Origin of the sequence: Mesorhizobium sp. M0802, from assembly GCF_040320115.1 — a bacterium.
In the GTDB taxonomy this organism is placed as follows: domain Bacteria; phylum Pseudomonadota; class Alphaproteobacteria; order Rhizobiales; family Rhizobiaceae; genus Mesorhizobium.
Genome location: NZ_JAMYOY010000018.1, coordinates 112,061 through 160,038, shown reverse-complemented (window position 1 = coordinate 160,038; position 47,978 = coordinate 112,061). Strand labels below are relative to the sequence as shown.

The following is a 47,978-nucleotide window of genomic DNA, read 5'->3' as shown; positions in this document are numbered from 1 at the left end:
CCGGGGCGCCCTACCCCCCCGTTGGGGGGTTGGGGGCCCGCGCGGCGGGGGGGGGGGGGTTGGGCACGGGCCGGCGCGACCCCCACCCCGTCTCGCATGCTTCGCAAAAGTGCGAAGCTTGCGTGCCGACCCTCCCCACAAGGGGGAGGGTAAGGCGCCTCACAGCGCCTGCGTCGTATAATCCCCTTCGGCCTCGTAAAGCCCGTCCTCGATCTTGGTCTTGTGGACGACCTTCATCTTGCCGCCTTCGACCTTGGAGATGTTCTGGATGCCAAAACACTGGTGGATCTTGCCGTTGAAGGTCTTGGGGCCTTGCGGATGCTCCGGGCCTTCGGCGAATTCGGTCAGAGCCTCGGTCGCCTCGACCAGCTTGGCGCGGTCTTCCGGACCCTTGTAGCCGGCATCTTCCATGGCCTTCTTGACGACATAGAGCGTTTCCCAGCAGCCGAACATGTGGGCGGCGGTGGAGACGTCCTTGGGGTCGCCGACGGCCGCGCCATTGTCGTCGATGCCGACAGCGGCGCGGTAGGCTTTCTGCGCGGCCGAGTCATTGGCCTGCGCATAGCGCGGCGAACCTTCCCAGAAATGGCTGCCGTCCAAAAATTCGAGGCCGGGGCTGTTGATGTCGGTGGCTTCGAGCGAATCGATGAAGCCGAACAGCTGCGGCCGGTTGGAGCCGTAGAACTCGCCGAGTTCCTTGACGAAGGTGAGCACGGCCGGGCCGACCATGACATGGTAGATGACTTCGGTCTCGGCCGGGATCTGCGGGAAGTATTTCGTGAAAGACGACTCTGTCGGCGGGATGGCGATCTGGGCGATGACCTCGGCGCCTTGCGCCTTCAGCGCCGGCGGCAGGTAGTCGCGATGGTCGTAGCCGAAGGCGAAGTCGGGGAAGATCTGCGTCACCTTCTTGCCGGCATTGGCCGCGATCCACGGCGCCATCGACTGGATCTGGCTCTTCACATCGGTGATGCCAGGCTGGAAGACGTAGCGGTTGAGCTTGGTCGAAGCGACGTGGTGGCCTTCGCTGACGACGAAATACGGGATCTTGTTTTCGCCGGCGGCCGGCGCCGAGCCGATCACCACATGCGAGAACAGCGTGCCGAAGACGATGTCGGTCTTGTGCTGGGTGGCGAACTTGCCGACCACCTCGGCGCCACGGCCGGGATCGGTGCCGTCATCCTCGATCACCAGTTCGACAGGTCGGCCATTGATGCCGCCGGCGTCGTTGATCGCCTTGACCGCGGCGGCACTGGTCTTTTCATACCAGCGGCCATAGGCGGCGCCGATGCCGGTGCGGTGCGACTGGAAGCCGATCTTGATTGGCGCTGAACTCTGCGCCTGGCTGTAGCGGACGAAGCCGGGCGCGAGCGTCAGCCCGGCGCCGGCGGCGAGACCTTTCAGCGCGGTGCGGCGGCTAAGGGTGGATGATTTGGAGAGATCGAAAAACCCATTCTTGTCAGTCACGGCAGTTCCCCTGTTTTTGAGTTTTGACTGTCTGTAACGAGGCAAGGCCCTCCCTTGCAGGAGGGGCAGAAATTGCATGTGTACAAACTAAATCACCAAAGCACAGAGCTTGCAAGCGGGCTTTCCGCAAAGGCATGTGGATCAGCTTGTCTCATCCGGCCGTCGGCGTGGCAAGCAACCACAGGCCGAAGATCGTGTAGGCAATCATCAGCATGGTGAGCGGCAACTGGCTGAGGGCGGCGCGCGATGGCACCTGGTGCAGTCGCCAGGCCAGTCCATGGGCAACGAGCACCGCCAGCATGTGCCCGGCGATGATGATGCCGGCCTGCAGGTTCCACAGCCACCAGGCGGAGTGGGCCCCGGCGACGATGCCGGCCTCGATCTGCATGTCGGCGGCGCCGAACAGGTTCCATCCCAGCGCGAACGGGTCGGACAAAGCGGCGATCGCATACTGGCCGTCGACCAGCAGCGCCGTCAGATAGTGCGCGACATGATAGGCGAGCGCGATCGGTACGATCGACCAGACCAGCAGCCCGGCGGCCTCGCCGTGGGAATGTCGGCTGCCGGCAAGGCGCTGGCCGAGTATGACGGCCAGCAGGAATGCCGCCGCGAGCAAGACGAAGGTCAGCACGAGGCCAAAGCTGCTTATGCCGATGAGCGCGGTGCGGCCGGGATATTCCAGCGGGTTGATGCCGAACAGGCCGAGCCAGAAGAAGGTTTTCGACAGGCCGTCGAAGGACACCGATGACAGGCTGAGCAGCAGGAAGGCGATACCGCTTGCCGGCAGGGGCGCTGCGCCGAGCAGTTTTGCGCCGGGCCAGCAGAGAGCGAGGCGGCCGTGTTCATCGCGCTCGACGATGGCGAAACGAGCCACCATGGCGAAAAAGATCGTCAGGAATTCGCCGCGCCGGCTCCAATCGCGGTAGCCGAAGGCGAGCATGGCGATGAAGGTAAGCAACCAGTAGAGGCCGGCGACATAGGCAAGCCGCGCCGGGTCGTCGGGCGCCGGGTCGATCAGCTCGAACCAGGCGAAGGCGAAGAACAGGATAACGGCCGGCCAGCAGCCGAGCCATGAAGGCAAACGCGATTCCTGTCCCTCACGGCCACGAAACTTGAACAGGCGGCTTTCGATCCGCCGCGGGCCATACCATGGATTCAGCCACGACCAGAGATCGCCGAACAGGCCTTGCGCGATGGCAAGGCCGACCCAGAGCAGCGTCCAGATGGTTAGCGACAGCGGATTGGAGAGCGGGTCGCGGCTGCCGAACAGGCCGGCGGCGATGAGCGTTGCGAAGCCGGCAAAGGAGATGAGGCTGATGACTGTGCGGGCGGTGTCGCTGAAGGTGAAAAGTTGTAAGCGGCGGCGCCAGAAGCGGTCGAGGGTTGCGGGTGGCAGCAGGGCGAGGACGAGGAAGCTGACGGCGACGGCGAGCGCGCCGCCGGCGATGTAGTAGCCGGTGGGCAGGAGGAGGACGTGGCCGCGGTCGGAGGCGTGGGCGAAGGCAGGGTTGGGGAGGAGTGTGAGGGTGGTGGTGATAAGGGTTGGCCGGTGACAGCCGCGCTCTACGACGCCCCCCTCTGTCCTGCCGGACATCTCCCCCTCGAGGGGGGAGATTGGCAGTTGCCCTGCCGGCGCTTCCTTTGCAACGTCGGAGATTAGCGAAGGCGGAGATGACGGGGTAATCTCCCCCCTTGCGGGGGAGATGTCCGGCAGGACAGAGGGGGGTGGGCGGGAACTCACGCTATCGCGATTTCCATTTCGTCCAGCAAGGCACCCGCCGACCCTCAAACCTTGACCAGCTGCTCCACGCGGTCCTTCGCGCCAAAAATCCGGAGATAGCGCTCGATCTCCTTCTTGTCGCCCGTCGCTTTCGCCGGATTGTCCGACAGCTTCACCGCCGGCCGGCCATTGGCCTCCGTTACCTTGCAGACCAGCGATATCGCATCCAGGCTGTTGGTTTCGGTCGGCGCGCAGCCTTCGAAATCGTTGGTGAGGTTGGTGCCCCAGCCGAAGGACATGCGCACCTTGCCCTTGAAGTGCCTGTAGGTCTCCTCGATGGTTTCGACCTCGAGACCGTCGGAGAAGATCAGCAGCTTCTGCCTGGGGTCCTTGCCCTTCTCGCGCCACCAGTCGATGATTTTTTCGCCGCCTTCGATCGGCGGCGCGCTGTCGGGGCGGAAGCCGGTCCAGTCGGCGACCCAGTCCGGGGCGTCGCGCAGGAAGGATGCGGTGCCGAAAGCGTCGGGCAGCACGATCAGCAGGTTGCCGCCATAATAACGCTGCCAGTCCTGCAGCACCTTGTAGGGCGATTCCTTCAATTCCTTTTCCGACTTGGCAAGGGCGGCAAAAACCATCGGCAGTTCATGCGCGTTGGTGCCGAGCGCTTCGAGGTCGTTGTCCATGGCCAGCAGCACGTTGGAGGTGCCGGTGAAGGCTTCGCCAATACCTTCTTTGAGCGCCTCGACGCACCAGCGCTGCCACAGGAAGGAATGGCGGCGGCGGGTGCCGAAATCGGAGATGCGGATGCCGGGCAGCGCCTTCAAGCGTTCGGTCTTGGCCCACATCTTCCCCTTGGCGCGTGCATAGAGCACGTCAAGCGCGAAGGGACCGAAGGCGCGCATGGCGGCGCGGGAACGAAGCTCATTGATGATCGCCAGCGCCGGGATTTCCCACAGCGTAGTGTACATCCAGGGACCGCTGAAGGAGAGCTCGTACTGACCGTCGCGCTTGGACAGCTCGTAGTCGGGCAGCCGAAAACCTTCCAGCCAGGCGAGGAATTCCGGCTCGAAGATCTGCTTGCGGCCATAGAAATTGTTACCGCCAAGCCAGATCATCTCCTTTTTGGAGAAGCGCAGCGTGCGGGCATGGTCGAGCTGGTCGCGCAATTCACCTTCGTCGATGTCGTCGGCAAGCCGCACCGAGGTGGTGCGGTTGATCAGCGAAAAGGTGGCGTCGACCTTGGGGTACATGCCCCAGATCATCTGCAGCATCAGAAGCTTGTAGAAATCGGTGTCGAGCAGGCTGCGGACGATCGGGTCCAGCTTCCAGGTGTGGTTGTAGACGCGCCGCGCTATATCGGTTCTTGCCATGTCCTGCCGTCGCCTTCGCTGCTCACGTCTTTCTTACGCAATTCCGGACGGGAAACCGCCGCACAGTTTTCCTGGAATTGCCGGGCAAGAGCTTATTAGCATTGAATTTTTGAAAGCGCCTCCCGCTTTCCGGGCTGGCCCGACAAAAAGCAGCCGCTCAGGTCCAGCCTCAACTCTTGGCGCCCACCACCCGCAGCGCCGGACGCTTCCTGCGGCTGCCGATGCGGCCGGCCACCGGCGCGTCGGCCCGGCTGTCGGCCTGTTCCTTTTCGGCAAACAGCCAGTCGACGAACAATTGCACGATCGGCGCCGAACGCATCTCGTTGCGGCAGACGACGTAGAAATCATCGACCGCCGGCACCGACAGGCTGAACGGCGCCACCAGCAGGCCCCTGGCGAGCAGCATGCTGGCGGTGACGGAATCGCCGAGCGCCACGCCATGTCCGTGCACCGCGGCTTCGATCGCCGTACGGGCGTCGCCGAGATGGTGGCGGCGGCCACGTTCGAGGTCGAGCCCATCGGCGGCGGCCAGCCAGGTGTGCCATTCGCGGCCATCATCGCCATGCAGGATGACATGGCCAGCAAGATCCCGGCAGATGCGGAGCGGCCGGTTGTTGATCAGCGTCGGGCTGACCACCGGGAACAGTTCGAGGCCCGACCATTTGCGCATCCAGCAATCGGTCCAGCTGCCGTCGCCATAGAGCACGCAGACATCGACCTGTGGGGCGCGGATGTCCTTGGGGTCGTTGGACGGGATCAGCGTCAACCTGATATCAGGATATTGCGCCATGAAGCTGCCGAGCCGCGGCGTCATCCACAGAAGCAGCAGCGCCGGCACGCAGGAGACCGACAGCGTACCGGCGCTGGCTGGCCTGGTCATGCGCTGGGTGGCGGCGGCGATGCCGTCGAAGGCGGTCGAGACCGCCGGCAGCAATTCGGCGCCGTGCGGGGTGAGCTTTACCCGCTGTCCGGTGCGTTCGAACAGTTTTACGCCGAGTGATTGCTCGAGCGCCTTGATCTGGTGGCTGATCGCGCCATGGGTGACGTTGAGCTCACTCGCCGCCTTGGTCAGCGAGGCATGCCGCGCCGTCGCCTCGAAGGCGCGCAGGGGATTCAAGGGGGGCAGACGCTTGGCCATGAGCAACCGGATACTCTGTGAGATTTTCTCACAATCAGCACCGTAACAATATCAATTGATTTTTCAATGCCGCTGCCGGACACTTTGGCAGGTCAACAGCATCAATGACGTGAAATCTACAGGCAGCCAGCGGGACAGCGGCCCGGCCGGATGATGGTCAGTTCGCAGGTGTCGCCACGGCCGCATGCATCAGCCCGCAGGAGGAGACCGACATGGGTTATGACAGAGGCAAGCTGGAAGCCTTGCGCCGCAAGTATGGCGAGAGCCATGGCGGCGAGATGTTCGACCCGAAGTTCCGCAAGGTCGCCGACAAGATCTTCTCCAAGAGCGGCACAAGGCTGGCGCCCTATGCCGGCATCCCCACCTTCCTCGCCGCGCCCTACCGTGAAATCGCTGCCGACAATCCGGGTTTCGGCGATTTGCAGGTGGCGATCATCGGCGTGCCGATGGATCTCGGCGTCACCAACCGGCCCGGCTCGCGCTTTGGACCCAGGGCGCTGCGCGCCATCGAGCGCATCGGCCCTTACAATCATGTGCTGGAATGCGCGCCGACGCATGAGCTGCGCGTCGCCGACATCGGCGACACGCCGTTCCGCAGCCGCTACCGGCTGGAGGTCAGCCACGAAGACATCGAGCGCCGCACCAACCAGATCGTCGATGCCGGCGTGCTGCCGCTTTCGGTCGGCGGCGACCACTCGATCAGCCATCCGATCCTGAAGGCGGTCGGCAAGAAGGCGCCGGTCGGCATGATCCATATCGACGCCCATTGCGACACAAGCGGGCTGTTCGACATGACCAAGTTCCATCATGGCGGACCGTTCCGCAACGCGGTGCTGGACGGCGTGCTCGACCCCACCCGCACCATCCAGATCGGCATCCGCGGCTCGGCCGAGTATCTGTGGGAGTTCACCTACGAATCCGGCATGACGGTCGTGCATGCCGAAGAGGTGACGGGTCTCGGCATCCCCGCCATCATCGAGAAGGCGCGCAAAATCGTCGGCGACGGCCCGACCTACATTTCCTTCGACGTCGACAGTGTCGATCCGGCCTTCGCGCCGGGTACCGGCACGCCGGAAATAGGCGGCCTGACGACGCGCGAGGTGCTCGAACTGCTGCGCGGCTTGAAAGGTCTCAACATTGTCGGCGGCGATGTCGTCGAGGTGGCGCCGCAATATGACGCGACCACCAACACCGCCCATGTCGGCGCCCAGGTCCTGTTCGAGATCCTGAGCCTGATGGTGTTCAGCCCGGCGATCACCGGCAAGGGGGCCTGACGGATTTCACATGCAAAGGCGGCCGCCGCGCTGGAGCCGGCGGCCGTTTCCAAAACAAACAAGCTTCCAGAAGGGGAATACCAATGACAATCCATATGAAATCAACCATCGCCGCTGCGCTGATGCTCGCCGGCCTCGGCTTCGCCTCCCAGGCCAATGCCGACGCCGTCGACGACATCACCAAGGCCGGCGCCATCAATGTCGGCATCTTCTCCGACTTTCCGCCCTTCTCCTCGGCCAGCGCCGATATGAGCATCAAGGGTTACGACGTCGACGTCGCGCAGGCGATCGCCGATTCACTCAAGGTGAAGCTCAATCTGGTCAGCGTCACCGGCCAGAACCGCATCCCGTATCTCACCGACAAGCGCGTCGATATCCTGATGAGCGTCGGCTATTCCAAGGAGCGCGAGGAGGTGATCGATTTCGCCGCCGCCTATGCGCCCTACTACATCGCCGTCATCGGTCCGGCAGCGCTTTCGGTCAAAGGCAAGGAAGATCTCGCCGACAAGTCGATCGCCGTCAATCGAGGCACGCTGGAGGATACGTCGCTGACCGAAGCGGCGCCGGCATCGGCCGACATCAAGCGCTTCGACAACTACAACTCCGTCATCCAGGCCTTCATCTCCGGCCAGACCCAGCTGATGGTGGTCGGCAATGATGTCGGCGCCCAGGTGCTGGCCAAGCAGGACGCGCTGAAGCCGGAGCAGAAGTTCCAGCTCTTGACCTCGCCTTCGCATATCGGCCTCAACAAGAAAGAGGACCGGCTGAAGACGGCGGTCAACGACGCGGTTGCCAAGATGCTGGCCAACGGCAAGCTCGACGAGAGCTCGAAGGCCTGGCTGAAGACGCCGCTCAATCCCGACAACCTCAAGGATTGAGTTCTCGTGGCCTTTGCCTGGCTCCCAGGCGCTGTGGGCGACATCGCGCGCGGCGCGGCCACGACGATCCTGTTGATCGTCGTGACCACGCTCGTGGGCACGCTGCTCAGCATCCTGGGCGCTGCCGGCCGGCGCAACGGCCCGGTATTCGTGAAGCGCGCCATCGCGGTCTATGTCGAGGTGATGCGCAACACGCCGTTCCTGGTGCAGCTGTTCTTCATCTTCTTCGGCCTGCCCAGCCTCGGCATAAGGCTCGATCCGATCCTGGCCGCCATGCTGGCAATGACGCTCAACATGGCAGCCTACACCATTGAAATCGTCGGCGCCGGTCTCGATGCCGTGCCCGGCGGACAAACGGAAGCAGCGCTTGCACTGGGCTTGAGACCGCGCCAGGTGTTCATCAAGATCGTGCTGCCGCAGGCGCTCAAGGTGATCTACCCGGCGCTGACCAGCCAGATCGTCATCATGATGCTGGAATCGGCCGTGGTGTCGCAGATCGCCGTGCGCGAGCTGACCTATGAGGCCGACATGCTGCAAGCCCGCACCTTCCGGTCCTTCGAAACCTATTTCGTCGTGACCCTGGTCTACCTCGTCCTGTCCATGGCCTTGCGCCGGCTGCTGGTCACAGGCGGGCGCCGCGTATTGGGGGCAGGTGTCACATGATCGAATTCACCTTCTGGGACATCGTTCGCAATCTGCTGCTCGCCGCCCGCTGGACGGTGCTGTTGTCACTGGCGGCCTTTGTCGGCGGCGCGCTGGTCGGGCTGATCGTGCTGTTCTTCAGGATCGCAGAGAATAAATGGAGCCAGCGGGTCGCTTCCGGCTACATCGCCCTGTTCCAGGGAACGCCGCTGTTGATGCAGCTGTTCCTGATGTTCTTCGGCCTGCCGATGCTCGGCCTGCGCATCGAGCCATGGACGGCAGCGGTGCTCGGCCTGACCTTCTTCGCCAGCGCCTATCTGGCCGAGATCTGGCGCAGCGGCGTCGATGCGCTGCCGCTGGGACAGTGGGATGCCGGCGCCAGCCTTGGCCTGCACCGTCTGCAGGAGCTCAGGCTGATCATCCTGCCGCAGGCGTTCTCGATCACAAGGGCGCCGATCGTCGGCTTCCTGGTGCAGTTGATCAAGTCGACGGCGCTGACCTCGATCATCGGCTTCGAGGAGCTGGTCAGAACCTCGAACGCCATCAACAACGCCACCTTCGAACCGTTCAAGGTCTACGGGCTGGTGGCGCTGATCTTCTTCGTCATGTGCTTTCCACTGACGCAATACGCCCGTACGCTCGAACAACGAGCGGCGGCCCACTGACGCCAGGCGGCGACAGTGCGTGAAGGGAACCTGCCGGAATAGAACGGCATCAACTGAGGAGAAACCAGATGAACAGACTGATTGGAAAATCCCTGACACGGCGCGGCGTGCTTGGTGCGGGCCTCGTTACAGCCGGCGTGCTCGCCATGCCGTCGATCCTGCGCGCGCAGGACAAGTCGCTGAAGGTCGGCGTCTATGGCGGCTACTTCAAGAAATCCTTCGACGAGCACGTCTTCCCCGACTTTACCAAGGCGACCGGCATTGCGGTCGAGTCGGTCGCCGAGCCGACCGGCGAAGCCTGGCTGGTGCAGCTCGAACAGGCGTCCAAGGCCGGCCAAGCCCCGGCGGACCTTTCGATGATGTCGCAGACCTCGACGCTGAAGGGCCAGTCGACCGAATTGTGGACGCCGCTCGATACGTCGAAGTTCAAGCACTACAACGATTTGTTGCCGCGCTTCGTCAACAAATATCCGGATGGTCGCGTTGCCGGCATCGGCGCCGTCGCCTGGTGGATCACGCTGGTCTCCAACACCGATGTCTACAAAGATGCGCCGACCTCATGGGAGACGCTGTGGGACAAGGCCAATGAGGACAAGCTTGGCCTTCTGGCACTTGCCTCGAACTCGTTCCTGCTCGAAGTGACAGCCAAGACCTTCATGGGCGGCACCAATGCGCTCGACACCGAGGACGGACTGAACAAGGCGTTCGAAAAGCTCGCCGAGCTCAAGCCGAATGTCCGGCTGTGGTATCGCGACGAGGCGCAGTTCGAGCAGGCGCTGAAGTCGGGCGAGATCCCGATGGGCCAGTATTATCACGACGTCACCGGCCTCGCGGTCGCCGACGGCTTCCATGTCCGCTCGACCTTCCCGAAGGAAGGCGGCATCCAGGATTCCGGCAATTGGGTGCTGTCGCGCGCCTCGACCAAGGTCGACGAGGCGCATGCATTCATCGACTATATGAGCCAGCCGTCGATGCAGGGTCTGATGTCGCGCAAGGTCGGCACCACGCCTACGCTGAAGAAAGAGGTGCTCGACCTCAAGCCGGAAGAGTTCGCAGCCGTGTCGTCGGATATCGATCCGATCATCCCGCGCTACGACCTCTATACGTCGAAGGCCGACTGGATCAACCAGAAGTGGACCGAGCTGATCGTCGGCTGAGCCGTTCGATCCGTCTGAACCACAGCGGCCGCCGGCATAGTCCGGCGGCCCCTTAGCAAACCCTCCAAGGGATGAGCATGTCCGGACTAGACATCAACGCCGTCACCAAAAAATTCGGCAACTTCGCCGCCGTCGACAATGTCCAGCTCAACGTGCCGCATGGCACGTTCGTGTGTCTGCTCGGCCCGTCGGGCTGCGGCAAGACCACGCTGCTGCGCATGATTGCCGGACTGGAGGAGCCGACCAGCGGCGCCATCGTGCTCGACGGCGAGGACATCACGCCTTTGCCGACGCACAAGCGCAATCTCGGCATGGTGTTCCAGTCGCTGGCGCTGTTTCCGCATCTCTCCGTCGGCGACAACATCGCCTATGCGCTGCGCATTCGCGGCGCCTCGAAGGAGGAGCAGAAGAAACGCGTCGACGAGTTGCTGGGCCTCATCCATCTGACCGGCTTTGCCGACCGTCCGGTGGCCAAACTATCGGGCGGTCAGCGCCAGCGCGTGGCAATTGCGCGGGCCTTGGCGCTGTCGCCGAAACTGTTCCTGCTCGACGAGCCGCTGTCGGCGCTCGACGCCAAACTGCGCGAGGCCATGCAGGTAGAACTGCGCCAGTTGCAGCAGCGGTTGGGCATCACCACCATCGTCGTCACCCACGACCAGCGCGAAGCCATGACCATGGCCGACCTGGTCGTCGTCATGGGCCACGGCAGAATCCTGCAGGCGGCGCCGCCAATCGAGATCTACCGCAAGCCGGCCGACGCCTTCGTCGCGGACTTCATCGGCATCACCAATCTGCTGCCGGCCGAGATCGACAGCACCGGGCGCACCACCATTCTGGGCACAGCCATTCCAGGTCTTGCCATGCCGGCGGGTCAGACTAAAGCGTCTGTATCGGTCCGCCCCGAGGATGTGCATCTCGGCAGCCCCGGCGGCTCGGCCATCACCGGCGAGGTGAGTTTCGTGCGCGATCTCGGCGGCACCATCGAGACCTTCGTCGACGTCGGCGGCACCAGCATCATTGCGGTGACGACGCCGCGCGAGCGGCATGACGTGCCGGTCGGCGCCAAGGTCGGCGTCACACTGCCGCCGGCAAGCTGCGTGGTGCTCGGCGCATGAGACGCGAAGCGCCGAAGTCGATAGCCGACTACACGCCGCTGTTCTTTCCGGCGCTGATGCTGATCGTCTTCTTCGTCGTGCCGTTCTCGACGATGATCGCGGTGAGCTTCTTCAAGCGCAACCCGTCCGGTTTCTACACGCCGGATTTCGTGTTCGACAATTACGCCCGCTTCCTGTCGGTGTTCTTCGGCGGCGTGCTCGGCTTTTCGCTGCTGCTGGCGGTGCTGGTCGCCGTCTGCTGCGTGGCCATCGCCTTTCCCTTCACCTACCTTTTGACCCGTCGGCCGCGCCGTGTGCAGACGCTGTGGCTGGTCGGCCTGCTGTCGGTGCTGTCGCTGTCGGAAGTCATCATCGGCTTTGCCTGGTCGACGCTGTTTTCGCGCACCGCCGGCATCACCAATCTGTTCGTGGCGATCGGGCTGATGGACAAGCCGGTGGCGCTGCTGCCGACCTTTGGCGCGGTGCTGACCGGCATGGTCTACCAGGCGCTGCCCTATACGATCCTGGTGCTGTACCCCGCCCTCGTGCGCCTCGACCCGACATTGCTCGAGGCAGCGCGCACGCTCGGCGCCTCGCCGATCCGCGCCTTCTTCAACGTCGTCGCGCCGGCATTGCGCAACACCATTGTGGCGACACTGATCATGGTCTTCGTGTTCGCCCTCGGCTCGTATCTTTTGCCGCAGATTCTGGGACGGCCGCAACACTGGACGCTGTCGGTGCTGATCACCGACCAGGCGATCTACCAGTCCAACATGCCGTTCGCGGCCGCAATGGCGGTGTTCCTGGTGCTGATCTCGCTGGCGCTGGTCGGATTGACACTGCTCGTCGGAAGAAGGGAGAACGCCCTATGACCGCGACCTTGCTGCGCCGTGTCTATTTCACCATCGTCGCTTTGTTCCTGGCGGCGCCGCTGATCGTCGTCGCCGGCGTGTCGGTCAATTCGCGCCAGGAGCTCAGCTTCCCGCCGGTCGGTTTCTCGCTCGCCTGGTACGCCCAGATCTTCACCGATCCGGAATGGCGGCTGGCGCTGATCCATTCGGTGACGCTGGCCGTCTGTTCGGCGGCGATTGCCGTTGCGGTGGCGCTGCCGCTGGCCTGGTTCTTGTGGCGGCGCATCGCGCCCTGGGCAAATATCTTTCAGGTGCTGGGGCTTGCCCCCTTCATCCTGCCGCCGGTCATCACAGCGCTCGGCTTCCTCTCCTTCTGGGCGACGGTCGGGCTGTTCGGCCAGTTCTTCACCGCCATCATCAGCCACGCCATCTTCTTCGTGACGCTGCCGCTGGTGACGCTGTCGCTGGGCTTTGCCTCGATCGACCGCTCGCTGGTAGAGGCCGCCGCCACCATGGGCGCCGACGACCGCACAGTGCTGAAAACCGTGGTGCTGCCGTTGATCCTGCCCTACCTCGTCTCGGGTTACGCCTTCGCCTTCGTCTTGTCGCTCAACGAATACATCGTCGCCTATATGACGATCGGCTTCACCACCGAGACGCTGCCGATCAAGATCTTCAACGCGCTGCGCTACGGCTACACGCCGACCATGGCTTCGGTGTCGGTGTTCTTCGTCGCGGTGGCGGCACTGGTGTTCGGCTCGATCGCGCGATTTGGCGATATACGCAGGCTGCTCGGCGCGATGTCGTCGGACGGGAGCTGAGCGCAATCATTTGTAACAGCACCCCTCGATCGCTGCTCAGAACCACCAATGCCATCAAGGTGTCTGAGTGCACCCTATGCACTCGCGCAGGCGGCAGCTTCGCGCCTCATCTCGGACTCAGGGGTGAACCTAAGTGCTCCTCGAAAGCGGACAACTGACTTGTTCGCCCGACTATTCGCCAGGGTCGAACTCACCTTTGAACAGGACTGTCTCCACCGGCCCGAGGGGATTGACGATCCGGCTCTCCAGGACTTCGACAAGTTTGCGTCCGACACCCGCTATGTCCACGAAATGAACGCCGATCTTCGCAGGCAAGAAACGTGACAGCCGCGTGCTGTCCCGAGTGACAATGTAGATGTCACTCCCTGGCGCGAGACCTCTTCTGCCAAGAGCGTGTAGTGCCCCCAAAAGGCCCAGTTCGTTGGCGCAAGCCAAGCCCGTCGGCGGATCTGACCAGGCCAGCATGCGATCGAACCAGGCTGCGCTCGATTCCATGGTGAACATTCCATGACCGATCAGCGACTGGTCGATCGGAATACCAGCCTCGGCCATTGCCCTTCCATACCCGGAAAGACGCATGGCACTCGCCTGGTCGCCCGGAACGAGAAGTTGCAGCGCAATGCGTCGGCAGCCCTTGTCCATGAGCCGCCGGGTCGCCTCGTAGGCAATCTGTTCATTGTCGATGTCGACATAAGGATATGCTGTATCCAGGTCAGTTCTTCCAAACGCGACGAATGGCATGCCTCTATCCAGCAATAGCTTAACGCGCGGATCACCCGAGACCATGCGCGTGATAATCAGTCCGTCTGTGCTGCCCGCCTGAAGCTGTCGCTGCACACTCTCGATGGGGTCATCATCGGGCGTGGTGGAGTAGATGGATAGACTATAACCCGCTTGCCGCGCCGCCAGCGTCATGCCTTCGATTAACGGAAGCTTCAACAGATCGGACAGATGATCTTGTGTTTCCATCGGGTAGATTGCTGTCATCGTCAGCGTGCGGCCAGTTTTGAGCGCGAAGCCATGATGATTTGGCACATAGCCGACCCGCTGCGCCACTTCCTTGACGCGAGCGATGGTGGCGGGATGAACCTCCGGCCCATCCTTCAGCGCGCGGGATACGGTGGTCACCGAAAGGGAAAGTTCCGCCGCGATCTGTTTCAGGTTGGTCATGTCGCCCGACCTCATTTGCGAAAGCGCCGGCTGATTTGCTGACTTCCACTACGTGACCGAATTCCACCTCACGGTCAATCCAAGCTCTCGCTAAAGCAGCTTGACTCTCCTGCAATTGGATGCAATCGTAACGTTACGATTGGCAATAATTGGCCATTTTTAGCGCGTCTCAACAAATTCTAGGGAGGAGAACCTATGTCTTGGTTACGCATTTCATTGACGGCATTCGCATTCTCGGCCGCCGTGCCGGTCTATGCCCAATCAGTCACCATCACGACCGCGGGCGGCGATTATGGCAACGCCATGAAGGAAGCCATGTGGGCCCCCGCTGCAAAAGAGCTTGGCTATGCTGTCCGCGAGGAGACCCTCAGCGACGGCTTGGCCGCCCTGAAGATGCAGGTTACCTCGGGCGCGGTCACAACCGACGTCATTCACCTGGGCTCACCGGAGGGCGCGCAGGCCGCCGCACAGTCGCTGCTGGAGCCGCTCGACTACACGATCATCGACCCAAAGGCCGTGCCGGACGGCGCAAAGTCCGACTACTGCTATCCATTCGACTCCTATGGCACCGTCTTGTCGTGGAACACCAAGACCTATGGCGAAAACCCGCCGAAGACATGGGCGGAGTTCTGGGACGTTGCCAAATTCCCCGGCCGTCGTGCGCTGCGTGCCAATGCCCAGGACTCGATCGAGATCGCGCTGCTCTCCGATGGCGTAGCACCGGCGGACGTCTATCCCGTTCTCAGCACGCCAGAGGGTCTGGATCGCGCTATCAAGCGGCTCGAAGCACTCAAGCCAAATGTCGCCATTTGGTGGACCTCGGGAGCGCAGTCGGCGCAGTTGCTGAAAGATGGTGAGGCGGATTTGGTCGTTACCTGGAACGGGCGGGCCCAAACCGTAAAAGCAGATGGCGGCGCGGCCGACTACACGTTCAAGGGTTCCGTCATTGGCACCGACTGTCTTGCGGTGCCGAAAGGGGCGCCGAACAAGGACGCAGCTATGAAGCTCATCGCAGCGATGACACAGCCCGCGCGCGTGGCGAAGCTGACCGACTTCATAGCCTATGGCCCGGTCAATCCTGCTGGCTATGAGGGTGGCCTTATCCCCGAGGACCGTCTCAAGACGCTGGCGACCGCGCCTGAAAATGCCGGCACTTCGGTGTTTTCGAATTCAGAATGGTGGGTCAGGAACGGCGAGGCTGCCCAAAAAGCCTTCGATGAGATGATGGCCCGCTGAGTCTTAGCTCTAAGGCTGAAGCACATGATGAAGTCGCTCCCGATCACCATCGACAGCGTGCGCAAGACCTATGGATCTTACGTCGCGCTGGACGATGTCTCGCTCGACATTCGGGCTGGCGAATTCCTCACGCTGCTGGGGCCATCGGGATCGGGCAAGACCACGCTGCTCATGGCGCTGGCCGGTTTTGTCCGGCCGGAGTCCGGTAAACTTTTGTTGGACAATCGGGACATTACCCGCCTGGCCCCCAACAAGCGCGACATCGGCATAGTCTTCCAGAACTACGCCCTGTTTCCCCACATGAACGTTCTCGCAAATGTCGAGTATCCGCTGGTGCTGCGCAAGACGCCGAAAGCCGAGGCCCGCCAGAGGGCACTCGACACTTTGGCCCGCGTGAAGCTCGAAGGTTTGGCGGAGCGCAACATTGCCGCTTTATCCGGCGGTCAGCGCCAGCGGGTGGCGCTGGCACGCGCAATCGTCTTCGAACCACGCGTGATGCTGATGGACGAGCCGCTGTCGGCGCTCGACAAGAATTTGCGCGAAACCATGCAGTATGAGATCCGGCGTCTGCACGATGATCTGGGGATTACTACGATCTATGTGACGCATGACCAGCGCGAAGCACTGATCATGTCAGATCGGATTGCGGTGATGAATTCCGGCCGTATTCAGCAGATCGACACGCCACAGCGGATTTATGATCGTCCATCGACCCGCTTTGTCGCGGAGTTCATGGGTGAGGCCAACATTGTGGCCCCGGGCGCGGTGCGCAGAATAGACGGCGCCGATGCATCAAGCGAAGCTCTGATGATCCGCGCCGAAAGCTTCCATCTTGATTCGAAGCTCGTCGGGCGAGACGGGGTGGCGCTTGAGGGAACGCTGCGCGCCAAGGCGTTTCGCGGCGAGAACTGGCTTTTGACACTGGCGCTTGACGGCGGGCAAGAGATTCTTGTCTGCGTTCCGGCGGCGATGGCCAGCGGCTGCGGCGAGCTTGCGACCGGTCAGCGAGTGACCGCATATGCACCGGCAGCGAAAGTTCACGCGATACCGGGAGCAGGAGCGTGACCGTCATCGCCGATCTTGCGCTCGCGGCAGACGCACGACGCGAGCGGCGGTTCTTCCTGTCGCTTTCAGTGCCCGCGCTTTTGATCGTTGGGCTGGCGGCGATCCTGCCCATCGTCTGGATTATCCGGCAATCCTTCCTCACCACAGCGGGTGAATACACCGTCGGCAACTATGAGAAGGTGCTTTCGAGCGGACTGACATGGTCGGCACTCGTTACCACCGTTGAACTGTCTCTGGGTACGCTGGCGATCTGCATTCTACTCGGTACCCCCTTGGCGCTCGCCCTGGCCAGCGCCAGACCAAGGGTAGCCAATTTGCTGATGGCCTTCGTCATGCTGCCGTTGTGGACCTCCATTCTGGTGCGCACCTATGGCTGGCTCGTTCTGTTGCGACGCGATGGCCTGATCAACGCGGCTTTGACCGGTTCAGGCCTGACAGCTGAGCCATTGCCGCTGGTTTACAATTTCACGGGAACGCTGATCGGCATGGTTCACTACATGCTGCCGCTTTTTCTGCTGCCCGTTTATGCGGCGATGCGCGATATCGATGCAAACCTCGTCCGCGCGTCGGCGAGCATGGGCGCCACTCTCGGGCAAACGATCCGCACGGTCATTCTGCCGCTTTCGGCCGGCGGCATCTTCTCGGGTTCGATCATCGTCTTCATTTACACCATAGGGTTCTTCATCACGCCCGCGGTGCTTGGCGGCGGCAAGGTAAACCCTCTTTCCACCCGGATCGAGCGCACGCTATCGACCTTCCAGGATTGGGGCTCGGCGAGCGTCCTGGGCATCCTGCTCCTCGTACTAATGGCGTTGGTGGGGGTGATGTTCCTGGCTGCGCGGCGGCTGATTGCCGGACGCAGCATCGGCACAGCCCATGCTTGAAGCCTATCCAGATAGCAGGCTGGCCCGCATCCTCCTGTGGAGCTTTTGCGCGCTCGTTATGGCGTTCCTGATGCTGCCGACGCTCGTCGTCGTGCCGCTCTCTTTTTCGGCGTCCAATCTTTTGGAGTTCCCGCCGCGCGCATACTCGTTGCGCTGGTACGAGGCTTTCTTCGGTTCGGCGGCATGGATGGCCGCACTCAGGACGAGCCTGATCCTTGGCACATTGACGGCGATGATCGCAGTGCCCCTGGGGCTGCTGGCCTGCATTTCGATAAATCGGCTCGGCGGAAAGGCCGCCATTGCCATTCAGGGTATTCTGCTAACCCCTTCTATCGTGCCGGGAATCCTGCTCGCTATTGGTCTCTTCTTTGTTCTGGCGGCCCAACGTCTGGTCGGAACGCTGTTCGGTGTCCTGGTCGGACATGTGGTGCTGGCCGTTCCGGTCGCCTGCATTGTGTTGGTGCCCGCCTTGGCCCGCTTTGACTGGAACCAGGTTCAGGCGGCGCGCAGCCTGGGCGCAAACTGGGCAAGAGCCATTGGCGGAATAATTGTCCCCCAACTTCGGATAAGTCTGTTGTCGGCCACGCTGATGGCCTTCCTGACCTCGCTCGATGAATCCGTCATTTCGATCTTCGTCGCGAGTGGTCAAAACAGCACGCTGCCGAAGCTCATGTTCCTGTCGCTGCGCGATCAGATCGACCCGACCATTGCGGCGATTTCGACCTTGTGGACCGTCATCGTCGTGGTCGTTGTCCTCGTCGTGACCCTTCGCCAAAAATCCTGACCGAGATTGGAAACATGCCCAACAATCATCATGCAGCCGACGATCTGGCGGATCATTCAACGGACATACCCCAGGTGGGGTTGGCGATCATCACCGGCTCGGCGAATTGGGGTCTCGCCTTTCCGGAAGATGTCGAAGTCGATGGCGTCCGCACCTTGCAACGAGACATGAGTTTCGAAACCCCTTTCGGTCCCAGCGACAATTGGAAACTGCTCGAATTCGATGCATCTATTACCGTCGAGGGCAAAACGAAACGTGCCCTGTGCATGTATTCGCACGGCAATCCCCGAGACCATATCGACCATTCCTGTCATCGCCGCGCGTTCTGGGTGTTGATGAAAGCGGGTGTAAGGCAAGTGCTGGCCTGCTCGACTGTTGGCGCCGTCAACAAGGCGATCCAGCCCGGCGACATAGTCGTAAACGCCGATATCATCGAACTGTCGCAGACCCCGTTTTCACTTCTGCCTGGCCGCCAGAGCTTCGACTGCTCGGGCAAGCAGATCGTATGTCCAAGATGTGCGGCATTGTTGGCCGAGACCGCCCGGCGCCATTGGCCAGCCGGATGCCGCGTCCATGGCATCGAGCAGCAGTTGGTGGCTGCCCACTGCTACGGGCCGCGACTGACAACTCCCGCCGAAGCTCTGGCGTATCGAAACATGGGAGCGGACGTGCTCAACCACTCGATCGCCCCTGAGGCCACCTTATCGCGCGAGATCGGCGCCTGTTTCGTGCCCCTGGCGTTCGTCACGGCCGGCTTCAACGACTATATGGACCGCGAGCGCCAGAAATTGCTGCAGGAGCACGTGCTGCCGAGCCTCTCTATGACAGCCTCGCGGGTTGCGCTGGAGACCGCGGCGCGACTTCCGGCCAATCCGGAATGCTCTTGCCACGGCTTGAAGTCGCCCCAACCGGCAGAGCGTTCTACCCGGTTCTGAAAAGCAGCGAGAGTCTGGGATCGTTCACTCGCAACGATGCTCGCGTCGAACTGAGAGTCCGCTTTTGAAGATCCCACGCCCGAAGCGTTCGGCCGCTTCCGGTCCAAAAGGCGACACCAGACATCTGCTCTGCAGTGACTGCTTCGGGCAGCTGGCGGACCGCTTGGGCGCCATTAATGGCTGAAGACAAGCGGTGGCGCTATCCGATCCCGCCGCAGCCAGCGCGCCAGGAGCAGCACCGCCACCACGGCCAGACCTGACGCCAGGCCGATCCAGATGCCGACGCCGTGCAGGCCGAAATGGAAGGCGAGCAGCACGCCGAGCGGCAGGCCGATGCCCCAATAGCCGATGGCGGCATAGATCATCGGCACCTTGGTGTCGTGCAGGCCGCGCAGCATCCCGGCGGCCACGGCCTGCGCGCCGTCAAAGATTTGGAACAGCGCGGCAAAGGCCAGGAACGACACGGCCAGCGCGATCACCCTGGCATTGGCCGGAGCGGCCATGTCGATGAAGGCGCTGATCAACAGATGCGGCCACAGCACCATCACCAGCGCCATCAGCGCCATGGACGAGACGCCGATGACGAAGGCGGTCCAGCCGGCGCGCGAAACGCCTGCCGGATTGCCTGCGCCATGGGCCAGCCCGACGCGCACGGTGACGGCCTGGTTGAGGCCGAGCGGCACCATGAAGGAGATCGAGGCGATCTGGATGGCGATAGCGTGCGCGGCGAGCGAATCCGCATCGATCAGGCCCATCAGCAGGGCTGCTGCATTGAAGATCGTCACCTCGAAGGCGAGGATGCCGGCGATCGGCATGCCGAGCCGCAGCAGACCCTTGAAACGCGGCCAGTCGGAGCGCCAGAAGCGACCAAACAGGCGGTAGCGGCGGAACTTCTTCTCCAGCATCACCACGGCTGCCAGGCCGCAAAACATCAGCGTGCTCGACAGCGTGGTCGCCAGCCCCGAACCGGCGATGCCCATCGAGGTGACGCCGAGATTGCCGAACATGAACACCCAGTTGAAGAAGGCGTTGCAGGCGACGGCGACGAAGACGATGATCAGCGCCCAGCCCGGCCGCTCCAGCGCCGAGATGAAGGAACGCAGCACGATATAGCCGTAGAAAGGCAGCACCGCCCATTCCAGCCAGCGCAGATAGATGCCGGCCTGATGCGCCAATGCCGGCTCCTGGCCCATGGCCAGCAGAATGGCCTCGCCATGCCACAGCACGATCCAGATCGGGATCGAGATCAGGATCGCCAGCCACAGGCCCTGGCGCACGGTGCGACGCAGATCGCGCACCGAATAGCGGCGGCGGCCAAGCTCGGTGGCGATCATCGGCGAGGTCGCCAGCATCAGGCCGAGGCCGAAGATCAGCGGCATGAAATAGAGGTTGGCGCCGAGCGCGCCGCTGGCCAGCGTGTCCGCGCCCAGACGCCCCATCATCATGACGTCGGTGGCGGTCATCGCGGTCTGGCCGAGATTGGTCAGCACCATCGGCCAGGCCAGCGCCAGCGTCGCCCTGATTTCCTGACGCCAAAGATTTTCCGGCGCACGAGCGCCGGCTTCGATCGCAGACATTGTCCTGCTCTTTCCGATTGCGGCGCGTCGGCAACGAGGCCGGAAGCCGCACTTCCAAACGGCAAAACCTTCGGTTTCGCAGCGTTTGCGTCGTTCTATTGGACGAAATGCGGCATGAAGGCAAGGGAGGACGGGCAGCCGGCGATTGAGCCAGAGGCGGGAACCCTCCTATCCGGCTGCCCTTGGATCAACCGATGCTTTCGCCGCCGTCGATCACCAGCGCCTGGCCGGTCATGAAGGATGAGCGGTCGGAGACGAGGAACAGGACCGCTTCGGCGATCTCTTCGGCGCTCGCCCAGCGCCCCATCGGGATCCTGGTGCGGACATAGGTCTCGATCGCCTCGCGCCCGCCCATCTGGGCGATGAACGGCTCGTTGAAGGGGGTGTCGACCCAGCCGGGGCAGAGCGCGTTGACGCGCACATTGTGCCGGGCATAGTCGAGCGACATCTGCCTGGTCATCGCCACCACGGCATGTTTGGACGTGGCATAGGCGATCATCTCGCGGTCGTAGAAGACGCCCGAATTCGAAGCCGTGTTGAGGATGACGCCGCCGCCTTGCGCGACCATTGCCGGCATGACCAGCCGCGCGGCCAGAAACTGCGCCCGTACATTGATGCGCCATGACGCATCCATACCATCGACCTCGACCTCGGTCAGCGTGCCGCCGACCTGGATGCCGGCGTGATTGTGCAGAACGTCGATGCGGCCATACTTGCCGAGCGTGCCGGTGATGAGCTGCCCGACCGCGGCGTCGTCAGAGACGTCGGTGACAACGGCCTCGGCCTGCCCGCCCACTGCCCGGATGTCCGCCGCTGTCGTCTCGCCGCTGGTCTTATCCCGGTCGGCGATGACCACCAGCGCGCCTTCCCTGGCCATGATCATGGCGCCGGCGCGGCCGATGCCGGAACCGGCGCCCGTCACCACGGCGATGCGGTCTCTAAGGATCATGAATTTGTCTTTCAGCTGGATGGCTTGTTCAGTTTGACGGCTGGCGCTGGCGCAGCTGCCATTGGGCAAGCACCACCAGAAGAACCGAGGCGACGAGCACGATGGTGGCGATGGCGTTGATTTCCGGCGTCACGCCGCGCCGGATCGAGGCGAAGACATAGATCGGCAGCGTCGTCTGCGCGCCGGCGACGAAGAAGGCGACGATGAAGTCGTCGAAGGAGAAGGTGAAGGCGAGCAGGAAGCCGGCGACCACCGCCGGCATGATCTGCGGCAGCACGATCGAGCGAAACGTCGTCAGCGGCGTGGCGTAGAGATCGCTCGAGGCCTCGACCAGGTTGCGGTCGAGGCTGGCGAGACGCGTGTCGACGATCATCGTCACCAACGCCATCGAAAACAGGCCGTGCGCGGCGATGATCGATCCATAGCCGAGTGACAGGCGCGGCGGCTGGTCGTTTGGCCAGATCGAGGCGAGGAACGGGTTGAGCACGCCAAACAGCTGGACCAGCGCAACGAGCGTCGAGATGCCGATGACGACGCCGGGAACGACGATCGCGGCACCCATCAGCGCGTCGAAGACGGCGCGGGTTCTGAGCCCGACCCGCGCCAGGCCGAGTGCGGCTGCCGTGCCGCACACCGCCGCCAGAAGCGCGCTGGTGGTGGCGATGAACAGGCTGTTCTTCAACGCCTCGACCAGGAACGGGTTCGACAGCGCCGTGCCGTACCACTGCACCGAAAAGCCGGTGAACTCGCTGGCATGGCGGCCGGCGTTGAAGGAGAACAGCACGACCAGCGCGATCGGCAGATAGAGGAAGGCGAAGACGGCGGTGACGAAGGCGCGCATCAGATCAGATCCACCCTGCGGGCGCCCGACACCCGTGTCGAAATGCGGTTTGCCGTGATCAGCACCACCACCGAAACCGCCACCAGCGTGATGGCGATGGCCGATCCGAACGGCCAGTTGCGCGACTGCAGGAACAGGTCGACCAGCGCGTTGCCGATGAAGAACACCTTGCCGCCGCCAAGCAGGGTCGGGATCAGGTATTCGCCAAGCAGCAGGATCATGACCAGCGAGAAACCTGTCATCACGCCCGGCAGCGACAGCTTCAGGGTGACACCCAGAAAGGTCGAGAGCGGCGTCGCGCCGAGATCGGCGGAGGCCTCCAGCAGCCGCCGGTCGAGCCGCTCCAGGCTGACATAGATCGGCAGGATCATGAGGGGCAAATAGCCATAGACGATGCCGAGCAGGACGGCGCCCGGCGTGTTGATCAGCCGGACATCCTCGATGCCGACAAAGGCCAGCAGCGCGGGAATGCCGCGTCCGCCCAGAATGTACATCCAGGCATAGGTGCGCATCAAAAGGCTGGTCCAGAACGGAATGACGACGAGCGCAAGCAGGATCAGCCGCCAGCGTTGCGGCGCCTTCAGGGCGAGATAGTAGGCAACCGGGTAGGCGACGAGCAGGCAGGCAAGCGCGCCCACCGGCGCCAGCATCATCGTGTTCCAGAAGGCGGTCGCCCGCGCCGGGAGGTTGGCGTATTGCGCCAGCGTGAAGGCGGCCTGATAGCCGCCCTCCGGCGCCCGCTCGCCGACGCTGAACACGGCAATGGCGATGAACGGCAACACCAAAAACACCACCAGCCACGCCGTGGCCGGAGCGAGCAGCAGCGCTGTCAGGATGTTATACCGAAATCTGTTGCCGTGCATGGAAACCGCCCCGATGCCGGCGGACATAGGCCCGCCGGTTTCCGTTTGCGTCAGGCCGGCCTCAAGCCGACTTGAAGCGCGCCATCAGCTCGGCGCGGCCGGGATCGGTCAGCGTCGCCGCCGCACCGAATTCCAGCGGTGTCAACAGGTCGGCCGCCGGATAGAGGATCGGATTGTCGAGCACTTCCTTGGGCAGCAGCTTGTTGACGCGTGCGTCGGTCGACGGCGCGCCATTGGCGAGATGCTCCTTCACCGCGACGTCGGGGGTCATCAGATAGTTGAGCAAGGCATAGCCGGCCGGCTTGTTCGGCGCGTCCTTCGGGATGGCGTAGAAATCGGTCCAGATTTCGCCGCCCTCCTTGCCCAGCACATAGGCGATCTCCGGGATATCGCGATGCAGCTGTGCGCCATCATTCGTCCAGCACATGGTCATCCAGGCGTCGCCCGCCCGCATGCCCGGCTGGTAGTCGGACGAGACCGCGAACAGATGCGGCTTGACCTTGAGCAGCAGCTCCTCGGCCTTGGCGAGTTCGTCCTGCTTCAGCGAGTTGAAGGAATAGCCGTAATATTTCAGCGCGTTGCCGATGGTGGTCAACTGGTAGTCGTGCACCATGGTGCGGCCATCGCCCTCAGCCATGGCGACGTCCCAGAATTCCTTCCAGCTGGTCATCGGCTTGGCCAGCTTCTTGGTGTTGACGGCAAAGCCCGTGGTGCCCCAGTTCTTCGGCACCGCGTAGGTCGTGCCGTCGATCGTGCCTTCCGAGGTGAAGCGCGGGTCCTCCTGGGAGCTGTCGAAATTCGGCAGCTTGGCCATGTCGAGCGGATCGATGATGCCGAGTTTCTTGTAGGTCGAGATCGTGTAGTTGGTCGGCACGAACAGGCTCCAGCCCGAGGCGCCGGCCTGCAGCTTGGCAAGCATCTCCTCATTGGAGCCGAAGACGTTGACCTCGACGGCGACGCCGGTGTCCTTCTTGAAATTCTCGAAGGTCTGCGGGTCGTGGTAGTTCGGCCAGGTGGCGATCGACATGCGGTCGCCAAGGTTTTCGGCGGCAAAGGCCGGCGTCGGCATGATGCCGAGCTCGCGCGCCATCACCGCGGTTGCGATGCCAAGGCCGGTGAGGCCGAGGAAGTCGCGGCGGCCGATCGAGCCGCGCTTCAGGCGCATCAGCTGGTCGACGAAGTTCTCAGGGCTAATCGGCAGTCCGTCACGATATGATTTCGACATTTTTTGCTACCCTCTGGTTGGTCCCGTTGTTCTTGGTCTCCGGAAACGCCAGCGGCGTCCCGGAGGCAAAGCCGATGGCGACGGGTTCACCCGGCTTGAAGAGGTTGCCATGGCCGATCACATGGTCGGCCTTGGCCAGCAGCGTTCCGATGCCCTGCACCTCGATGGCGTATTCCGCCGTCGAGCCCAAGAAGATCCGGTTGCGCACGATGCCTTTGAACGGGCTGCCTTCCGTGGCGCCGAGGCTTAGCGATTCAGGGCGCAGGCTGACAGAAACGGTCTCGCCCTGCTGCAAGGCGGTTCGTTTGCGCGCGGCAATGACGGTTCCGTCCGCCAGCGCCACATTGACCAGATCGCCTGTATGCCCGGCAACCTTGCCGCTCAACAGATTGGTCTTGCCGACGAAGTCGGCGACGAACAGGTCGGCCGGCTCGTCATAGATCTCGCTTGGTTGCCCGAGCTGTACGATGCGGCCGCCGTTCATGACGCAGGCGAAGTCGCTCATCGACAGCGCTTCCTCCTGGTCGTGGGTGACCAGCACGAAGGTGATGCCGATCTCGCGCTGCAGGTTCTGCAACTCGATCTGCATGTCGGTGCGCAGTTTCTTGTCGAGGGCCGCCAGCGGCTCGTCGAGCAACAGCACGGCCGGCTTGTTGACCAGTGCGCGCGCCAGCGCGACGCGCTGCTGCTGGCCGCCGGAGAGTTCGTGGATCTTGCGGCGGCCATAGCCGGCGAGCCGCACCATTTCGAGCGCCTCGCCGGCGCGCCGGCCGATTTCCTGCGACGACAGGCGCGGCCGTGCCTGGCGCAGCCCGTAGGACACATTGGCTTCGACATCGAGATGCGGAAACAGCGCGTATTGCTGGAACACCATGTTGACCGGGCGGCGATAGGGCGGCGTGCCGGCCATGTCCTGGCCGCGGATGAACACCTGGCCTTCGCTCGGCTGTTCGAAGCCGCCGATCATGCGCAGGCATGTCGTCTTGCCGCAGCCGGACGGTCCGAGAAGGGCGACAAAGGCGGAGGGCGGCACAGCCAGATCGATGCCGCTGACAGCGGTCACGGCGCCATAGCGCTTGGTGACGCCGCGAAACTCGATGTCGGGCACTGCGGTCAAAGTGCTGGCTCCAGCAACAGGGCTATTTCAGGACGCTACCAGAGCCAATGGCGGCTAGTATATACCTCGCAGGTGGTATATCTGATCTATTTTCTCGTTTGAGGGGGTATAGGTTGAGTGCGTCCCGCAGCGACGAATACAGCCGGCTCGCAGCCCTTGTCGCGGCAACGCGAGAGACCAGCGGCGAAATGTTCGGCCAGGCAATGGTCGATTGGCTGAGCCAGCATGTCAGCTTCGACCACTGCGTTATCTTCGGCTATCGCGGCGCATCGCGACCGCCGCTGCTGTTCGAAACCTTCTCGCCGGCCGAGAGCCATGTCTTCGTCACGCTCTATCAGGAAGGACCTTATCTGCTCGACCCATTTCATCACGCGGCGGTGGAGCGCAAGGAGGGGTTCTGGCGCATGCGCGAGCTGGCGCCCGACCGCTTCTATGCCAGCGAGTATTTTCGCACCTACTATAGCCAGACAAGGCTGGCCGAGGAGGTCGGCTTCTTCGTGCCGCTGCCCGGCAAGGATGCGCTGGTGCTGTCGCTGATGCGATTGCACGCCTCGGGTCCCTTCGGCACCGCCGATGCCAGGCTGCTGCGCGACATGGCGCCGGCGGTCATCAACTTCGCCCGGTTGCGCTGGCCCGCACTTGCGGCCGAGGAGCAGGACGAAGCGGAGCAGGGCGAGACGATCGCCGCCGTCAACGAGTTCGACCGCGCCCACATTTGGGAAAGCCTGTCGCTGACCCCGCGCGAAAAGCATGTCGTCGATCTGGTGCTGCAGGGGCATTCCACCGAGTCGATCGCGAGAGCCATGCGCATCGTGCCGGGAACGGTGAAGGTTCATCGCCGCAACATCCATCGCAAACTCGGCATCAAATCCCAGGCCGGGCTGTTCGCCCGCTTCATCGAGATCATCGAGAGCCGGCGTTGAAATCGCTGAGGCAGACATCGTTCACTTGCGGGCGACAGACTGCTACGGATTACCCGAAACCAGTCGCTTCCTCATACGCCCCGGAGAGCAGACGATGGCATTCAGGCGCAGAAAGAACACGGCCGCGATCCCTCGCACGGTGCCGGCTTTCGAGCACATCGTCACCGAGGCGAGCGACAGTTTCCTGTGGCGGCTCGACGACTATCCCTGGGAGCGCAATGTCTGGAATTTTCATCCGGAATACGAGATCCATCTCCTGAGGAAGTCTTCCGGGGTCGCGCTGGTCGGCGATCACATCGGCGAATTCGGGCCGGGCTACCTGAGCATCGTCGGCGGCGGGCTGCCGCATGACTGGGTGACATCGGTGCAACCCGGCGAGCTGATCGAAGGACGCGACATCGTGCTGCAATTCGATCCGCAGCGGCTGCGCGGCTCGGCGGGACTGCTGCCGGAGCTGCGCGAACTGGAACCGTTCCTGGAGCGATCGCTGCGCGGCATCGTCTTCCATGGCCGCGCCGCGCTCGACGGCGCTGCGCTGATGGAAAGGATGGGCACCGTGCACGGGCTCGCCCGGTTTTGCCTCTTCCTCGAACTGGTCGATCTGCTGGCCAGGACAGACGAATACGAGCTTTTGTCCTCGCCGGATTTCTCACCCGCGCTCGACGCAACCTCGCTGGACATCATCCAGCGCACGCTGACCTATCTCTTCCAGCACTTCGCCGAGGACCTGAAGCTGCCGGAGGCGGCGGAGCTGGCGGGGATGAGCGAAAGCACGTTTTCGCGCTTCTTCCAGAAAAACACCGGCAACAGTTTCAGCGACCACATCGCCAAGCTCCGGCTCTGGCAAGCCTGCAAGCTGCTGGCGGACACCGATATTCCGATCACCGACATCTGCTTCCAGGTCGGCTACATGAACATCTCCAACTTCAACCGCGCCTTCCTGCGCAAGCACCGGATGACGCCGTCATCCTACCGCAAGCTGTCGAAGCAGCGGATGACGATGCGCGCCTGAAAACCGGCCTTCCTCACTCCATCGGTACTCATGTGACAGAGGCCGTGCAGGCGAGCCGGATTTTGCAGCGCACAATGCATAAAAGTACAGGTCTGCTGCAACGGGGCTTCTAGCGCGGCCTTTAGCAACTCCTCATTTTGGCGATGGGTGGCTTGTCGCTCGGGCGATGGCGAGGATCGCGCAACCGAAGACTTCCGCTTCCTGCGACTGTTCCTGGAGGAGAAAATCAATGAAACCAATTCGGCTCGCTGCGAGCATAAGCGCAGCTTTCATGCTTACCACGACCCTCTCGACCATGGCGCTGGCGGCGCCGGTCTGCTCGGCACCGGTCAAGGTGCTGGCGCAACCGCGTGACGGGCTGACGCTGCTGGAGGCGTCCAAGGACGAGTTCCAGAAACTGGCCGGCGCCAGCTTCCAGATCGACTATCTCAACGAGAACGACCGCCGGGCAAAGTCGCGCGCCGATGCGTCCACGGTCGGCAACTACAACGTCTACTATGTCGACGAAGCCAATGTCGCGCTGTTCGCCTCGTCGAAATGGATCGTGCCGCTCACCGACTATTACCCGGCTGACTACGACTACGCCGATTTCGACCCGGGCCGGCAGAAGGTCGCCACCTATGACGGCAAGGTGTGGTTCGCGCCGCTGACCGGCGGCGGCGACCTGATGGTCTACCGCAAGGACATTCTGGAAGCCGCCGGCATCCAGCCGCCGAAGACGCTGGACGAGTTGATCGCCGACGTGCCGAAGCTGACAGATCCCGACAAGGGCATGTACGGCATCGCGCTGCGCGGCGCGCGTGGCTCGGGCGCCAATGTCTGGCGCTGGATGCCGTTCTTCAAGGCCTATGGCGGAAAATGGTTCGACGGTGACAAGCCGGCTTTCAACTCCGAGGCCGCGGTCAAAGCGACCGTGACCTATCTTAAACTGTTCAAGGATTCAGCGCCCGGCACGCAGACCGGCAGCTGGGATGAATCGACCGGCGCCTTCCTGTCGGGCCAGGTTGCCATCTTGGTCGAATCGACGCCGCTGTCGGGCATGGCGGTCGACCCGAAGACCTCGCAAGTGGTCGGCAAGATCGGCTTCCTGCCGCCGCCCTCGCCACTGACCGGCGGCGGCTACGGCCACGGCCTCGCCATCGCCGCCAAGGCCAATGCCGATGACGCCGCGAAGCAATGCGCCGGCCTGTTCATCGCCTGGGCGACGTCGAAGGAGAACGAGAAGCGCCGGCTCGACGCGCACCAATTCGGCGAGCTCAACCGCACCAGCGTGCTGTCCAGCAAGGAGTTCGCCGACATCTATGGCGCCGATCTCGGCCAGGCGCTTGCCGATACCGGCAAGGTGACGGCGGTGAACTTCTGGCAGGATCCGCGCTGGCCGGATCTCGGCGACCGCTGGGGCATCATCCTGGAAGAGCTGGTCACCGGCACGCGCACCGACGTCAAGGGCGGCCTCGACGAACTCGAGGCCTACGCCAACGAGCTGGTGAAGAAGAAGTAATCCTCCCGCCCGCGGCGCGCGGTCCACGGCATTCGACCGGATGCCGGGACCTGTGCGCCGCGGGTCTCTCCAAAAAGGCACAGCCCGAGGATAGGCAATGCGCCGACGCTCTTCCCTGCCCGTGACGTTTCTGGTTCCGACGCTCGCCATTCTTCTGGTGCTGTCGATGGTGCCGACGCTGTACGCCATCGTCATTGCGCTGCAGAACCGCGAGCTGAGCTCGTCGGACTATTCCTGGGTCTGGCTGTCGAACTTCATCGACCTGTTCGCCGACCGGCGTTTCCTCAACGCGGTCTGGGTTTCGGTGAAGTGGGAAATCGTCACCGTGGTGGCGACGATGATGGTGGCGATCGGGCTCGGCGTGCTGATGTTCGAAGTAGCGTCGCCGCGGCTGCGCAACATCTACTGCCTGCTGTTCATCATCCCGGTGCTGTTGCCGCGTGTCTCGGCGGCCTTCGTGTGGAAGTTTGCCTATCATCCGCTCTACGGCATCGCCACCTATCCCTACAGGCTGATCACCGGCGGGCTGATCTTCGACCCGCTGTCGAAGCCGTCGACGGCCCTGTTTGCCGTCGCCTCGGTCGATGTCTGGCAGTGGGGACTGTTCTTCGCGGTCATCGTGCTGAAGCTTCTGGAGACCTTGCCGCCGCAGCCGATCGAAGCGGCGCGGCTCGACCACGCCAAACGCTGGCAGATCCATGCCTATGTGACCTTGCCTATGCTGAAGGCGCCGCTGATCAGCCTGATGTTCGTCAAGATGATCGAATCGCTGCGCTCCTTCGACCTGATTTATGTGATGACGCGCGGCGGGCCGGGCGTGGCGACCGAGACGCTCGACATGTACGCCTTCTCGCAAGGCTTCATCGAATCCGGCAAGGTGTCCTATGCCTCGGCCATGGCGGTGCTGATGATGATCGCGACTGTCATCACCTTCACCATGCTGTGGAAGCGGGTGCAGGCATGAGGCCGTATCGCATGAGACCGGGCCGCCTCATCGGCAAGATCATCCTGGCCTTCGCCGGCTTCATGGCGGTGTTTCCGCTCGCCTGGACGGCGGTCAATTCGCTGAAGAACAATGTCGACATCATCACCCGCGTGCCGCGCCTGGTGTTTACCCCGACCTTCGACAATATCAGCTACATCATCGGCCGCGACAGCGTCATGACTGGTCTCTATAACTCGGTCATTTCCTGCGGCGTCGCCGTGCTGATCGGCGTCATGCTCGGCCTTCCGGCAGCCTATGCGGTGGCGCGCTATCCCAATCGCTTCGCTGGCGACATCCAGTTCTTCGTGTTGTCGCTGCGCTTCCTGCCCCCGGTGGCAGTCGCCATTCCGCTGATGGTGATCTGGCTGCAGATCGGGCTCTACGACACCTTGCCGGCGCTGATCGTCACCTATTCGCTGCTCACCATCTCGGTGATCATGTGGCTCGCCATTCCCGCCTTCCAGGCCGTGCCGAAGGAAATCGAGGAAGCCGCTTTCGTCGACGGCTACGGCGCTTACTCGGTGTTCTGGCGCATTGCGCTGCCGGTAGCGGCGCGCTCGCTGATCGGCGCCGTCGCCTTCAGCTTCGTGCTGGTGTGGAACGAATTCCTGATCGCGCTGATGCTGTCCAGTTCCAACGCCAAGACATTGCCGATCGTCGCTTCCGAACTTTCACAGCAAGGCATGAACGTGCCGTGGGGAATCCTCAACGCCTCGGTCGTGCTGTTGTCGCTACCGCCGCTGCTGTTCCTCGGCGTGCTCAGCGGCTTCCTGAATTCCGTTTTCCGGCAAAAAAAGACTTGATGCGAGGACTTACCTATGCGGGCACTGGTGCTTGAGAAAAAAGGCGAACTGTCGCTGCGCGAGATCGCGCTGCCGCTCGACGTCGGACCGGGCGATGTCAAGATCGCCATCCACACGGTCGGCGTCTGCGGCAGCGACGTGCACTATTACACCCATGGCGCGATCGGCAGCTATGTCGTGCGGGCCCCGATGGTGCTCGGCCACGAAGCCGCGGGAACGATCGTTGAGATCGGCGCCAATGTCGGCACGCTGAAGGTCGGCGACCGCGTCTGCATGGAGCCGGGCGTGCCGAACCTGTCGTCGCGCGCGACGAGGCTCGGCATCTATAATGTCGATCCCGATGTCAGCTTCTGGGCGACACCGCCGGTGCATGGCGTGCTGGCGCCCTATGCCGTGCACCCGGCCGCCTTCACCTACAGACTGCCGGACAATGTCACCTTCGCCGAAGGCGCGATGGTCGAACCCTTTGCTATCGGCATGCAGGCGGCGAGCCGCGCCCGCATCGTGCCTGGCGACGTCGCCGTCGTCGTCGGCTGCGGCCCGATCGGCATCATGATCGCGCTGGCGGCGCTGGCCGGCGGCTGCTCGAAGGTGCTGATCTCCGATTTTTCCGCACCCAAGCTCAAGATTGCCGCGCAATATCCCGGCATCGTGCCGGTCAATATAGGTGAGCAATCGCTGGTCGACGCAGTCTCCGCCGCGACCGACAATTGGGGCGCGGATATCGTGTTCGAGGCGAGCGGCAGCCCGAAGGCATTCGCCGACCTGTTCGATGTCGTGCGGCCGGGCGGCGCGGTGGTGCTGGTCGGACTGCCGGTCGAACCGGTCAGCCTCAACGTTCCGGCGGCGATCTCCAAGGAAGTGCGCATCGAGACGGTGTTCCGTTACGCCAACATCTTCGACCGCGCGCTGCAGCTGATCGCCTCGGGGAAGGTCGACCTCAAGCCGCTGATCACCGGCACTTATGATTTCTCGGACAGCATCGAGGCCTTCGAGCGGGCGGCGCAAGGCAAGCCGCAAGACGTCAAGCTGCAAATCCTTCTTACCGGCGAGAAGGGCTGACCATGTCCGCGATCGTTTGCTCCCATGTCGACAAGGCTTACGGCGCCACCACCGTCATCCGCGACCTCAATCTCTCGATCGAGGAGCACGAATTCGTCGTATTCCTCGGCCCGTCCGGCTGCGGCAAGTCGACCTTGCTCAGGATGCTGGCCGGACTGGAGGATATCAGCGGCGGGGAAGTGTCGATCGGCGGCAAAGTGGTCAACGATCTCGAGCCCGGCGAGCGCGGCATTGCCATGGTTTTCCAGAACTATGCGCTCTACCCGCATATGACGATCTTCGACAACATCGCCTTTGGGCTCAAGCGACAGAAAGTGCCCCCGGCCGAGATCCGGAAGCGGGTCGAGGCGGTGGCAACGACGCTCGGCCTCGAACCTTACCTCGCCCGCAAGCCGACCGAACTTTCCGGCGGCCAGCAGCAGCGCGTGGCGATTGCGCGCGCCATGATCAAGACGCCGAAAGTGTTCCTGTTCGACGAGCCGCTGTCCAATCTAGATGCCAAGCTGCGCAACCACATGCGGGTCGAGATCGCCCGGCTGCATCAGTCGCTGAAGACCACCACCGTCTATGTCACCCACGATCAGTTGGAAGCGATGACGCTGGCCGACCGGATCGTGCTGCTCAGGGATGGCGTTATCGAACAGATCGGCTCGCCTGCGGAGATCTATCGCCAGCCGGGCAATCTGTTCGTCGCCGGCTTCATCGGTACGCCGAACATGAATTTCATCGACGTGGCCGTCGGGCGGAAGGACGAACGCTGGACGCTGACAGGCGGCGGCTCGAGCTTCTCCATAGAAGGCTCGGGCTTCGATCTACGCGGCGTCCAGCGCGCCGTGCTTGGAATCCGACCGCCGGACCTGAAGACCGCCGGCGCTCAGAGCATCAATCTTCTGCAAGGCACCGCCGACCTCATCGAGTTCCATGGCAATGACGCGCTGGTGACGTTCGCCTGCGGCGGCAAGGAGGTCGGCGCATTGGTATCGGCCCGCGAATGCCCGGGGTTGCGCGCGCCTGTGCGCTACACATTCGAGGAGGAGAGCGTGCATCTGTTCGACGCGGCGACCGGCGCATCCTTGCGCCGGCGAGAGGAGGCCTAGATTTGGTACGCAATTCCGGACGGAAAACCGTTTCACATTTTTCCTGGAATTGCTCTAGCTGATGGCGTCGAGCTCCTGCCGCTGGCGGTGCATTTCGAGGAAAATCTTGTAGTCGCGGTCGAAGCGGCCTGACGCGGCCGGGTTCGAGGTGCGCGCCCTGCCGCCTTGCTGCATGGCGACGCAAGCGGCATTCAGGTCCGGGAACAGACCGGCCGCGGTGGCGGCGACCATGCCGGTGCCGAGCAGAACGGCTTCGTCGGCCAGCGGCTCGATCACCGCGCAGCCGGTGGCGTCGGCATAGAGCTCCATCAGCAACGGGTTCTTGGTGTGGCCGCCGGTGACATGCAGCGTGTCTATGAGATAGCCGTTCTCGTTCAGCGCCTCCAGCACATGGCGCACGCCGAGCGCGATGCCGACGGCGGTGCGCCAATACAGCTTGCACAGACTGTCGAAGGAGGAATCCAGCGTCAGCCCGCTGACCACACCGACCGCATGCGGATCGGCAAGCGGCGAGCGGTTGCCATGGAAATCCGGCAGCACATGCAGCCTTGCCGCCAGCTTGTCACCTTCGGTGCTGCGCAGTTCGGCGACGCGCCTGGCGATTTTTGCATGCATGGCCGCGTCCGGCTCGCCGCCGGCGCCGTGCCAGCGGATGATATGGTCGAGCAGCGCACCGGTCGCCGACTGGCCGCCTTCCGACAGCCAGAGTTTTGGCAGTGCGGCGCCATAGTATGGACCCCAGACGCCGGCGAAAGGCTGCGGATCGGGCGACATGGCCATGACGCAGGACGAGGTGCCGGCGATCAATGCCAGATGGCGGCCGATATTCTGCTCGTCGCCAGCAAAGCCGCCGAGCACGCCAAGCGCGCCGGCATAGGCATCGATGACGCCGGCGCCGACCCGACAGTTTTCGCTCAAGCCCAACTCCGCCGCCGCTTCAGGGGTGAGCGTGCCGATGTCTGCGCCGACAGCACTTGCCTTCTCCGGCAGGCTGCCGTGTTCGAACAGATCGCCAAGCCCGACCCTGTCGAAGAAGTCACGGCGCCAGCCGGTTTCCTCATGCGCCAGATAGGTCCATTTGGCGGTCAGCGTGCATTGCGAGCGCGCCAGCGACCCGGTCGCCTTCCAGGTCAGGAAATCGGTGAGGTCGAATAGGTAGCCGGCTTCATGCCAAGTTCCCGGCAGATTGCGCTTCAGCCACATCAGCTTCGGCGTCGCCATTTCCGGCGACATGACGCCACCGATATAGTCGAGTACGGCGTGGCCGCTATCGGTGCATTCATCTGCCTCGGCGATGGCGCGATGGTCGAGCCAGACGATGGTGTCCCAGCGCCGTTCGCCCGTCACCGAGACGCTGAGCTGGCCGGCATTCCTGTCCAGCACCACCAGCGAGCAGGTGGCGTCGAACGACATGCCGACAATATCGTCGGCTGACACACCGGCCTTTTCGCGCGCGGCACGCACCGCGATGCAGACCGCCGACCAGATATCCTGCGAATTGTGCTCGGCGTGATCGGCCTTCGGCTGGTTCATGACGATCGGATGCTCGGCGCGGCCGAGCAAGGTGCCTGACGTATCGAGAATGCCCGCGCGGGCGCTCCCGGTGCCGACATCGACCGCGCAAACGAAGCTTTTCGTCAAGATGCTTTTACTCTCGCTCCCTAGAGCCGGATGACTTCAGGTCTGTTCGACCCGAAATCTGAATCCGTCTCTAAATCAAAGAAGTAGAGCATGATGTCGTCCGAAAACCGCTTCACACTTTTCGGCATCATGCTCTAGCCTGCAATCAGATCGGGCAATTGCAGCATGTCCGCGAATATAAAGTCCGGTTCACTCGACGCAAGCCGCGCTTTCAAGGCCGGGTTGCCGGCGTGCGAACCGCCGGTGAAAGCAAAGACGCGCATGCCGGCCGCACGCGCCGCTGATATGCCAGCCGGGCTGTCCTCGATTACGATGCAATTACCGGGATGCGCGCCCATGGCGGCGGCGGCATGGAGAAAAAGATCCGGCGCCGGCTTGCCGCGCGCGACCATGGCGGCGCTGAACAGATGCGGCTCGAGCAGGCCGAGCAGACCGGTGACGTCGAGCGCGTAGCGTATCCGGTCGAGCGTGCCGGAGGACGCGACGCAGCAGGGCACGCCCAGCCTCGGCAGGATGTCGCCGATGCCGGGAATCGGCTTCAGCTCCTCGCGGAATTTGCGCATCAGTTCGACCCGCATGTCGGTAAGATGCACGTCGGTGATGTCGATGGTGAAATCGCGAAGAAGTATCTCGCGCACGCTCTTCATGCTCTTGCCGAGGAAATGCTCGTAGGCGGTATCTTCGCTGACCGAGCCCCCGGCGGCAGAGATCATGCCGAGCAGAGCCGAAACCGACAGCGCCTCGCTGTCGACCAGCACGCCGTCACAGTCGAAGATGACCAGTTCGGGCGTCATTGCGGCTGGCGTCAGAGCTTGCCGGAGATGTAGCGCGTCAGCGTCGCGCGCGTGCCATTCGCCCACAAGACGTTGAGCGCATGGGCAAAGGCCTCGGCGAACGGCGCCGAGCGGCCGACACCGCCATAGATATCCTCCATCGCAAGCCAGGCACCGGGCCTGTCCTTCGCCGCCTTCGCGCTTGCCTGCAGCCGGTCCCAGCTCGGGTCGTTGGCCTCGATGACCGCGCCGCTGTCGGTGGTGCCGAAACAGTAGCGGCACCACAGCGCCGACTCGAGCGCCAGACCCGCGACGCCTTTGCTGGCCTTCAGCCGGTCGGCAATGGTCGGGATGATGAATTTCGGCTGCCGGTTGGAACCGTCGAGGCAAAGCCGACGGATGGTGTCGCCGATCTTCGGGTTGGAAAAGCGGTGCTCGATGAGTTGGTAATAATCCTCCAGCACGGTGTCCGGCACCGGCGGCACGGTCGGGATGATCTCGTCATGCTCGAGCTTGGCGAGGAAGCCGCGCACCAGCGGCTCCTGCATCGCCTCATGGACGAAATGGATGTCCATCAACCCTGCGGGATAAGCGATCGTGGCATGACCGCCATTGAGGATGCGGATCTTCATCAGCTCATAGGGCGCGACATCCCTCACGAATTGCACACCGACCTTTTCCAGCGGCGGGCGGCCGTCGGTGAAATGATCCTCCAGCACCCATTGCCTGAACGGCTCGCAGAACACCGGCCAGTTGTCCTCAAGGCCGAACTCGGTGGCGAGAATGCCGCGCTCGCGGTCGGAGGTGGCGGGGGTGATGCGGTCGACCATGCCGTTGGGAAAGGCGACATTGTCGCTGACCCAGTTTGCCAGATCCTCATCGATCAGCCGGGCGAGGCCGATGACGCCATCCGAGGTGACATGGCCATTGTGAGGGATGTTGTCGCAGGACATGACGGTGAACGGCACGATGCCGTCGGCCCGGCGGCGTATCAGGCCCGCAAGGATGAGGCCGAACACCGTCTTCGGCGTCGTGCCTGCCTGTGCGTCGGCGACGATGTCGGGGTGGGTCGGGTTGAACTTGCCGGAGGCCGGATCGATGAAATAACCGCCTTCCGTGATGGTCAGCGAGACGATCTTGATCGCCGGATCGGCGAGCTGGTCGATGATGGCATCGGCATCGCCGGGCGTCAGGAAGTCGATCATAACGCCGGTGACGCGGGCGCTCATATGGTCGGAATCCTGCTCGACCACGGTGGTCAGCCAGTCCTGCTCCTGCAGCTTGGAACGGCCGATTTTTTCGCCCTCGAAGACCCCGGCGCCGACCAGCGCCCAGTCATGGCCGATGCCTGAATTGAAGAGATCGTCGAGGTAGACCGCCTGATGCGAGCGATGGAAATTGCCGACGCCGAAATGGACGATACCGGGTTTGAGCCTGGAGCGATCATATCTGGGACCGGCGACCTTGGCGGGGAGTTCCGAGAGGATCGAGGAGGAGAGTTTCACGGTCATTTTTTTACCCTTTTGGCCGGGCTGCGGCCTTCGTGATCCCGGCCCATCAACTCATCCATTGGCCGCCATCGACATTGTAGGTCTGGGCGACGATGTATTCGGCGTCGTCGCTGGCCAGGAAGACCGCCATGCCGGTCAGGTCCTCCGGCTTGCCCATGCGGCCATAGGGCACGCCCTCGCCGACCAGCCGCTTCTTCTCGCCCTTCGGCCGGTTCTCATATTTGGCAAACAGCGCATCGACCTCATCCCACATATCGCTGTCGACGACGCCGGGCGCGATGCCATTGACGTTGATGCGGTGCTTGATCAGGTCGAGCCCGGCGGACTGGGTCAGCGAAATCACCGCGGCCTTGGTGGCGCAATAGACGGCGACCAGCGGCTCGCCGCGGCGTCCTGCCTGGCTGGCGATGTTGATGATCTTGCCGCCCTTGCCCCTTGCGATCATCGAACGCGCCGCTGCCTGCAGCATGAACAAGGTGCCGGCGACGTTGACGGAGAACAATTTGTCGTAGCTCGCTTTGGTGATCTCGACGATCGGCGCCAGGTCGAACAAGGCAGCATTGTTGATCAGTATGTCGAGGCCGCCGGTCTTTTCGACCGCCTTGACCGCCGCCTGGATCGAAGCAAGGTCGCTGACGTCGAGCCTGACCGGATAGGCGTTGGCGCCAATCTCGGCGGCCGTCTTTTCGGCAGCCGCCAGATTGATGTCGGCAATGGCCACCGTGGCACCCTCGCGCGTATAGGCTTCGGCAAAAGCCCTGCCGATGCCGCGCGCGGATCCGGTGATCAGCGCCGATTTGCCCGTCAGTCTCACTGCGTCAGCGCCTTTCCATCGGGGCCGAAGCGATGCATCCGGACCTTGTCGGGCGTCAGGTAGATGGTGTCGCCGTGGCGTACGGCCAGTTCGCCATCGGCGCGTACCGTCAGCGGACCGACGCCGTCGGCCTGGACATGCAGGAAGGTGTCGGAGCCCAGATGCTCGGCGACGCCGACAAGGGCTTTCCAGTCGCCCGCCGTGGTCGATATCCCCATATGCTCGGGACGAATGCCGATGGTCTTGGCATTGTATTTGGCGGCCGGCGCACCTTCGATCAGGTTCATTTTCGGCGAACCGATGAAGCCCGCCACGAACAGGTTCTTCGGCGACTTGTAGAGTTCCATCGGCGAGCCGACCTGTTCGATGTTGCCGGCGTTGAGCACGACGATCTTGTCGGCCATGGTCATGGCTTCGATCTGGTCGTGGGTGACGTAGACCATCGTCGTCTTGAGCTGATGGTGGAGCTCGCTGATTTCGAGCCGCATGGTGCCGCGCAGTGCGGCATCGAGGTTGGACAGCGGCTCGTCGAACAGGAAGGCCGAGGGCTGGCGCACGATGGCGCGGCCGATGGCGACGCGTTGCCGCTGGCCGCCGGAGAGCTGGCCGGGCCGGCGTTCGAGATAGTTGGTGAGGTTGAGGACCCGGGCTGCGTCCTTCACCTTCTTGTCGATCGTCGCCACATCCTCGCCCGCCATCTTCAGCGGGAAGCCGATGTTCTTGGCCACCGTCATATGCGGATAGAGCGCATAGGACTGGAATACCATGGCCAGCTTGCGCTTGGCCGGCGCCTCGCCGGTGACGTCACGGCCATCGATGTTGATGGTGCCCCCGCTGGTGTCCTCGAGCCCGGCAATGAGGCGCAGCAACGTGGACTTGCCGCAACCCGACGGCCCGACGAAGACGACGAACTCGCCATTCTCGATGACGAGGTCGAGGCCTGGAATGATGACCGTCGATCCGAAATGCTTGGAGACGTTCTTGAGCGTGATGTTTCCCATGGTTTCCTCCCCGAGGGGTTATTTGGCCGGATTGCTTCAGGCAACGTCCGTTATTTTACCGCGCCGAATGTCAGGCCGCGCACCAGCTGCTTCTGGCTGAACCAGCCCATGATCAGGATGGGGGCGATGGCCAGCGTCGAGGCCGCCGAAAGCTTGGCCCAGAACAGGCCTTGCGGGCTCGAGAACGAACTGATGAAGGCCGTCAGCGGCGCCGCCTCGGTGGTGGTCAGGCGGATGGTCCAGAACGCTTCGTTCCACGCCAGGATGATGTTGAGCAGCATGGTCGATGCGATGCCCGGCACGGCCATGGGGGTCAGCACATAGACGATCTCGCCCCACAAGGTGGCGCCGTCCATGCGTGCCGCTTCCAGGATCTCGCCGGGGATTTCGCGGAAGTAGGTGTAGAGCATCCAGATCACGATGGGCAGGTTGATCAGCATCAGCATGATCATCAGGCCGATGCGGCTGTCGAGCAGTCCGGCATCGCGGAAGATGAGGTAGATCGGGAACAGCACGGCAACCGCCGGCATCATCTTGGTCGAGAGCATCCACATCAGGATGTCCTTGGTCCACTTGCCCGGCGAGAAGGCCATCGACCAGGCGGCCGGAACCGCGACTATCAGGGCCAGGATGGTCGAGCCGACCGAGAGCAGCACCGAGTTGAAGAAGAACTTGAAGTAGCCGCTCTGCGCCTGGACCTCGGTATAGCTCTCGAACGTCCCCGACGGGATCAGCGCGAAGCCCTGGATGGCCTCCTGCTCCGACTTGAACGAGGTGATGATCGTGTAGAGGATCGGGAAGAAGATCAGCAGCGCGACGATCCAGGCGGCGCCTGTCGCAATGACCTTGTGTTGGGTGGTGACTGCACGTGCCATCGTATCCTCCCTTACTTGTCCAGGTTCTTGCCGACCGCGCGCATGGCGAAGAAGGCGACGATGTTGGCGAGAATGACGGCGATGACACCGCCGGCCGATGCCTGGCCGATTTTGAACTCCAGCAATGCCTTCTGGTAGACGAGGAAGGGCAGGTTGGTGGAGGCATAGCCGGGTCCGCCATTGGTGGTGACCAGGATTTCGGCATAGACCGACAGCAGGAAGATGGTCTGGATCAGGATGACGACGGTGATGGCGCGCGACATGTGCGGCAGCGTCAGATAGATGAAGCGGCTGACGAAGCCGGCGCCGTCCATCTCGGCGGCTTCCTTCTGCTCGCCGTCGAGCGACTGCAGGGCGGTCAAAAGGATCAGCGTTGCGAAGGGCAGCCATTGCCAGGCGACGATGATGATGATGGCCAGCATCGGGTGCTGCCCGAACCAGTCGATTGGCTGAGCGCCGAAGAAGCGCGCAATGTCGGCAAAGACGCCGTATTGCGGGTGCATGATCATGTTCTTCCAGACAAGTGCAGCCACCGGCGGCATGACGAAGAACGGAGAGATGACGAGGATGCGCACGATCCCCTGTCCCCACATCGGCTGATCGATCAACAGCGCCAGCATGATGCCGCCGATCACGGTGATCAGCAGCACGCTGCCGACCAGGACGAGCGTGTTCAGGATCGATTGCAGGAATGCCGGGTTGGAATAGAACAGCGAGTAGTTCGAGAACCAGACGAAGCCGTCGCGGATCGGGTTCAGCGGATTGTATTGCTGGAAGGAGAACCAGAAGGTGATGACCAGCGGCACGATCATCCAGACGAACAGCAACACGACGGACGGCGCCATCATGAAGCGGGCAAGCGAACGGGTCTGCTGAGTAGCCATGACGGTCACCCTTCACTAGTCGGACTGAATTTTCACAGCGGGGAAAAAGCGGCCGCCCGAACTGGGACTCGGGCGGCCATCGCCGGTCAGGAGGCGACCGGCGTTCGGCACCGGGAGGAGCCTTACTTGATATAACCGCCTTCGGTCATGGTCGCCGTGGCGGCGTCCTGCGCCTGCTTGAGCGCGTCGTCTACGCTGGTCTGGCCGGCGAGCGCCGCCGAGAACAGCTGGCCAACGGTTGTGCCGAGGCCCTGGAACTCAGGAATGGCGACGAACTGCACACCGACATAGGGCACCGGCTTGACCGTCGGATGCGCCGGATCGGCGGCATTGATCGAGTCCAGCGTCATCTTGGCGAACGGGGCCGCCTTCTGGTACTCGGGATTGGCGTAGAGCGAGGAACGCGTTCCCGGAGGAACGTTGGCCCAGCCTTCCTTGGAAGCGACCAGTTCGGCATAGTGCTTGCTGGTCGCCCATGAGACGAACTTCTGGGCGGATTCCGCCTTCTGCGTGCCTGCGGGGATCGCCAGCGACCATGCCCAGAGCCAGTTGGCGCGCTTGCCGAGGCCATTGTCCGGCGCCAAAGCATAACCGACCTTGTCGGCCACCTTCGAGGCCTTCGGATCCGAGACGAAGGACGCCGCCACGGTGGCGTCGATCCACATGCCGCACTTGCCTTGCTGGAACAGAGCCAGATTCTCGTTGAAGCCGTTGGACGAAGCGCCTTCCGGACCGTCGGCCTTCATCAGGTCGACATAGAACTGCAGTGTGTTCTTCCATTCCGGTTGGTCGAACTGCGGCTTCCAGTTCTCGTCGAACCAGCGGGCGCCAAACGAGTTGGACATGGCCGTCAGGAACGCCGTGTTCTCGCCCCAGCCGGCCTTGCCGCGCAGGCATACGCCGTTCACGCCATTGGCGCGGTCGGTCATCTTGTCGGCCGCCTGCTTGATGAAGTCCCACGTCGGGGCATCGGGCATGGTCAGCCCGGCCTTCTCGATCAGGTCCTTGCGGTACATGACGAAGGAGCTTTCGCCGTAGAAGGGCGCGGCATAGAGCTTGCCGTCGACCGAGAGGCCGCCGGCGATGGCCGGGATGATGTCCTTGGCGTCATAGTCGTCGCCGAGCTTGTCGAGCGGCAACAGCCAGCTCTGCTTGGCCCAGATCGGAACCTCGTAGGTGCCGATCGTCATCACGTCATACTGGCCGCCCTTGGTTGCGATGTCGGTGGTGACGCGCTCGCGCAGCACGTTCTCTTCGAGCGTGACCCAGTTCAGCTGGATGTCGGGGTTCGCCTTGGTGAAGTCGTCCGTCAGCTTTTGCATGCGGACCATGTCGCCATTGTTGACCGTGGCGATGGTGATGGATTCGGCGTGTGCGGCAAAAGCGAAAGCGCTGGCCGACAACAAGCCCAGGGTGAGCGTGCGCAGTTTCATCAAATTCCTCCCATGAACCAAGATGAGCATTTGCCTTGGTAATGGGCAATTACTCACTTGGCATAAATTATGTCAAGCCAGATTCGATGCTGCAGCGCAGCACGCAAGGCGGAGCGCGGCGTTGCGCGCGTAGAGGATATTGAACCGATTTGGGAAGCTGTTTGCAGGGGATGTGAGAGCGCGTTGATGCCGACCCATCGCAACCCAATCGTCGCGCCAGGGGAGCGATAGGGCCGAGTCCATCAGCCGTGGGACGGGTAGCTTCCCACGGAATATTCGAAAACCCTGCCGTCGCGTGTTTGCTTGGCTCTGGTCAGCACTTCCGTCACCTGGATCCAGCTGGGCTCGTCCTTGCGCAGCCTAACTTCCCGGCCGATTGCCTTCACGGCAGCTTGAAACGGCGTAAATGCTTCGATCACCTGCGTCGTGCGCACGGTGTTGTTTTCGATTTCTTCGACGCGATAGACTTTCATCAGCCGGCTGATCGACCCTGTTTCAATCTGCAGACGATTGATCCTGCTCAATTGGGTCGTCACAAGCACAAGCCTATGCCGGGCGAGTGATATCGACAGCGTTTTTGTCAAGCTTGGTTAACCGGGTGGCCCGATCGCAGCTGTTTGTCCGCGAAAGCGAGCATTCGTCGCGGATCCATGGCTCGCTTTGCATCTCGGAAATCAATCCGCGAATCGCTCGCCCTCAGGCGCAGGCGATCTCGGCCAGGATCCAGTCCCGGAAGGCTTTTATCTTCGGCACGTTGCGACGCGCCGTCGGGTAGACCAGCCAATAGGCGTGGCCGTCGTCGCCGACTAGGTCGAAGGGCTGGATCAGGCGGCCGGCGGCGAGCTCGGTCTTGAACAATGCGGTGGTCAGGATCGCCACACCATGGCCGGCGATGGCCGCGTTCGCCTCATAGGCCTGCGCGCCCATGCTGGTGCCGGTGCGCCTGGCAAGTTCGTCCGCCGGGACGCCGGCAAGGGCGAACCATTCCCGCCACCAGATGTCGCCGGGATCGAGAATGGGCAGCTTGAACAGGTCGGCGGGTTCGTGGACGCCACCTATGGTGGCAGCGAGTGCCGGGCTCAGCACCGGGGTGAAATCGGCCTTGAACAAAAGATGGGTCTCCACTCCAGGCCACTTGCCGCTGCCGGAGCGGATAGCGATGTCCATGTCCTCGCGGGCAAAATCGATCACCCTGTTCGAGGTATCGACGCGCACCGCCAGCGACGGATGCGCGACCTGGAAGGAGCCGAGGTGCTGCGCCAGCCAGTTCGAGGCAAAGGTCAGCAGCGTCGAGACGCACAGCACACCATCGGCGCCCCCACGCGCGGCGGAATAGGCGCTTGAGAGCAGGCTGAACGCCTCGCTGACGGCGGGCGCCAGGCGCTGGCCGGGTTCGGTCAGCACGATCTGGCGCGGCTGGCGCAGGAACAGCGGCGAACCGATGCGCTCTTCCAGAAGCTTGATCTGATAGCTGGCGGCGGCCTGCGTCATGCCGAGTTCCTGCGCGGCCTTGGTGAAGGAGAGATGCCGCGCGACGGCTTCGAACACCCTGATGGCCTGCAGCGGCGGCAACTGGGCGAGCTGTGGTGCCTTGAGATCGGGCATAAGCCCTCCTTATGGGTCGTGATCGACGTTTGATTGGCGGCAAGAGCCAATCAGGCCGATATCTGGTGTCAACGATCAATCAAGTTCAAGCATAGCGGAGGCTGAAGATCATGACCACGGCACAGCAAAAACTCCATTCCACCCCGGCGCAGAGCTGGTTTTCCCTGCTGGTGCATGAATTTTCCGTGCTTGTGCACCGCCGGCGCGGCTACGTCGACGTCCGGGAGTTGTCGCCGCATCTGCAGCGCGACATGGGTTTTCTCGACGGCAACGACCCGTCCGGGCGCTGCAAATAAACGTGTTGGATTTTATCGATGGGCCGCTTAATCTATCAGGAACCGTCGAGCAAGGCCGTGGCGGTCCGCTCGTCGGTGATGAGGCCATTGACCAGCCGGCGGTTCACAGCGGCCAGGATGCCCGGCAATTTGCGCTCGCCCATGGCGAGCGCAATGACCAGCGACTTTTCGCGTGACGGCAAGGCTGCCGACGATACCCGGTCGTTGGTGATGCCCTCGATCATGCGGCCTTCCCGATCGAACACCCAGCCGACGATCTCGGCGACGCCGCCAGCCTTTTGCAACGCCTTCAGCTCGCTTTCCGAGATAAAACCGTCCTCGTAGAGCGGCGCCTTCGGGCCGAGATCGCCGATGCCGACAAAGGTCACGTCGGCTTCCGCGGCCAGCGCCAGCGTCGGTTGGATCATCGGCTGGGCAAGCAGCATCTCGCGCTCTTCCGGCGACGAGGCGATGACCGGCAGCGGCATCGGGAACGAGCGCGCCTTGACCCGGTCGGCCATGGTGAAGATGACGTTGTAGAAGGCGGCCGAACCGTCGGGCGAGATGTTGCCGGTCAAGGACACAACCTTGTGCTGCGAGCATTCCATCGGCGGCAATTGCTCGATCGCCGCCTTCAGCGTGCGGCCGGTGCCGATGGCCAAGACGATGGGCGTCGGTGACCGCAGCCGCCGCTCGATCTCGGCCGCGGCCGCCTCGGCAATGCCGATCGTGGTCGAGGATGAGGTTGGATCGCTCGGCACCACTTCGACGAGGTCGAGCGCGAAGCGTGACTTCAGTCTAGCTGCGAGATCAAGGCAATTGGCGATCGGGTGATCGACGCGAACCTTGATCAGCCCCTCCGACACCGCCAGCGACACCAGCCGCTGCGCCGTCTGCCGGGAAATGCCGAGCGTGGCGGCGATCTGGTCCTGGGTGTTGCCGGCAACATAATAAAGCCAGCCGGCGCGCGCTGCCTCGTCCAGCCTGCTGCTGCCGCCGTCTTGCCGCGAATTCAAAATGTGCCTCCAGCCCTGCCCCTTTGCCCGCCCTTAGGCGAAGCGTCATAGTCTTGCAGGGAATGTGTCGGCGCGCAATTGTCTATCGGCAGGGCAATTGCTTGCTGCTTCGATCCGGCCGCCGCGCGGCAACCAACCCAGCGAAAATCGCCAGCGGACGGGCTCGGCGGTTTATCTCCTGATACAAACGCTTTAAGGGGATCGGCAAAGGAGCCTCGCATGACGCCGAAAGCGGTTTTCTGGGATATGGACGGCACGCTGGTCGACAGCGAGCCGCTGCATGAGGCGGCCTTGGTGGCGGCGCTGCGCAGCGTCGGTATCACGCCGCCGGCCGACCTGCATGAGCGGGTGCTGGGCGTCGCCGCCGCACCGGTCTACGAGATGCTGCGCAGCGAGTTCGGCCTCGACCTGCCCTTCGACGACTGGATCGTGCGCAAATACGATCACTACATGCCGATGGCCGAGACGCTGAAGCCGCGCCCCGGCGCGATCGAAGTGTTCAACGAATTGCGCGCGCTCGGCGTGCAGCAGGCGGTGGTGTCCAATTCCGACCGGGTGATCGTCGATGCAAATCTGAGCGCCGTCGGCCTGATCTATCCCGGCATGCGCACGATCAGCCGAAACGACGTGCGCGAAGGCAAGCCGCATCCCGAACCGTTCCTGCGCGCCGCATGGCTGGCCGGCGTCGATCCTTCAGACGCGGTGGCCGTCGACGACAGCGTTACCGGCGCCACATCAGGCCTGGCCGCGGGGATGCGGACGATCTTCTGGCCGGAAGCGCCGATGGCAGGACCGAAGGGCGCTGTCGTGATCAACAGTGCGGAAGAGTTGCGGGCTCAGTTGGGACTCTGAGTGAGCCTATGAACGTCGGCGCTGCCCCTCATCCCCCTGGCGGGACCTTCTCCCCGTGAACGGGGAGAAGGGTGAACTCATTCAGCTGCGGTACACCGGCTCTTCGTCGTCGAGGATCGCCTTCAGCTCGGCGAGGTGACGCTCCGCCTGGCCGGGATAGTCGTCCATTTCGCTGGCGGCCTTTTCGGCAATGGCGTCGGACAGCGTGCGCAGCGGACGGCCGGTCCACAGCGCCTTGATGTAGGTCTCGGCGGCGCGTTCGAAATAGAACATGCGGTTGAAGGCGTCGGCGACGGTGTCGCCGATGACCATGACGCCGTGATTGCCCATCACCATCACCTTGACCTTAGGGTCGGTGAGCAGTTGCGAGCAGCGCTCGCCCTCTTCCTCGAAGGCCAGCCCGCCATAATGGGCGTCGACGACGTGGCGGTTGAAGAACATGGCCGAGTTCTGATCGATCGGCGGCAGGGTCGAGTCGGCCAGCGATGCAAGCACGGTGGCATGAATGGAATGCACATGCATGGTGCAGCGCGCATGCGGCACGTTGCGGTGAATGGCGCCGTGCAGGCCCCAGGCGGTAGGGTCAGGGGCGTTGGGACTGGTCAGCGTCTCGGGATCGTTGGCGTCGATCAGCAAAAGGTCGCTCGCCTTGATGCGCGAGAAATGCACCTGGTTGGGGTTCATCAGGAATTTGCTGCCGTCCTCGTTGACCGACAGCGAGAAGTGGTTGGCCACCGCCTCATGCATGTTGAGCCGCGCCGTCCAGCGGAAGGCGGCGGCAAGGTCGACGCGCTCCTCATAATAGGGCAGGTTGGTCAGCGTTTCCTTTTGCAGGCGGGCGATGCTCATCCGAAAACCTCCGTTTTTAAGAGAATGCCGCGCTCGGCCGTGGCCAGCAACCGCAAACTGCTGGGGCAGGCTGTCTTCGCATTGTCCGTTGTCCCAAAACCGCTACGCACTTTTGGGCGACATGCATTACGCCGCCGAGCGGGCCGACTGCAGCCCGCCATGTTCGACGATGAAGTCGATGACTTCCTGCAGGCCCTTGCCGCGCGACAGGTCGGTGAAACCGAACGGGCGCTTGCCGCGCATGCGGGCGGCATCGCTCTCCATGACATCGAGGTTGACGTTCACATAGGGCGCCAGATCGCTCTTGTTGATGACCAGGAAATCGGAACGGGTGATCGCCGGCCCGCCCTTCCTGGGGATTTCCTCGCCCTGGCAGACCGAGATGACATAGAGGGTCAGGTCGGCGAGGTCGGGCGAGAAGGTGGCGGCAAGATTGTCGCCGCCGGATTCGATGAAGACGATGTCGAGGTCGGGGAATTTCCTGTTCAGTCCGGCGATCGCCTGCAAATTGATCGAGGCGTCCTCACGGATGGCGGTGTGCGGGCAGCCGCCGGTCTCCACGCCGACGATGCGGTCCTCAGGCAGCGCCTGCAGGCGGGCCAGCATCATGGCGTCTTCCTTGGTGTAGATGTCGTTGGTGACGACGGCGATGGAGAAATCGTCGCGCAGCGCCTTGCAGAGCTTCTCGGTGAGCGTCGTCTTGCCGGAGCCGACGGGACCGCCGATGCCGATACGCAGGGGACCGTTGGCCTGAGTCATAGCGAAAAATCCGTCATGCCGAAAACTCCGTGATGGCGAGGATGGCGAAGCTGAGCCCGATCAACAGGCAGAGCGGCGAATAGAAGCTGACATCGAGCCGCGCAAAAGGCTGTTCCGGCGCCAGACGGCGCCACCACGGCGTGAAGCCGGCAATGCCGCGGCCGAGGAAGACCAGCCCTATGAGCAGCGCTGTGGCGGCAAGGCCTTCCCTTGGAAAGGGGGTGGCGAAGACCCCGGTCAGCGCCAGCGGCCACAGGGTTGCGAGGCACAGGCACGCGGCAACGGCGAGACAGGCAAACGGCGTCGGCATCTCGTCGACGCCGCGAAAGCCGACGACGGCGTGGGCGCAGGAGACGCCGTCCCTGCCCGGCCAGATGCCGCCAAGGCCCCAATAGACATGCAGCGCGGTGATCAGCAGCAGGACGGCCGAGAGGGCGAAGGCGAGGACGATCATGAGCGGAACAGCCTGGAATACTGCGTCTCGTGCTTCATCGCCATGATGTCGGAGATGAAGGCGCAGCCGCCGAGATCGTCCAATGTCGAGCCGGCGGCGCGCGCGGCCGTCGACAGCGCCAACGGCTCGA

General features: G+C 63.0%; 48 protein-coding genes (1 of these 48 cut by a window edge). 22 read left to right on the top strand and 26 right to left on the bottom strand.

Going from position 1 to position 47,978, the window contains the following annotated elements:
• Window positions 1-159: 159 nt before the first annotated feature.
• The 4 genes from NKI10_RS23765 to gcvA all read right to left on the bottom strand — a co-directional run bounded on the left by NKI10_RS23765 (window position 160) and on the right by gcvA (window position 5,695).
• Window positions 160-1,467, bottom strand: a complete 1,308-nt coding sequence (locus NKI10_RS23765; RefSeq protein ID WP_352740194.1) for an ABC transporter substrate-binding protein — start codon at window positions 1,465-1,467, stop codon at window positions 160-162.
• A gap of 151 nt (window positions 1,468-1,618) precedes the next feature.
• The gene (locus tag NKI10_RS23760) at window positions 1,619-3,061 is read right to left on the bottom strand and encodes a hypothetical protein (protein ID WP_352862128.1); all 1,443 of its coding nucleotides are present in this window, start codon (window positions 3,059-3,061) and stop codon (window positions 1,619-1,621) included.
• A 191-nt stretch (window positions 3,062-3,252) separates the two neighbouring features.
• Complete coding sequence (pncB, locus tag NKI10_RS23755; protein WP_023683568.1) at window positions 3,253-4,557, bottom strand: nicotinate phosphoribosyltransferase; 1,305 nt, start codon at window positions 4,555-4,557, stop codon at window positions 3,253-3,255.
• A 169-nt stretch (window positions 4,558-4,726) separates the two neighbouring features.
• Window positions 4,727-5,695 (bottom strand): transcriptional regulator GcvA, encoded by a 969-nt coding sequence (gene gcvA, locus NKI10_RS23750; RefSeq protein ID WP_023671280.1) that lies wholly within the window; start codon window positions 5,693-5,695, stop codon window positions 4,727-4,729.
• 212 nt (window positions 5,696-5,907) lie between these two features.
• Between gcvA and speB the strand changes: the two genes are divergently transcribed.
• The 8 genes from speB (at window position 5,908) to NKI10_RS23710 (ending at window position 13,077) form a co-directional block, all read left to right on the top strand.
• Window positions 5,908-6,969 carry an agmatinase gene (gene speB, locus NKI10_RS23745; protein WP_352862127.1) on the top strand — a complete coding sequence of 354 codons (1,062 nt, stop codon included), beginning with the start codon at window positions 5,908-5,910 and terminating at the stop codon, window positions 6,967-6,969.
• 83 nt (window positions 6,970-7,052) lie between these two features.
• Window positions 7,053-7,847 (top strand): transporter substrate-binding domain-containing protein, encoded by a 795-nt coding sequence (locus NKI10_RS23740; RefSeq protein WP_352538023.1) that lies wholly within the window; start codon window positions 7,053-7,055, stop codon window positions 7,845-7,847.
• Between the two features lie 6 nt (window positions 7,848-7,853).
• A complete protein-coding gene (locus tag NKI10_RS23735; protein ID WP_023671277.1) occupies window positions 7,854-8,510 on the top strand; it encodes an amino acid ABC transporter permease in 657 nt (218 codons plus the stop codon).
• Window positions 8,507-9,154 carry an amino acid ABC transporter permease gene (locus NKI10_RS23730; protein WP_023739697.1) on the top strand — a complete coding sequence of 216 codons (648 nt, stop codon included), beginning with the start codon at window positions 8,507-8,509 and terminating at the stop codon, window positions 9,152-9,154. Before NKI10_RS23735 ends, NKI10_RS23730 begins: the two co-directional genes overlap by 4 nt.
• Before the next feature lie 68 nt (window positions 9,155-9,222).
• The gene (locus NKI10_RS23725) at window positions 9,223-10,311 is read left to right on the top strand and encodes an ABC transporter substrate-binding protein (protein ID WP_502897572.1); all 1,089 of its coding nucleotides are present in this window, start codon (window positions 9,223-9,225) and stop codon (window positions 10,309-10,311) included.
• Window positions 10,312-10,388: 77 nt separating this feature from the next.
• The gene (locus NKI10_RS23720) at window positions 10,389-11,426 is read left to right on the top strand and encodes an ABC transporter ATP-binding protein (RefSeq protein WP_023671274.1); all 1,038 of its coding nucleotides are present in this window, start codon (window positions 10,389-10,391) and stop codon (window positions 11,424-11,426) included.
• Complete coding sequence (locus tag NKI10_RS23715; protein ID WP_023703699.1) at window positions 11,423-12,277, top strand: ABC transporter permease; 855 nt, start codon at window positions 11,423-11,425, stop codon at window positions 12,275-12,277. Before NKI10_RS23720 ends, NKI10_RS23715 begins: the two co-directional genes overlap by 4 nt.
• Window positions 12,274-13,077, top strand: coding sequence for an ABC transporter permease (locus NKI10_RS23710; protein ID WP_023671272.1), 804 nt, complete (start codon window positions 12,274-12,276; stop codon window positions 13,075-13,077). The genes NKI10_RS23715 and NKI10_RS23710 overlap by 4 nt, the downstream gene beginning before the upstream one ends.
• Window positions 13,078-13,248: 171 nt before the next feature.
• Here the strand turns inward: NKI10_RS23710 and NKI10_RS23705 are convergent, their stop codons facing one another.
• A complete protein-coding gene (locus NKI10_RS23705; protein WP_352862126.1) occupies window positions 13,249-14,247 on the bottom strand; it encodes a LacI family DNA-binding transcriptional regulator in 999 nt (332 codons plus the stop codon).
• 243 nt (window positions 14,248-14,490) lie between these two features.
• On the opposite strand from NKI10_RS23705, the gene NKI10_RS23700 reads away from it, so the two are divergent.
• From NKI10_RS23700 to NKI10_RS23680, 5 genes are read left to right on the top strand one after another with little or no spacing between them, the layout of a single operon-like run.
• On the top strand, window positions 14,491-15,483 hold the full coding sequence (locus NKI10_RS23700) for an ABC transporter substrate-binding protein (RefSeq protein WP_352862125.1): 993 nt from the start codon (window positions 14,491-14,493) through the stop codon (window positions 15,481-15,483).
• A 27-nt stretch (window positions 15,484-15,510) separates the two neighbouring features.
• A complete protein-coding gene (locus NKI10_RS23695; RefSeq protein ID WP_352862130.1) occupies window positions 15,511-16,548 on the top strand; it encodes an ABC transporter ATP-binding protein in 1,038 nt (345 codons plus the stop codon).
• A complete protein-coding gene (locus tag NKI10_RS23690) occupies window positions 16,545-17,432 on the top strand; it encodes an ABC transporter permease (RefSeq protein WP_352862124.1) in 888 nt (295 codons plus the stop codon). Before NKI10_RS23695 ends, NKI10_RS23690 begins: the two co-directional genes overlap by 4 nt.
• Window positions 17,425-18,216, top strand: coding sequence for an ABC transporter permease (locus tag NKI10_RS23685; RefSeq protein WP_352862123.1), 792 nt, complete (start codon window positions 17,425-17,427; stop codon window positions 18,214-18,216). The genes NKI10_RS23690 and NKI10_RS23685 overlap by 8 nt, the downstream gene beginning before the upstream one ends.
• A gap of 14 nt (window positions 18,217-18,230) precedes the next feature.
• Window positions 18,231-19,151, top strand: coding sequence for a phosphorylase family protein (locus NKI10_RS23680; protein ID WP_352463626.1), 921 nt, complete (start codon window positions 18,231-18,233; stop codon window positions 19,149-19,151).
• A 173-nt stretch (window positions 19,152-19,324) separates the two neighbouring features.
• Here NKI10_RS23680 and NKI10_RS23675 read toward each other — a convergent pair whose 3' ends face one another.
• The 6 genes from NKI10_RS23675 to NKI10_RS23650 all read right to left on the bottom strand — a co-directional run bounded on the left by NKI10_RS23675 (window position 19,325) and on the right by NKI10_RS23650 (window position 25,723).
• Window positions 19,325-20,728 (bottom strand): MATE family efflux transporter, encoded by a 1,404-nt coding sequence (locus tag NKI10_RS23675; RefSeq protein WP_352862122.1) that lies wholly within the window; start codon window positions 20,726-20,728, stop codon window positions 19,325-19,327.
• 187 nt (window positions 20,729-20,915) lie between these two features.
• Window positions 20,916-21,677 carry an SDR family NAD(P)-dependent oxidoreductase gene (locus NKI10_RS23670; RefSeq protein ID WP_352862121.1) on the bottom strand — a complete coding sequence of 254 codons (762 nt, stop codon included), beginning with the start codon at window positions 21,675-21,677 and terminating at the stop codon, window positions 20,916-20,918.
• Between the two features lie 28 nt (window positions 21,678-21,705).
• Window positions 21,706-22,518 carry an ABC transporter permease gene (locus NKI10_RS23665; protein ID WP_352862120.1) on the bottom strand — a complete coding sequence of 271 codons (813 nt, stop codon included), beginning with the start codon at window positions 22,516-22,518 and terminating at the stop codon, window positions 21,706-21,708.
• Window positions 22,518-23,381, bottom strand: a complete 864-nt coding sequence (locus tag NKI10_RS23660; protein WP_352862119.1) for an ABC transporter permease — start codon at window positions 23,379-23,381, stop codon at window positions 22,518-22,520. The genes NKI10_RS23665 and NKI10_RS23660 overlap by 1 nt, the downstream gene beginning before the upstream one ends.
• Before the next feature lie 61 nt (window positions 23,382-23,442).
• Window positions 23,443-24,606, bottom strand: coding sequence for an ABC transporter substrate-binding protein (locus NKI10_RS23655; RefSeq protein ID WP_352460778.1), 1,164 nt, complete (start codon window positions 24,604-24,606; stop codon window positions 23,443-23,445).
• A complete protein-coding gene (locus NKI10_RS23650; protein WP_352862118.1) occupies window positions 24,587-25,723 on the bottom strand; it encodes an ABC transporter ATP-binding protein in 1,137 nt (378 codons plus the stop codon). The genes NKI10_RS23655 and NKI10_RS23650 overlap by 20 nt, the downstream gene beginning before the upstream one ends.
• Before the next feature lie 113 nt (window positions 25,724-25,836).
• Here NKI10_RS23650 and NKI10_RS23645 point away from each other — a divergent pair, with 113 nt between their 5' ends.
• From NKI10_RS23645 to NKI10_RS23615, 7 genes are all read left to right on the top strand, one after another.
• Window positions 25,837-26,646 carry a helix-turn-helix transcriptional regulator gene (locus NKI10_RS23645; RefSeq protein WP_023755457.1) on the top strand — a complete coding sequence of 270 codons (810 nt, stop codon included), beginning with the start codon at window positions 25,837-25,839 and terminating at the stop codon, window positions 26,644-26,646.
• 94 nt (window positions 26,647-26,740) lie between these two features.
• Window positions 26,741-27,658, top strand: a complete 918-nt coding sequence (locus NKI10_RS23640; RefSeq protein WP_023671262.1) for an AraC family transcriptional regulator — start codon at window positions 26,741-26,743, stop codon at window positions 27,656-27,658.
• 229 nt (window positions 27,659-27,887) lie between these two features.
• Complete coding sequence (locus tag NKI10_RS23635) at window positions 27,888-29,159, top strand: ABC transporter substrate-binding protein (RefSeq protein WP_023695883.1); 1,272 nt, start codon at window positions 27,888-27,890, stop codon at window positions 29,157-29,159.
• A gap of 97 nt (window positions 29,160-29,256) precedes the next feature.
• Complete coding sequence (locus tag NKI10_RS23630) at window positions 29,257-30,123, top strand: carbohydrate ABC transporter permease (protein WP_023683583.1); 867 nt, start codon at window positions 29,257-29,259, stop codon at window positions 30,121-30,123.
• A gap of 11 nt (window positions 30,124-30,134) precedes the next feature.
• Window positions 30,135-30,947 (top strand): carbohydrate ABC transporter permease, encoded by an 813-nt coding sequence (locus tag NKI10_RS23625; RefSeq protein WP_023671259.1) that lies wholly within the window; start codon window positions 30,135-30,137, stop codon window positions 30,945-30,947.
• A gap of 15 nt (window positions 30,948-30,962) precedes the next feature.
• Complete coding sequence (locus NKI10_RS23620) at window positions 30,963-32,009, top strand: NAD(P)-dependent alcohol dehydrogenase (protein WP_023683584.1); 1,047 nt, start codon at window positions 30,963-30,965, stop codon at window positions 32,007-32,009.
• 2 nt (window positions 32,010-32,011) lie between these two features.
• On the top strand, window positions 32,012-33,106 hold the full coding sequence (locus tag NKI10_RS23615; protein ID WP_023683585.1) for an ABC transporter ATP-binding protein: 1,095 nt from the start codon (window positions 32,012-32,014) through the stop codon (window positions 33,104-33,106).
• A 54-nt stretch (window positions 33,107-33,160) separates the two neighbouring features.
• On the opposite strand, the gene NKI10_RS23610 is transcribed toward NKI10_RS23615, so the two are convergent.
• The 10 genes from NKI10_RS23610 to NKI10_RS23565 form a co-directional block, all read right to left on the bottom strand.
• A complete protein-coding gene (locus tag NKI10_RS23610) occupies window positions 33,161-34,747 on the bottom strand; it encodes an FGGY-family carbohydrate kinase (RefSeq protein WP_023755460.1) in 1,587 nt (528 codons plus the stop codon).
• Between the two features lie 134 nt (window positions 34,748-34,881).
• A complete protein-coding gene (locus tag NKI10_RS23605) occupies window positions 34,882-35,541 on the bottom strand; it encodes an HAD family hydrolase (protein ID WP_023736919.1) in 660 nt (219 codons plus the stop codon).
• Between the two features lie 11 nt (window positions 35,542-35,552).
• Window positions 35,553-37,031 (bottom strand): mannitol dehydrogenase family protein, encoded by a 1,479-nt coding sequence (locus NKI10_RS23600; protein ID WP_023736920.1) that lies wholly within the window; start codon window positions 37,029-37,031, stop codon window positions 35,553-35,555.
• Between the two features lie 46 nt (window positions 37,032-37,077).
• Window positions 37,078-37,845 (bottom strand): L-iditol 2-dehydrogenase, encoded by a 768-nt coding sequence (locus NKI10_RS23595; protein WP_023736921.1) that lies wholly within the window; start codon window positions 37,843-37,845, stop codon window positions 37,078-37,080.
• The gene (locus tag NKI10_RS23590; protein WP_023689168.1) at window positions 37,842-38,846 is read right to left on the bottom strand and encodes an ABC transporter ATP-binding protein; all 1,005 of its coding nucleotides are present in this window, start codon (window positions 38,844-38,846) and stop codon (window positions 37,842-37,844) included. Before NKI10_RS23590 ends, NKI10_RS23595 begins: the two co-directional genes overlap by 4 nt.
• 50 nt (window positions 38,847-38,896) lie before the next feature.
• Window positions 38,897-39,721, bottom strand: a complete 825-nt coding sequence (locus tag NKI10_RS23585; RefSeq protein WP_023671250.1) for a carbohydrate ABC transporter permease — start codon at window positions 39,719-39,721, stop codon at window positions 38,897-38,899.
• A gap of 11 nt (window positions 39,722-39,732) precedes the next feature.
• Window positions 39,733-40,605 carry a carbohydrate ABC transporter permease gene (locus tag NKI10_RS23580; protein WP_023711367.1) on the bottom strand — a complete coding sequence of 291 codons (873 nt, stop codon included), beginning with the start codon at window positions 40,603-40,605 and terminating at the stop codon, window positions 39,733-39,735.
• Between the two features lie 122 nt (window positions 40,606-40,727).
• Window positions 40,728-42,038 (bottom strand): ABC transporter substrate-binding protein, encoded by a 1,311-nt coding sequence (locus NKI10_RS23575; protein WP_023746514.1) that lies wholly within the window; start codon window positions 42,036-42,038, stop codon window positions 40,728-40,730.
• Between the two features lie 242 nt (window positions 42,039-42,280).
• Complete coding sequence (locus NKI10_RS23570; RefSeq protein ID WP_023683593.1) at window positions 42,281-42,562, bottom strand: hypothetical protein; 282 nt, start codon at window positions 42,560-42,562, stop codon at window positions 42,281-42,283.
• A gap of 172 nt (window positions 42,563-42,734) precedes the next feature.
• Window positions 42,735-43,643 carry a LysR substrate-binding domain-containing protein gene (locus NKI10_RS23565; protein WP_023671245.1) on the bottom strand — a complete coding sequence of 303 codons (909 nt, stop codon included), beginning with the start codon at window positions 43,641-43,643 and terminating at the stop codon, window positions 42,735-42,737.
• A 110-nt stretch (window positions 43,644-43,753) separates the two neighbouring features.
• On the opposite strand from NKI10_RS23565, the gene NKI10_RS23560 reads away from it, so the two are divergent.
• Window positions 43,754-43,939, top strand: a complete 186-nt coding sequence (locus NKI10_RS23560) for a hypothetical protein (protein WP_023834773.1) — start codon at window positions 43,754-43,756, stop codon at window positions 43,937-43,939.
• Between the two features lie 35 nt (window positions 43,940-43,974).
• Here the strand turns inward: NKI10_RS23560 and NKI10_RS23555 are convergent, their stop codons facing one another.
• On the bottom strand, window positions 43,975-44,934 hold the full coding sequence (locus NKI10_RS23555; RefSeq protein ID WP_023671243.1) for a sugar-binding transcriptional regulator: 960 nt from the start codon (window positions 44,932-44,934) through the stop codon (window positions 43,975-43,977).
• Window positions 44,935-45,153: 219 nt separating this feature from the next.
• Between NKI10_RS23555 and NKI10_RS23550 the strand changes: the two genes are divergently transcribed.
• A complete protein-coding gene (locus NKI10_RS23550) occupies window positions 45,154-45,786 on the top strand; it encodes an HAD family hydrolase (RefSeq protein ID WP_023671242.1) in 633 nt (210 codons plus the stop codon).
• 81 nt (window positions 45,787-45,867) lie between these two features.
• On the opposite strand, the gene NKI10_RS23545 is transcribed toward NKI10_RS23550, so the two are convergent.
• The 4 genes from NKI10_RS23545 to NKI10_RS23530 form a co-directional block, all read right to left on the bottom strand.
• Window positions 45,868-46,635, bottom strand: a complete 768-nt coding sequence (locus NKI10_RS23545) for a class II aldolase and adducin N-terminal domain-containing protein (protein ID WP_023683596.1) — start codon at window positions 46,633-46,635, stop codon at window positions 45,868-45,870.
• 126 nt (window positions 46,636-46,761) lie between these two features.
• Window positions 46,762-47,394, bottom strand: a complete 633-nt coding sequence (gene ureG / locus NKI10_RS23540; protein WP_023671240.1) for an urease accessory protein UreG — start codon at window positions 47,392-47,394, stop codon at window positions 46,762-46,764.
• A 13-nt stretch (window positions 47,395-47,407) separates the two neighbouring features.
• Window positions 47,408-47,848 carry a DUF3995 domain-containing protein gene (locus NKI10_RS23535; RefSeq protein WP_023683597.1) on the bottom strand — a complete coding sequence of 147 codons (441 nt, stop codon included), beginning with the start codon at window positions 47,846-47,848 and terminating at the stop codon, window positions 47,408-47,410.
• Window positions 47,845-47,978, bottom strand: partial view of an urease accessory protein UreF gene (locus NKI10_RS23530; protein ID WP_023683598.1) — the final stretch only. Its footprint extends 538 nt past the window's final position; the window shows 134 of its 672 coding nt (coding positions 539-672); its start codon lies beyond the right edge, outside the window; its stop codon occupies window positions 47,845-47,847. The genes NKI10_RS23535 and NKI10_RS23530 overlap by 4 nt, the downstream gene beginning before the upstream one ends.

Coding starts and splice junctions, on each gene's coding strand:
- NKI10_RS23615 (WP_023683585.1), top strand. CDS start 32,012: ATGTCCGCGATCGTTTGCTCCCATGTCGACAAGGCTTACGGCGCCACC.
- NKI10_RS23600 (WP_023736920.1), bottom strand. CDS start 37,031: ATGACCGTGAAACTCTCCTCCTCGATCCTCTCGGAACTCCCCGCCAAG.
- NKI10_RS23680 (WP_352463626.1), top strand. CDS start 18,231: ATGCCCAACAATCATCATGCAGCCGACGATCTGGCGGATCATTCAACG.
- NKI10_RS23740 (WP_352538023.1), top strand. CDS start 7,053: ATGACAATCCATATGAAATCAACCATCGCCGCTGCGCTGATGCTCGCC.
- NKI10_RS23560 (WP_023834773.1), top strand. CDS start 43,754: ATGACCACGGCACAGCAAAAACTCCATTCCACCCCGGCGCAGAGCTGG.
- NKI10_RS23665 (WP_352862120.1), bottom strand. CDS start 22,518: ATGCGCGCCTTCGTCACCGCCGTCTTCGCCTTCCTCTATCTGCCGATC.
- NKI10_RS23760 (WP_352862128.1), bottom strand. CDS start 3,061: ATGTCCGGCAGGACAGAGGGGGGCGTCGTAGAGCGCGGCTGTCACCGG.
- NKI10_RS23715 (WP_023703699.1), top strand. CDS start 11,423: ATGAGACGCGAAGCGCCGAAGTCGATAGCCGACTACACGCCGCTGTTC.
- speB (WP_352862127.1), top strand. CDS start 5,908: ATGGGTTATGACAGAGGCAAGCTGGAAGCCTTGCGCCGCAAGTATGGC.
- NKI10_RS23535 (WP_023683597.1), bottom strand. CDS start 47,848: ATGATCGTCCTCGCCTTCGCCCTCTCGGCCGTCCTGCTGCTGATCACC.
- NKI10_RS23565 (WP_023671245.1), bottom strand. CDS start 43,643: ATGCCCGATCTCAAGGCACCACAGCTCGCCCAGTTGCCGCCGCTGCAG.
- NKI10_RS23660 (WP_352862119.1), bottom strand. CDS start 23,381: ATGCACGGCAACAGATTTCGGTATAACATCCTGACAGCGCTGCTGCTC.
- NKI10_RS23575 (WP_023746514.1), bottom strand. CDS start 42,038: ATGAAACTGCGCACGCTCACCCTGGGCTTGTTGTCGGCCAGCGCTTTC.
- NKI10_RS23580 (WP_023711367.1), bottom strand. CDS start 40,605: ATGGCTACTCAGCAGACCCGTTCGCTTGCCCGCTTCATGATGGCGCCG.
- NKI10_RS23605 (WP_023736919.1), bottom strand. CDS start 35,541: ATGACGCCCGAACTGGTCATCTTCGACTGTGACGGCGTGCTGGTCGAC.
- NKI10_RS23710 (WP_023671272.1), top strand. CDS start 12,274: ATGACCGCGACCTTGCTGCGCCGTGTCTATTTCACCATCGTCGCTTTG.
- NKI10_RS23545 (WP_023683596.1), bottom strand. CDS start 46,635: ATGAGCATCGCCCGCCTGCAAAAGGAAACGCTGACCAACCTGCCCTAT.
- NKI10_RS23670 (WP_352862121.1), bottom strand. CDS start 21,677: ATGATCCTTAGAGACCGCATCGCCGTGGTGACGGGCGCCGGTTCCGGC.
- ureG (WP_023671240.1), bottom strand. CDS start 47,394: ATGACTCAGGCCAACGGTCCCCTGCGTATCGGCATCGGCGGTCCCGTC.
- NKI10_RS23720 (WP_023671274.1), top strand. CDS start 10,389: ATGTCCGGACTAGACATCAACGCCGTCACCAAAAAATTCGGCAACTTC.
- NKI10_RS23705 (WP_352862126.1), bottom strand. CDS start 14,247: ATGACCAACCTGAAACAGATCGCGGCGGAACTTTCCCTTTCGGTGACC.
- pncB (WP_023683568.1), bottom strand. CDS start 4,557: ATGGCAAGAACCGATATAGCGCGGCGCGTCTACAACCACACCTGGAAG.
- NKI10_RS23730 (WP_023739697.1), top strand. CDS start 8,507: ATGATCGAATTCACCTTCTGGGACATCGTTCGCAATCTGCTGCTCGCC.
- NKI10_RS23725 (WP_502897572.1), top strand. CDS start 9,223: ATGAACAGACTGATTGGAAAATCCCTGACACGGCGCGGCGTGCTTGGT.
- NKI10_RS23630 (WP_023683583.1), top strand. CDS start 29,257: ATGCGCCGACGCTCTTCCCTGCCCGTGACGTTTCTGGTTCCGACGCTC.
- NKI10_RS23625 (WP_023671259.1), top strand. CDS start 30,135: ATGAGACCGGGCCGCCTCATCGGCAAGATCATCCTGGCCTTCGCCGGC.
- NKI10_RS23620 (WP_023683584.1), top strand. CDS start 30,963: ATGCGGGCACTGGTGCTTGAGAAAAAAGGCGAACTGTCGCTGCGCGAG.
- NKI10_RS23685 (WP_352862123.1), top strand. CDS start 17,425: ATGCTTGAAGCCTATCCAGATAGCAGGCTGGCCCGCATCCTCCTGTGG.
- NKI10_RS23550 (WP_023671242.1), top strand. CDS start 45,154: ATGACGCCGAAAGCGGTTTTCTGGGATATGGACGGCACGCTGGTCGAC.
- NKI10_RS23635 (WP_023695883.1), top strand. CDS start 27,888: ATGAAACCAATTCGGCTCGCTGCGAGCATAAGCGCAGCTTTCATGCTT.
- NKI10_RS23590 (WP_023689168.1), bottom strand. CDS start 38,846: ATGGGAAACATCACGCTCAAGAACGTCTCCAAGCATTTCGGATCGACG.
- gcvA (WP_023671280.1), bottom strand. CDS start 5,695: ATGGCCAAGCGTCTGCCCCCCTTGAATCCCCTGCGCGCCTTCGAGGCG.
- NKI10_RS23695 (WP_352862130.1), top strand. CDS start 15,511: ATGAAGTCGCTCCCGATCACCATCGACAGCGTGCGCAAGACCTATGGA.
- NKI10_RS23640 (WP_023671262.1), top strand. CDS start 26,741: ATGGCATTCAGGCGCAGAAAGAACACGGCCGCGATCCCTCGCACGGTG.
- NKI10_RS23585 (WP_023671250.1), bottom strand. CDS start 39,721: ATGGCACGTGCAGTCACCACCCAACACAAGGTCATTGCGACAGGCGCC.
- NKI10_RS23655 (WP_352460778.1), bottom strand. CDS start 24,606: ATGTCGAAATCATATCGTGACGGACTGCCGATTAGCCCTGAGAACTTC.
- NKI10_RS23675 (WP_352862122.1), bottom strand. CDS start 20,728: ATGTCTGCGATCGAAGCCGGCGCTCGTGCGCCGGAAAATCTTTGGCGT.